The sequence below is a fragment of the Bartonella sp. B10834G3 genome, assembly GCF_016102505.1.
Taxonomy (GTDB): Bacteria; Pseudomonadota; Alphaproteobacteria; order Rhizobiales; family Rhizobiaceae; genus Bartonella; species Bartonella choladocola.
The window spans coordinates 115,141-172,811 of the sequence record NZ_JACFOM010000003.1 but is presented as its reverse complement, the minus strand read 5'-3'; the positions used below and the strand labels follow the sequence as shown (position 1 = coordinate 172,811).

At 46.4% G+C, this 57,671-nt stretch carries 44 protein-coding genes, 2 tRNA genes and 2 pseudogenes (2 of these 48 only partly in view); 26 read left to right on the top strand and 22 right to left on the bottom strand.

The window, feature by feature from the left end; all coding sequences use genetic code 11:
* Positions 1–1,351: the 5' portion of a PLP-dependent aminotransferase family protein gene (locus tag H3S94_RS09850; protein WP_198240926.1), read on the bottom strand. Its footprint begins 113 nt before the window's first position; only the first 1,351 of its 1,464 coding nucleotides appear in the window; the start codon lies at positions 1,349–1,351; its stop codon lies off the left edge, out of view.
* A gap of 918 nt (positions 1,352–2,269) precedes the next feature.
* Here H3S94_RS09850 and H3S94_RS09845 point away from each other — a divergent pair.
* The 3 genes from H3S94_RS09845 to H3S94_RS09835 all read left to right on the top strand — a co-directional run bounded on the left by H3S94_RS09845 (position 2,270) and on the right by H3S94_RS09835 (position 4,187).
* Positions 2,270–2,713 (top strand): hypothetical protein, encoded by a 444-nt coding sequence (locus tag H3S94_RS09845; RefSeq protein ID WP_198240925.1) that lies wholly within the window; start codon positions 2,270–2,272, stop codon positions 2,711–2,713.
* Positions 2,710–3,141: a carboxymuconolactone decarboxylase family protein gene (locus H3S94_RS09840; protein ID WP_246786477.1), complete on the top strand. Its 432-nt coding sequence runs from the start codon at positions 2,710–2,712 to the stop codon at positions 3,139–3,141. The genes H3S94_RS09845 and H3S94_RS09840 overlap by 4 nt, the downstream gene beginning before the upstream one ends.
* Before the next feature lie 533 nt (positions 3,142–3,674).
* A complete protein-coding gene (locus tag H3S94_RS09835; RefSeq protein WP_198240984.1) occupies positions 3,675–4,187 on the top strand; it encodes an aldehyde dehydrogenase family protein in 513 nt (170 codons plus the stop codon).
* 10 nt (positions 4,188–4,197) lie between these two features.
* Here the strand turns inward: H3S94_RS09835 and H3S94_RS12005 are convergent, their stop codons facing one another.
* On the bottom strand, positions 4,198–4,323 hold the full coding sequence (locus H3S94_RS12005) for a hypothetical protein (RefSeq protein WP_255520166.1): 126 nt from the start codon (positions 4,321–4,323) through the stop codon (positions 4,198–4,200).
* 26 nt (positions 4,324–4,349) lie between these two features.
* Here H3S94_RS12005 and H3S94_RS09830 point away from each other — a divergent pair, with 26 nt between their 5' ends.
* The 5 genes and pseudogenes from H3S94_RS09830 to H3S94_RS09810 all read left to right on the top strand — a co-directional run.
* Positions 4,350–4,568, top strand: coding sequence for a hypothetical protein (locus H3S94_RS09830; protein ID WP_198240924.1), 219 nt, complete (start codon positions 4,350–4,352; stop codon positions 4,566–4,568).
* 57 nt (positions 4,569–4,625) lie between these two features.
* The gene (locus H3S94_RS09825; protein WP_198240923.1) at positions 4,626–5,117 is read left to right on the top strand and encodes a hypothetical protein; all 492 of its coding nucleotides are present in this window, start codon (positions 4,626–4,628) and stop codon (positions 5,115–5,117) included.
* Positions 5,118–5,913: 796 nt separating this feature from the next.
* A complete protein-coding gene (locus tag H3S94_RS09820) occupies positions 5,914–6,267 on the top strand; it encodes a hypothetical protein (RefSeq protein WP_198240922.1) in 354 nt (117 codons plus the stop codon).
* Between the two features lie 357 nt (positions 6,268–6,624).
* The gene (locus H3S94_RS09815) at positions 6,625–6,957 is read left to right on the top strand and encodes a hypothetical protein (protein ID WP_198240921.1); all 333 of its coding nucleotides are present in this window, start codon (positions 6,625–6,627) and stop codon (positions 6,955–6,957) included.
* Between the two features lie 347 nt (positions 6,958–7,304).
* Positions 7,305–7,684, top strand: a pseudogene (locus H3S94_RS09810) (DDE-type integrase/transposase/recombinase); the annotation flags it as partial.
* A 369-nt stretch (positions 7,685–8,053) separates the two neighbouring features.
* Here H3S94_RS09810 and H3S94_RS09805 read toward each other — a convergent pair.
* Both H3S94_RS09805 and H3S94_RS09800 read right to left on the bottom strand, forming a co-directional pair.
* Positions 8,054–8,130 (bottom strand) — tRNA-Arg (locus H3S94_RS09805).
* A gap of 300 nt (positions 8,131–8,430) precedes the next feature.
* A complete protein-coding gene (locus H3S94_RS09800) occupies positions 8,431–9,954 on the bottom strand; it encodes a HAMP domain-containing sensor histidine kinase (RefSeq protein WP_198240920.1) in 1,524 nt (507 codons plus the stop codon).
* Positions 9,955–10,321: 367 nt separating this feature from the next.
* Between H3S94_RS09800 and H3S94_RS09795 the strand changes: the two genes are divergently transcribed.
* Entirely contained in the window at positions 10,322–11,599 is a 1,278-nt protein-coding gene (locus tag H3S94_RS09795; RefSeq protein WP_198240919.1) for an efflux RND transporter periplasmic adaptor subunit, read from the top strand.
* Positions 11,599–14,859 carry an efflux RND transporter permease subunit gene (locus H3S94_RS09790; RefSeq protein WP_198240918.1) on the top strand — a complete coding sequence of 1,087 codons (3,261 nt, stop codon included), beginning with the start codon at positions 11,599–11,601 and terminating at the stop codon, positions 14,857–14,859. Before H3S94_RS09795 ends, H3S94_RS09790 begins: the two co-directional genes overlap by 1 nt.
* A 288-nt stretch (positions 14,860–15,147) precedes the next feature.
* Here the strand turns inward: H3S94_RS09790 and H3S94_RS09785 are convergent, their stop codons facing one another.
* Together H3S94_RS09785 and H3S94_RS09780 are read right to left on the bottom strand one after the other, a co-directional pair.
* The gene (locus H3S94_RS09785) at positions 15,148–15,822 is read right to left on the bottom strand and encodes a hypothetical protein (protein ID WP_198240917.1); all 675 of its coding nucleotides are present in this window, start codon (positions 15,820–15,822) and stop codon (positions 15,148–15,150) included.
* A gap of 129 nt (positions 15,823–15,951) precedes the next feature.
* A complete protein-coding gene (locus H3S94_RS09780; protein ID WP_198240916.1) occupies positions 15,952–16,119 on the bottom strand; it encodes a hypothetical protein in 168 nt (55 codons plus the stop codon).
* Between the two features lie 520 nt (positions 16,120–16,639).
* On the opposite strand from H3S94_RS09780, the gene pgi reads away from it, so the two are divergent.
* Entirely contained in the window at positions 16,640–18,289 is a 1,650-nt protein-coding gene (pgi, locus tag H3S94_RS09775; RefSeq protein WP_198240915.1) for a glucose-6-phosphate isomerase, read from the top strand.
* 585 nt (positions 18,290–18,874) lie between these two features.
* On the opposite strand, the gene H3S94_RS09770 is transcribed toward pgi, so the two are convergent.
* Positions 18,875–19,507, bottom strand: a complete 633-nt coding sequence (locus tag H3S94_RS09770; protein ID WP_198231424.1) for a TetR family transcriptional regulator — start codon at positions 19,505–19,507, stop codon at positions 18,875–18,877.
* A gap of 220 nt (positions 19,508–19,727) precedes the next feature.
* Between H3S94_RS09770 and H3S94_RS09765 the strand changes: the two genes are divergently transcribed.
* Together H3S94_RS09765 and H3S94_RS09760 are read left to right on the top strand one after the other, a co-directional pair.
* The gene (locus H3S94_RS09765) at positions 19,728–21,086 is read left to right on the top strand and encodes an efflux RND transporter periplasmic adaptor subunit (RefSeq protein WP_198231423.1); all 1,359 of its coding nucleotides are present in this window, start codon (positions 19,728–19,730) and stop codon (positions 21,084–21,086) included.
* Entirely contained in the window at positions 21,083–24,268 is a 3,186-nt protein-coding gene (locus tag H3S94_RS09760; RefSeq protein WP_198231422.1) for an efflux RND transporter permease subunit, read from the top strand. The genes H3S94_RS09765 and H3S94_RS09760 overlap by 4 nt, the downstream gene beginning before the upstream one ends.
* Positions 24,269–25,172: 904 nt before the next feature.
* Here the strand turns inward: H3S94_RS09760 and H3S94_RS09755 are convergent.
* Positions 25,173–26,846: a formate--tetrahydrofolate ligase gene (locus H3S94_RS09755; RefSeq protein ID WP_198240914.1), complete on the bottom strand. Its 1,674-nt coding sequence runs from the start codon at positions 26,844–26,846 to the stop codon at positions 25,173–25,175.
* A gap of 662 nt (positions 26,847–27,508) precedes the next feature.
* Here H3S94_RS09755 and H3S94_RS09750 point away from each other — a divergent pair.
* Positions 27,509–28,150 carry a hypothetical protein gene (locus H3S94_RS09750; RefSeq protein WP_198231419.1) on the top strand — a complete coding sequence of 214 codons (642 nt, stop codon included), beginning with the start codon at positions 27,509–27,511 and terminating at the stop codon, positions 28,148–28,150.
* Positions 28,151–28,358: 208 nt separating this feature from the next.
* The gene (locus H3S94_RS09745; RefSeq protein ID WP_198231418.1) at positions 28,359–28,745 is read left to right on the top strand and encodes a hypothetical protein; all 387 of its coding nucleotides are present in this window, start codon (positions 28,359–28,361) and stop codon (positions 28,743–28,745) included.
* On the opposite strand, the gene H3S94_RS09740 is transcribed toward H3S94_RS09745, so the two are convergent.
* Positions 28,724–28,800 (bottom strand) — tRNA-Met (locus H3S94_RS09740). The genes H3S94_RS09745 and H3S94_RS09740 overlap by 22 nt on opposite strands.
* Before the next feature lie 171 nt (positions 28,801–28,971).
* On the opposite strand from H3S94_RS09740, the gene H3S94_RS09735 reads away from it, so the two are divergent.
* A complete protein-coding gene (locus H3S94_RS09735; RefSeq protein WP_077993077.1) occupies positions 28,972–29,979 on the top strand; it encodes a Gfo/Idh/MocA family protein in 1,008 nt (335 codons plus the stop codon).
* A 142-nt stretch (positions 29,980–30,121) separates the two neighbouring features.
* On the top strand, positions 30,122–31,240 hold the full coding sequence (locus H3S94_RS09730; RefSeq protein WP_198231417.1) for a DegT/DnrJ/EryC1/StrS aminotransferase family protein: 1,119 nt from the start codon (positions 30,122–30,124) through the stop codon (positions 31,238–31,240).
* Positions 31,241–31,920: 680 nt separating this feature from the next.
* Here H3S94_RS09730 and H3S94_RS09725 read toward each other — a convergent pair.
* The 5 genes from H3S94_RS09725 to H3S94_RS09705 form a co-directional block, all read right to left on the bottom strand.
* On the bottom strand, positions 31,921–33,243 hold the full coding sequence (locus tag H3S94_RS09725) for an NCS2 family permease (protein WP_077993074.1): 1,323 nt from the start codon (positions 33,241–33,243) through the stop codon (positions 31,921–31,923).
* A 121-nt stretch (positions 33,244–33,364) separates the two neighbouring features.
* The gene (locus H3S94_RS09720) at positions 33,365–34,006 is read right to left on the bottom strand and encodes a hypothetical protein (RefSeq protein WP_198240913.1); all 642 of its coding nucleotides are present in this window, start codon (positions 34,004–34,006) and stop codon (positions 33,365–33,367) included.
* 80 nt (positions 34,007–34,086) lie between these two features.
* Positions 34,087–34,428, bottom strand: a complete 342-nt coding sequence (locus tag H3S94_RS09715; protein ID WP_198240912.1) for a hypothetical protein — start codon at positions 34,426–34,428, stop codon at positions 34,087–34,089.
* 114 nt (positions 34,429–34,542) lie between these two features.
* On the bottom strand, positions 34,543–35,271 hold the full coding sequence (locus H3S94_RS09710; RefSeq protein WP_198240911.1) for a hypothetical protein: 729 nt from the start codon (positions 35,269–35,271) through the stop codon (positions 34,543–34,545).
* 27 nt (positions 35,272–35,298) lie between these two features.
* Positions 35,299–35,892, bottom strand: coding sequence for a DUF1134 domain-containing protein (locus tag H3S94_RS09705; protein WP_198231415.1), 594 nt, complete (start codon positions 35,890–35,892; stop codon positions 35,299–35,301).
* 301 nt (positions 35,893–36,193) lie between these two features.
* On the opposite strand from H3S94_RS09705, the gene chpT reads away from it, so the two are divergent.
* On the top strand, positions 36,194–36,838 hold the full coding sequence (gene chpT, locus H3S94_RS09700; protein WP_077993066.1) for a histidine phosphotransferase ChpT: 645 nt from the start codon (positions 36,194–36,196) through the stop codon (positions 36,836–36,838).
* 1,239 nt (positions 36,839–38,077) lie between these two features.
* Here the strand turns inward: chpT and ctrA are convergent.
* Positions 38,078–38,779, bottom strand: a complete 702-nt coding sequence (gene ctrA / locus H3S94_RS09695) for a response regulator transcription factor CtrA (protein WP_077993064.1) — start codon at positions 38,777–38,779, stop codon at positions 38,078–38,080.
* A gap of 634 nt (positions 38,780–39,413) precedes the next feature.
* Between ctrA and H3S94_RS09690 the strand changes: the two genes are divergently transcribed.
* Positions 39,414–39,800, top strand: coding sequence for a flagellar export protein FliJ (locus H3S94_RS09690; RefSeq protein WP_077993062.1), 387 nt, complete (start codon positions 39,414–39,416; stop codon positions 39,798–39,800).
* 86 nt (positions 39,801–39,886) lie between these two features.
* Here the strand turns inward: H3S94_RS09690 and H3S94_RS09685 are convergent, their stop codons facing one another.
* On the bottom strand, positions 39,887–40,030 hold the full coding sequence (locus H3S94_RS09685; RefSeq protein WP_198231414.1) for a hypothetical protein: 144 nt from the start codon (positions 40,028–40,030) through the stop codon (positions 39,887–39,889).
* A gap of 1,129 nt (positions 40,031–41,159) precedes the next feature.
* Here H3S94_RS09685 and H3S94_RS09680 point away from each other — a divergent pair.
* Positions 41,160–41,360, top strand: coding sequence for a hypothetical protein (locus H3S94_RS09680; RefSeq protein ID WP_198231413.1), 201 nt, complete (start codon positions 41,160–41,162; stop codon positions 41,358–41,360).
* 267 nt (positions 41,361–41,627) lie between these two features.
* Here H3S94_RS09680 and H3S94_RS09675 read toward each other — a convergent pair whose 3' ends face one another.
* On the bottom strand, positions 41,628–41,903 hold the full coding sequence (locus H3S94_RS09675) for a DUF1153 domain-containing protein (protein WP_075868936.1): 276 nt from the start codon (positions 41,901–41,903) through the stop codon (positions 41,628–41,630).
* A gap of 343 nt (positions 41,904–42,246) precedes the next feature.
* Here H3S94_RS09675 and mnmA point away from each other — a divergent pair, with 343 nt between their 5' ends.
* A complete protein-coding gene (gene mnmA, locus H3S94_RS09670; RefSeq protein ID WP_077993058.1) occupies positions 42,247–43,443 on the top strand; it encodes a tRNA 2-thiouridine(34) synthase MnmA in 1,197 nt (398 codons plus the stop codon).
* Positions 43,444–44,391: 948 nt separating this feature from the next.
* Here the strand turns inward: mnmA and H3S94_RS09665 are convergent.
* The 4 genes and pseudogenes from H3S94_RS09665 to choX form a co-directional block, all read right to left on the bottom strand.
* Positions 44,392–45,207 carry an RNA methyltransferase gene (locus H3S94_RS09665; protein WP_198231412.1) on the bottom strand — a complete coding sequence of 272 codons (816 nt, stop codon included), beginning with the start codon at positions 45,205–45,207 and terminating at the stop codon, positions 44,392–44,394.
* Positions 45,208–45,219: 12 nt separating this feature from the next.
* The gene (locus tag H3S94_RS09660) at positions 45,220–46,260 is read right to left on the bottom strand and encodes a glycine betaine/L-proline ABC transporter ATP-binding protein (protein WP_077993054.1); all 1,041 of its coding nucleotides are present in this window, start codon (positions 46,258–46,260) and stop codon (positions 45,220–45,222) included.
* Entirely contained in the window at positions 46,260–47,072 is an 813-nt protein-coding gene (gene choW / locus H3S94_RS11930; RefSeq protein WP_225868191.1) for a choline ABC transporter permease subunit, read from the bottom strand. The genes H3S94_RS09660 and choW overlap by 1 nt, the downstream gene beginning before the upstream one ends.
* Positions 47,073–47,102: 30 nt before the next feature.
* Positions 47,103–48,047: pseudogene (gene choX / locus H3S94_RS11925) on the bottom strand (choline ABC transporter substrate-binding protein); the annotation flags it as partial.
* Between the two features lie 126 nt (positions 48,048–48,173).
* Here choX and H3S94_RS09650 point away from each other — a divergent pair.
* From H3S94_RS09650 to leuA, 5 genes are all read left to right on the top strand, one after another.
* On the top strand, positions 48,174–49,178 hold the full coding sequence (locus tag H3S94_RS09650) for a small ribosomal subunit Rsm22 family protein (protein ID WP_198240909.1): 1,005 nt from the start codon (positions 48,174–48,176) through the stop codon (positions 49,176–49,178).
* A gap of 929 nt (positions 49,179–50,107) precedes the next feature.
* Complete coding sequence (locus tag H3S94_RS09645) at positions 50,108–52,288, top strand: anthranilate synthase (RefSeq protein ID WP_198240908.1); 2,181 nt, start codon at positions 50,108–50,110, stop codon at positions 52,286–52,288.
* A complete protein-coding gene (locus tag H3S94_RS09640) occupies positions 52,279–53,196 on the top strand; it encodes a cation diffusion facilitator family transporter (protein ID WP_369805253.1) in 918 nt (305 codons plus the stop codon). Before H3S94_RS09645 ends, H3S94_RS09640 begins: the two co-directional genes overlap by 10 nt.
* An 8-nt stretch (positions 53,197–53,204) precedes the next feature.
* The gene (locus H3S94_RS09635) at positions 53,205–53,780 is read left to right on the top strand and encodes an NUDIX hydrolase (RefSeq protein WP_198240907.1); all 576 of its coding nucleotides are present in this window, start codon (positions 53,205–53,207) and stop codon (positions 53,778–53,780) included.
* A 386-nt stretch (positions 53,781–54,166) separates the two neighbouring features.
* A complete protein-coding gene (gene leuA, locus H3S94_RS09630; protein ID WP_077993045.1) occupies positions 54,167–55,864 on the top strand; it encodes a 2-isopropylmalate synthase in 1,698 nt (565 codons plus the stop codon).
* A gap of 977 nt (positions 55,865–56,841) precedes the next feature.
* Here leuA and H3S94_RS09625 read toward each other — a convergent pair.
* Positions 56,842–57,671: the 3' portion of a metallophosphoesterase gene (locus H3S94_RS09625; protein ID WP_077993041.1), read on the bottom strand. 76 nt of this gene lie beyond the right edge of the window; the window shows 830 of its 906 coding nt (coding positions 77–906); its start codon lies beyond the right edge, outside the window — the gene reads right to left on this strand; the stop codon is at positions 56,842–56,844.

Genomic DNA, 57,671 nt, shown 5'->3' with positions numbered 1-57,671 from the left:
TTCTTTCTATTTGACGGTTTGAAATGCATCCAATTCCAAAATTTTCTTTTTGTGCAATTGTCATTAATTTCAGATCGTCACACTCAACACGATTTTTGCACAGTAATAATGTGTTAAGTCCGTGATTGAAATTTTTTACATGGAATATGTCGGAAACATATCTATTCAATGCATTTTGTAAAAATATTTGCCTTTTTTTATAATTAAGCCTCATTTTGTTCAAATGTTTGGCAAAATTACCAGAATCCATAAATTCGGATAATACAGATTGGGTTAATATTGGAAATCCATCTATCCATTTTTGATAAAAATCGGTTATTTTGGTAACCATATACTTTGGAACAATAAAATAGCCTAATCGTAAGTCAGGATTAATTAATTTACTGAAACTACCAATATAGATCATATTGGCTTTTCTATGATTATTGAGACTGGCAAGAGCCGGTAATGGTTTGTTATCATATCGGAATTCACTATCGTAATCGTCTTCTATTATAAATGTACCATTTTTCTCAGACCAATCTAATAAGGTGTTTCGATTATCATCTCCCAGAACGTAACCGAGGGGGCTTTGATGATTGGCTGTGACGATAATAAATTTAACGTCGGGATGGTTTTTTAAAGCATCTGAAATTTGCATTCCGTTATGATCGACAGGAACAGCGACAATATGTGTACCCGAACTTTTAACAATATCCAAAGCGGGCGGAAAACACGGGTCTTCTAAAAATACTGTGTCTTCCGGTTCACCAAGAGCTTGCATAATGAGATTCAAGGCGCCGCGAAATCCGCTACTGATGAAGACCTGATCGGGTTCACAAACGATTCCACGGGACAGCCCGACGTAACGTGTGATGCTTTCTTTTAATTTTTTTAGCCCTGTTGGAAGTGGGTAAAACAACGCATTATGGGTTTCAGCAATCTTTCGCTTTGAAAGACTACTCCAATATTTTGCGGGAAATAAATCAATAGCCGGTAAACCGATCTGGAGCTTTTTGAAGGTCGTTCCTTCGGCATAAATGGACTGATGTTTTGCGGAATTGGTCGCAGCCTTCGTGTGTAGGCTTTCAGGGGCGAGGGAAAGGCTTGCAACATATGTGCCGGCAGGCCCTCTGGAGACGAGATAACCATCTCCAATAAGACGACTATATACGCTTTCGACGGTGTTTTTTCCAACCCCCAGTTCACGCGAAAGCGCCCTGATCGAGGGTACGCGCTGTCCTATCTGAAAAGTACCGTTATCGATTAATGCAATGATCTTTTGGTAGAGGCTATCACCAATTCCTGCGCGGGACGATTTTGGCGAAGAGTTTGTGTCCATCGCGTCTATGTTTATAAGCTCGTTTGACATTCGTTTCCTCGCCGTCAGAAACATCTTCATTCATAACAATCAATGACAGTAATCAATAGATATTTAGAATTGAATGGTCAAACCGGTGAGAAGTCGCTCGAAAACTTGACATTCGCGAGAGCGAATTTTTCTGCCCGATTTTGACTTTCGCCTCGAATAAAAGATTATCATGACGAAACGATCACGGTTCATCACAATCCGGTTTGCCGACTTCGGTTGGAGGAACAGGCATTCTTCAAGAAGCCGGTGAGATGATCTCGATGAATGGCAGGGAAGCTCGGCGGGACAACGTTTTTGTCGAGCGACTTTGGCGATTTGGCAATTCTTTGATGTTTCGTTAAATATGAGGAGGGTCGTCTTCATACGGGCGAGGCTCTGGCTCTGGCTCGTGAACGTGCTGCTATCAGCCGATAGCCGAATTTTTATGGAAGCCGATGCCCACCTTCATTCCTTAACCACAACCCCTGAACGACCAGATGACCTGAACGCCCACACCCCCTGAACGACCAGAAGCCCTGAACGACCACAAACCCTGAAAAGGTTTACTTCACTATGCTGCCAGATAAGGGGGGGGCTGCATAAACGGGTCATGAAGCCCGCCAAAAACACATCAAACTGTTCAAACAAACGGAACCACTTCTCTTGATGTTATTTTACGATGCCAAGTGTTGAAAAAGAGCCTGATTTGTAGGTTTGGGGATTCGTAATTTCCATGACAGCGCTTTTGATTAAAAAGACAAGAAACAGAATCTTACGTTTGTTTTGTAGAAATCCCCATAGAAATTTTTATAGAAATGCATCCTTTGTGTCTGAAACCAAAATTCAAATGTCACTATCAAATTGTCCCGATATGTCCCTATCGCAACAAGCGCATTTGCGACATTGTTTCATTCACAGAATTTTAGAATACGGTAATGCATGTTTGACTTTCTTGAATTGCCTCTGCAAAATCGGGGCATATATTTTGCTAAAGTCAGTTTGGCTATCAGCTATCTTTCGGCTGTATTCGACCGTTTCGGTTTTTGGGGTCATTTTGGTGAAACAGGTGTTTCATGGGGCTCGATGACCCAATTTTTTAAACATGTTTCGACTCTGTGTCCCTGGGCTCCGGAAAACATGATTCCTGTTATTGGTTGGGTGGTCACAGTTTTAGAGGCATTAATAGCTTTAGCCTATATTATTAACACGAAGAACAAATTCATTAACATTGCAAATATATTTTTATTAATATTATTTTTGCTAAGTATGTCACTTTTTCAAAGTATAAAAATGATGATTAATTTCAATGTTATTGTTTGTTTCGCGATTTCGTTATTAATATATTTTGCAGACTATAATGATAATAAGGAGAAGAGAACATGAAAAATCTCAGATTAAAATATTTTGACTTATCGCCGGAACTTATGAGTGGTTTTAGAGCCGTGAAAGTCGCCCTTGAGAAAAGCGTTGTCGAACAAAAGCTGATTGAATTGGTTTATCTCAGAGTTTCTCAAATCAATGGATGCGCATATTGCCTTAATCTTCATACAAATTCCCTGCTAAAAGATGGCGAAACGCAGCGCCGTATAGCTGAAGTGGCCGGATGGCGTGTGAGCGATCAATATTCTGAAAAAGAACGAGCGGCACTGAACTGGGCAGAACAGCTAACACTCATATCGACAAGCCACGCCGATGACGAGTCGTACGAGGCATTAAAAAAGGTCTTTAGTGACAAAGAAATATCAGACCTCACATTTGCAATATCGCTGATGAACGGAATGAACAGACTTGCCATTTCCATGCGGCAGTGAGGCGCATTACGACCAATGTCGAAAAGTTGACTGAAAAAAGACGTAAGTTATTCACGGCTTGGAGATGAGGTGCAGGCCATTTCTTTTTTAAGCACTTTAAGTGCTTGTCCGGATAGGAATGAAGACGAGATCTATCCTGAAAAAGAAATGGCCGGCACTTGAGCGGAAGGTCGAAAAAGCTTTTCATTAATTCTTTTATGAAGTCGTAAAAAACGTCGCGGGCTAGTCTCAAGACGATAAGTGCGCTCCAAAATTGTTTGTTTGTCTTTTGTTGATGTTTATTTCGCAAACTTTATCCATTTTTCAGGTCCCGATAGCTGATTAACGGGACATGTTCTCATTCAGAGAAAAATCTATGTTGGTGTCAAAATCTATTTTTGTGTCATTGGTGAATAAGCTGAGAAAACGGGTTTTCCTGAATTATCACGGATAGCCAGACCTGATCTAAAAAACATTGCAAAACTTGAAAAGATCGAAATTATCGACGTAACCTTCGCGGCTGATGTGAAAATGGAAGTTGGCCGAGTGAGCGCATTGCCGCCTTTAAAGTCGGTAACGGTTTTTGCGAAAATGTGAGGATCGGAGCGTTCATTACAGATAAAGCGCGGGAAAAAGTAGAAGAGCATCTAAAGGATGCTATGGAAAAAGGTGGCACTCTGGTCACGGGAGGAAACAGATTGGAGAAAATAGGTCACTTTTTTGCTCCCACACTTCTGACCGGCGTCACATCAAACATGAAAGTCGCAAGGGAAGAAACCTTTGGTTTCTTGGCGCCCATTTTCAAGTTTAACACAGTGGAAGAAGTCATTGCAGCCGCCAATAATACCGGATTCGGTCTTGCAGCCTACTTTTATTCCAGGGATTACTCGAAAATAATACGTGTCGCCGAAGCACTTGAATATGGCATAGTCGGAATTAATACCGGTGTTATTTCAACAAAAACGGCGCCTTTCGGAGGCATTAAACAATCAGGCATAGGACGCGAAGGGTCACATTTCAGTCTGGATGACTATACGGAGCTTAAATGTCTGTGTGTGGAAGTCTAGGTTCGAATATCTATGTGTGGAAGTCTAGGCTTAAGGTGGTCGAGCCGGAATAGACCATAATGGTTCCGGGCAAAGCTCTTAACAGAAAAGCATCTATTTGCGCATCCCTCATTGCGTGGTGCGGGTCAGAAATCATTGAGTTGTTCCAAATAAGCTCCATTGATGATCTTGAGCAATGATGACGCAAAATATCCCATTTCAAAAGTAGGGCTTATTATTGGGGCTATCGTTGAGAGTATGGTCAAAGCAACAAATGGCGGCGATAGCCAAGCCGGGAAACTTATTACACAAAGCATCAGTCAACAGATTATCTTTAGTTTGGCAGGTAGTGTAGGTTTAGATATTGCCACTAAATATGCCTATCAAAATGCCAGAAATTGAATGGTCAATAATCTCGAAGCTTCTATTTAAGGATCTTCAGAATAGATTGAAGCTATAATGTATTATAAAAACTTATTTATTAGCCTAATGGCAATTGTTGTGCTGTATGGATGTGGAGCTCACCACAGCAGATTTGAGTCTCTATACCCGGATCGTCCTAGACCAGATAGCGAACGTGATATATTGCAAACTTTTGTGGGTAAACCTGCCTCAACCTTAAACCGCTACTTGGGTAGCCCGGATGACCAACGTTTAGGTATTTGGGTATGGGGAGAAGAAAAATGGGTTTATGCACCAATTAATCAGACCCATATAGGATCAACTGATATGAAAAGATCTAATAGAGATACATGTAGGGTTGTAGCAAAGACGAATGAACAAGATATCATTCAAAGCATTTATTATGAGGAAGATATTCTTGAATCAGGAAGCGTTAGATGCCCGGCTATAGGAAATTTGAACAAACTTAAATATATAGTAAATCCTGCGTTGTATGAATATGATAAGAAACACGGGATAAAAAGAGATAATTACTGGATACCTAACTGATAAACCTCATTGAGTTATTTACTCAGGCGGGTTTTAGTTGGCCTCATTTACGGTTTAACATATTCAATTCGTTTCCTTTACCATCAATTGCGTTTCATAACTGAACGGAGATGCTGCAATCTGCCTTCGGAATCAAAAAATGGTAACCTCAATATTCAGCCCGATATGCTTATTAGCATGTTAGTGTTGTTGATTGTCTTATATATTTCGGGTTTTTCCAAAAAACCAATTCGTTTATTCCTGTAATGATGGTTTATGTTTATCAAAAAATACTTGAAAATGAATTTCGGTCTATGACAAATTCTAATACCGCTTTGACAGGCTGTGGTGAACAATAGGACTTGCAAGGTCTGGAAATTTTATGGGCATAGCCGTGGTTCAATGACTTGGTTTAATGCAATGGCAGCACTTGATAAACGTGGAGAGACAGGCGTTTTATCCAATACTGATGTTCATTATTATGGACCTGTTTTGTTGTGTGCTTTAGCTGTTATAGCTTATGACAATAAGGAAAAATGTCGGTATGAAACCGCTTTAACGTTCTTCTTCTGTCGGCTGTTCATGCCATTATTATAGCCTCGCATAATAAAAAATATTTGAGGCATTTTTACTTTTATAGATTGACACCTTGGTTTTTTGCTAGTGTTTTATGCCGAGTTTTTGAGGCAATTAAAAAGTTTCTGCAGCTCTTCGGCGCTTAAACCCCATTACCTGGCTCTGGTGTGATAATTATGGTTATGCAATATCGACAAATATCAAAGCTCAAGGACGCTAGTTTTAAAATGTGGAAACAAATATGAAGAATAAAATTATTACATTACTATGCTTGTCTTCATTAAGTGTTTTTAGTGGTTGTGGTACTGTGTTCGACCCTGATTATGTAACTCAACCTCGACTATCTGATGCTGCATGGTATCAAAAGCCAGGCGCAACACCAGAAGAAATAGCTGATGCATATGACAAATGTGAAAAACGCTATCCAGATGATATAAAGCTCGACCCAAATGTTAGACTGAATATCGCCTTTCAAACATTGTTTTGTATGGAAGATCAAGGATATTTTCCTAAGGATGGAACCAGAGCGATAAAGTCTTGTAGAAACTTTCATAATCCAAAAGTTCCCATTTGTGAGGCGAGAGGCGCTTATTAAAAAAGTATAAATTGTATTTTACAATTCGTATATTTTTTGAGGAAATTGAAATGAAAAACAAAACAACCGCTGATCATTCGGTTAGGGATAAAGGTTGGCGGTTGTTTGGCATTGAGCGTTAATTACTGTTTTGAGGCTTATGAGCCAATTAACAAGAAATAACAAGTAGAATTCAGTATTCTGCCCACGGTTATGGTATTTATACAGTGTGCAATGCATTTTGTTCGAGCCTTAAAGGTGAGGCTTTGCGCATTACTGATGCTGATAAGGGCAATGAGATAAAAAGCGAAAGTTCTTACAAGTGTCGTTCATGCATGAAAATGATATTATCAAAAAATAATCCAAGGTGAAGATTCAATGAGAAAATTTTTATCTCTTTTATGTGTCGTCCTTATGCTGAGTGGCTGTTGGCTTTCTCTCAACTTTAGTCAGGAAATTCAAGATAAATGGCGTGGGCAACCTATCGAAAATATCATTAAACGGTTAGGTCCATTCCATGTTGCACAAAATAAAAAGGGAGAAAAATATGTATACTGGGAACGATCTTTTCAAAAAAGTACACCTACAGGATATGAGTTAGCTTATTGTCAAGCCCGCGCGTTTTATGACGAGCACGGCAAAATCACAAGGCTGGATACTTATTCGAGAGGAGCTAATTGCGCTTTTGGTTTTAGTGACGCGCTAAAGTAAAACAGTTGTTATCGGTTGGTTTTTAATTATTCAGCATGTAGAAAAATTATCTTTATTAGGACTGTTGTTAAAATGAAAAAACGTGCAATAACTATATTTGTGTTCATCGTTTCGGGTCTGTTTCTCACCGCTTGTCAACAAACCACTGCGACGTCGTCTCAAGAAAAACCGGCTATGGTAAAAAAAAGCGAAAAGCTTTGTGAACGATTAGGGTGTCATGTGACATATCACCCATAATTCTGAGTTATTTTCATGGCCTTTACAGGCGTTGTCAAAACAAAGTTGCACTCAGGCCTAGGGTTACCCTTAAAGACGAGACACATTCGCCGTGGTGATTTTAGCGCGGTGAAGTCGCGCAACTGCATATTGCCAAGCTCGTGAAGAAAAAGGCTATAGAAGCAATATGACGGCGGCCTAACACCTAGAAGCCCGCACCGGTCACGAAGTTCATCCCTATCTGTTGCGGCATCTGGCAGTAACGCGGATTAATCAGGTCCAGGCGGTGGACATGAGCTAAAATCCGATGGCGCGTATTTTGTTTATCTTTGTGCCGTTGTGGACAGGTTTAGCCGACGGGTTTTATCCATCAAGACTATCAATCACGATGGAAACCGCTTTCTCAATAGATGAAGTCGAAGAGGCTCTTGCACATTTTTGTAAACCCGACATATTCAACACCGACAAAGGCTCGCAATTTACGTCGATGGACGTCACGGCAGTACTAAAGATCGTGCGAAGTGAAAGTCATAGCACGACGTCAGTCGGTTCCACCATTACATCCGGAAGCTTCATAAAAAGGACGAAGGAACGTCTTTTAAAGGCATTCATGACGAGTGCAATTGATCTCTCCCATTTGCTGTTTATGCTCCAATAAATCAAATGCTGTTTTTCCACTCTGCCTCGGAAAGATAACAGAATTTCAGACGGGAAGTTTTTGGAAGGAAATTGAAGGATGGTTTCAAATCATAATTGATTGAAAGCATTATCCATAAAAATTTCCCTTACATATTTTTCAAAATAGTACGGATTGGGGGTTGTTTTTAAAAAATGGGAAAGATTGATGTTTGGAAGCTATGGTGAAATGCCAAAATTTAAATGGCGCACCCGAAGAGATTCGAACTCCTGACCCCCAGATTCGTAGTCTGGTGCTCTATCCAGCTGAGCTACGGGTGCACTTTTGAAAACCACCGGAACGGTGTTTCCAGCCAGTTTCATTGCCGACATCCGGATTTGAACATCTTCAATCGACTGACAAGCGGTTTCCTAATTGGTTCGTGAAAAAAATGCAAGAGAAGAATTTATTTTTTTGTTCATTCTTGTCGTTAATTCGCTCATATGCGGCTGAAACGCGGGAAATCCCTATTTTAAAAAACGCTTGTCAATAAAACATCGAGTGAGCCGGTGGTTCACATTTTTACATCATGGCAAGCCTTTTTCGGGCTTCATTGAAAGCCTTCAAGCTTTATCATAAAATTATGCATCGTTGCGTTGGTGTGTTTTTTCGCTTCTTTGGCGTTCATCACCATGCGAGGGGAGATCGGGAACGCGAATTTCAAAATGTGCACCGCCACTATCTTCATCAACGAGTGAAATTGTGCCGCCAAGGGCGTGGATAAGCTCTTCGCATATGGTTAGCCCCAAACCCGAACCGTTGCGGCTGGTCGAGCCCTGAAACGGTGAAAACAGATGTTCTTTGGCCTTTGCCGGCACACCGGGGCCGGTGTCTATAACGTCGATAATGGCCATATTGTCGATACGGTGTCCGCTAATGGTGAGCTTGTTTTGAAGATTTTCACCATCTTCCCGCTCCACCATGGCCTGAACAGCATTGCGGCAGAGATTGGTGAGAACGCGGTGGAGTTGTTCCTCATCGGCATCAACCGTCATATCAACCGGTACATCATTCACAAATTCGACCTGATCGGAACCGGGAAGGGTGAGCGATTCAAGCACATCCGCAACAAGGCTGTGAAGGAGAAGTTTTTTACGCTTTGGCGCTTCTTCCTGCGTGCGCCCGTAAGTGATAACAGTCTGGCTATAAGTGACCGCGCGGTCGATAGCGCGGATAAGTTTCGGTGCAATTTTTTTCACCATAGGGTCTTTTGCCGTGGCGAGGTGGTCCGACATCAATTGCGCGGAAGCCAGAATATTCCTCATGTCATGATTGATTTTTGAAACCGCAAGCCCCAGATTGGCCAGATGTTTCTGGTGAGCATAGCTTTTTTGCAATTCGCTTTCGATAACCGAAATACGTTTTTGTGTCATTCCCAATTCATCACGGCGCGGTTCGGGCACCAGAATTTTGCTGGGATTATGCGGTTCCATCACAAAATCGAGCATATTGGTGTAGATGCTTTGTAAAGGGCGCACCAGAAGTTCGTGGACGATGAGGTAAATTGTCGTTGCTGCAACAATCGCAATGGTGAGCGAAATGACAACAAAATGCCAGGAAAAATCGATCATTGCCTGACGCAATTTCGCGTCGGCGACGGTGACTTCAAGGATAATGTTGGTTCCTTCGATAGGACCGCGAAGGAGCAAAATATTATTGCCGCCAAAATAGAGCGTTGTGAGAGAATCAAGAAGGGCTTTGGTTTCGCTATAGTCGGGAAGGTTGATTGTTTCATTGACGTGTTTCAAATCCGGCGATGTGGCAAGATTGATTTTTTCACCATTTCTGACAATGCTGATGGCCAAAGCATCGGTGGCGGTCAGAACATTTTTTTGCAAGTTCGGGCTTAAGGTGATTTCGGGGCTGGAAGCCAGAATCATGCTGATGGCTTTTGCCGATTGGTGGTGGTCTTCAAGCCAGCTTTCCTGCATACTGGCAATAGAGGGCATAAAAACCATAATTTCAGTGATGAAAACCGAAAGCGTAATCAGCAATAACAGGCGAACCCGCATACGCCGGTAGAAGGGGATTTTTTCATGCTCGCGATAAAGCGACATGCCCGTCGTTTTAGGCGTCTGTTCGCCGGTTATTTCTTCGTTAGCCATTCAACCTCTTCAGACGACCGTCATATCGGCGAAAATGCCGCGTCAGTTCTGACCAATAACGAGTCAATGCTGCCTTATAAAACCCGCATTTTAAATCCAGTCTATAAAAATCATTGATTAAGAACAAATTGTTTTTTCCCTTATCCGCCCGCAATTTCGGAAGTTGCGATTATTACCGAAATTTAACTGGACGAAAAACCGCTTATTTTGCATGAATTAGAGTCATAAAAACCTGATTGACGGGCTTGATCGCCGGTTGATGGGGGCATAGAAGCCGCTTGAAATAAAGCGTTAGCAAAAGAATATTTTAAACGAATGCCAGAAAATAGATTATCGGATTTTCTTATCCTTTAATGAAAGTTGCGCGATGAAACGCCCGTCGAAAATTGCCATTGTTGTTATTTTTGCTCTCATTGTCGTCGGACTATTTGTCTGGCAGGGTTCAAAAAATGGGAAAACCGACGATCATGCTACCTCCTCGTCTTCTAAAAACAACGAAGTGGTTGTAAAACCGGTAAGCCAAAAACTCATCAATGACCGTTTAAGCGCAATCGGCACAGGAAGGGCACTTGCAACCGTTGCCGTCACCCCCTGGTCGAGCGGCGTAATGGACAAGATTTATGTGAGTGCGGGAATGCACGTCAATGTCGGCGATCCGGTTGCAAAACTTGATTCCGATAATGAAGAAATCGCCGTCGAGCGCGCCAAAGTGGAAGTCAATGACGCGGAATTGACCATGGCAAGAACGGTCAAGTTGCGTTCCTCCAATACGGCAACCGAAGTGCAGGAATTGTCGGCGAAACTCGCACTCGACAAGGCAAGGCTCGCACTGCGTGATGCCGAGCTTGCGGCCGATCGCCGCACAATCCGTGCACCGGTAAGCGGCATTGTGGGTATTTTACCGGTTGACGCGGGAAATTACGTAACATCCGATACAACAATCGCCCGCATAGATAATCGCGATCATATTCTGATTGATGTCTGGGTTCCTGAACGTTTTGCCCCGCTTATCAAAATCGGCCAACAAGTGAAAGCCACATCTATTGCCCGCCCCGGTGAAGAATTTGTCGGCCGCATCAGCGCTATTGACAATATGATTGACGAACAAAGCCGCACTTTGCGCATTCGTGCGGAAGTCGATAATGCCTCCGGTGTTCTCCAGTCGGGCATGTCTTTTTCTGTGTCGCTTGCGTTTCCGGGTGACCCTTATCCGGCTGTCGATCCGCTTGCAATCCAGTGGAACGCCGAGGGTGCTTATGTCTGGCGCGTGAAAAACGGTCCAATGAAAGACGGTCCAATGAAAGACGGTATTGTGGAACATGTGCGGGTGGGCATTGTCCAGCGCAATGCGGATTCCGTGCTGGTCACCGGTGCACTTCATCAAGGAGATCTTGTTGTCACTAAGGGCGTGCAAAATCTGCAAGATAAGAGTGCCGTCGATGTTTTACAGGATGAAGGGGCAAAAGAGGTTGGAAAAAACGTTTCTCTCGGCAATCAGGATAATCGTTCGGCACAATCCGGTGGCGATAGTAAGCCACGCGAAAAAGCAACAGACGGGACTTCGGATGAAGCCCAGAAAGCAGCCGGTGAACCTCAAGAATTAAAGGGAAACGAAAAGAAAATCCCTGACGGAGCAAACCGGTAATGGCGGGCGCTTTTCAGAAATCCGGTGAACGCGAAAAGGATCGCGAAAAGGATAAAGGCGGGCTGGTTGCGCTTTTTATCCGCCGTCCGGTGTCGGCCTTTGTGCTCAATGTGCTCATCATGGTGGCGGGGCTTGCCGCACTTCAGGGCATTGATGTGCGCGAATTGCCGGATGTCGACCGTCCGGTGGTGACAGTCTCAACCGATTTCGATGGTGCGGCGGCTGAAACAATCGACCGTGAAATCACCCAGAAACTTGAAGATGCGGTGGCACGTGTTTCAGGTGTCAAGACCATATCCTCGCGTTCCTCTTTTGCCCGCTCGCGGGTAACGGTCGAATTTAATGACGGTGTTGATCTCAATGTAGCGGCAGCCGATATTCGCGATGCTATTTCGCGTGTTACCAATGATTTACCCGATGATGCCGATGCGTCCCGCATTATCAAAGCAGATTCCAATGCCGATGCGGTGATGCGTCTTGCCGTAACGTCAACAACAATGAGTGTCGATGATTTGACGGTTTTGACCGAAGACCAGATTGTCGACACGCTTTCGGCGGTTTCCGGTGTTGCGGATGTGCAGGTCAATGGCGACCGTGACAAGATTTTCAGAATAGACATTAATCCGGCAAAACTCGCAAGTTACGGCCTGACCATTGCCGATGTCACGAAAACACTGTCCGACATGGCACTTGATGCGCCGGCCGGATCGCTCAGAAGTTCCAGTCAGGCGCTGGTGGTGAGAGCAACTGCCAATATCTCCACGCCGGAAGAATTCGAGAATGTCTATCTCAACAATCGTGTGCGTATCGGCGATATTGCCAATGTCACTCTGGGGCCGGATGTGGAAACCTCGATTGTGCGTGTGAATGGAAAACCCGGTGTCGGGCTTGGTATTGTGCGGCAGGCACAATCAAACACACTCGATATTTCCGAAGGAATTAGATCGGCTGTTGACAATCTCAACAAAACACTTCCTGAAGGTGTGCATATTACCATAACGAGTGATGATGCAAGCTTTATCAAAGGCGCTATTCACGAAGTCGAGGTGGCGCTTGTTGTTGCGGTTTTAAGCGTTGTGGTTATCATTTTTCTGTTTTTGTGGGATTTGCGCGCCACTTTCATTCCCGCACTTTCTATTCCTGTCGCCTTGATCGGCACATTTGCCGCTATTTATCTTGCCGGTTTTTCGGTCAATATTCTAACCCTCCTTGCGCTTGTTCTTGCAACCGGTCTGGTGGTCGATGATGCGATTGTCGTTCTGGAAAATATTGTGCGTCACCGCAATCTTGGCGCAGGGCCGAGGGCTGCGGCCGTTATCGGCACAAGAGAAGTGTTTTTTGCTGTGATTGCCACAACACTGACGCTTGTTGCGGTTTTCGTGCCGATTTCCTTTTTGCCAGGTCAGGCAGGCGGGCTTTTCCGCGAATTCGGTTTTGTGCTGGCAATTGCCATTCTGCTTTCGGCAATTGTGGCTTTGACACTTTGCCCGATGCTTGCTTCAAGATTTCTGAAAGATGTCAAAAAGCCTGCCGCAGACATTGCCGATAATGAGGGAAATTTAAACGGTGAGGAAAATTTGAACGGTGAGGAAAACCGGCGCGTTCGGGAAAATAACGGGCAGGAGGGCTTAAGCGACGGGCATTCCAAACCGGCATTGCTTTTAAAATTTGCCCAGATATTACAGAATTTCTATGCCCGCACTTTGCACCGTGCTCTTGACCATCCGTGGATTGTGGTTTTGCTTTCGATCGGCTTTGTTGTTTTAAGTGCGGGTGGATACATGACCTTGCGGCAGGAATTGACCCCGTCGGAAGACCGCGCACAGGTGTTTTTGCGCATCAACGGGCCACAAGGAATTTCTGTCGATTATCTCAATGATGAAATGCGCAAAATAGAAGATGCGCTTTTACCGTTCAAAGAAAGGGGCGAAATCATCAATACCTATTCGGTATCAGGCACTTTCGGCTCGTCCAATAACGGTTTTCTCATGCTCAATCTTGCACCTTGGGGCGAGCGTCACCGCAGCCAGCAGGAAATTGTTCAGGAAATCAATCAAATTATGAAAGGTTTTCCGGCTGTGCGTGTCATTGCTGCCGAAGGTAATTCGCTCGGCATCAGGGGGGCAGGACAGGGTTTGCAATTTGCAATTCTCGGCACCGATTATGCCAAACTCCAGCCGGTTGCCGATGCGCTGGTCAGGAAAATGCAGGAGGACCCGCGTTTTGTCCAGCCGCGCTTGAGTGTTGAAGCAACGCAGCCGCAATTGTTCATCGACATTAATCGCGAAAGGGCAACCGATCTCGGTATTGACATTACCGGACTTGCCAATGCCGTGCAATCCATGCTTGACGGGCGCAAAATCGGCTCGGTCTATATTGGCGACCGTTCCTATGATGTGAAGCTTGTGTCGAATAGCACACCGGTCAATGACCCGACCGATCTTGAAAATATTTTCATGAAAACGGCAGATGACCGTTTTGTGCCGATGTCGGTGGTGACAACGGTTAAAGAAAAGCCGGTTCCGCCGGAACTCGGACGGGAATCGCGTATGCGCTCGATTGCCTTGACGGCAAGTCTTGCACCGGGTTTTGCCCTCGGTGAAGCCTATCAGCAGGCGCTCGAACTTGCAAAACCCATATTGCCCGCGGGAAGCTATATCATCCCGCTTGCCGAGGCTGCCACATTGAGCGAAACCTCTTCCGGCCTCATTATTGTGTTCGGCTTTGCATTGGTCATTATTCTTCTTGTTCTTGCGGCACAGTTTGAAAGTTTTATTTCCGGCCTTATTGTCATGGCAACAGTGCCGCTTGGCCTTGGCAGTGCGGTTTTTGCCATGATGGTGAGCGGGGTAAGCCTGAATGTCTATAGCGAGATCGGGCTGGTGCTGCTTGTCGGCATCATGGCCAAAAACGGCATTCTGATTGTCGAATTTGCCGACCAGCTCAGAAACCGCAACCAGACTTTGCGCGAAGCGGTGGAAAATGCCGCCAATATACGTTTACGGCCGGTATCAATGACAATGATTTGCGCCATTCTTGGTGGCGTACCGCTGATCCTTGCGAGCGGTGCGGGTGCAGAAGCCAGAATTTCTTTAGGCTTTGTCATTGTTGGCGGGCTTGGCCTTGCCACCATTGCAACGCTTTATGTCACACCGGTCACCTATCTCTTGCTTGGCCGCTTCATCCGCCCGAAAGCCGAAGAGGATTTCGAGCTTGAGGAGGAGCTCAATGCCGCGCAAAATGCCAAAACAACCGGCTGAAACAAGAGATCAATACGAGAAAAACAAAAAAACGTACCGCGATTTGTTGCTGTACCATAACCGCCAAAACTGATTGATGAAGGTGCGTCACATGTTTGTCCAGAACCGCACCACCGTTGGCTTGTCCGGCTTACAGAATATGTACGGCCGTTATCATCCTTAACAGCATTCCGGATGCCCACACTCATACTGTTTGCGGCACAATAGAAACAGTCAAAATAGCAATAGATGATAAAACAGCAGGTAAAATACGCGTATTATTCTCCTCTCACTTAACAAAAAGCACATTTACCAGTAGGTAAATGTGAAAACAAAACCGCCTATTTGTGAATGTACAATTCCTAAACCGTCTTTTATTTTTTGCTGAACAACATCTTGATCTACATTGTCCTCGTTCCAGCTGTATCCAAAAGCACCGTTATGCCAGGTGCTTTCAACTCTGGCAAAACCGAATAGGTCTGATTGTTCTCCATTTGTATAAATCTTAAAATTACCGTTTTTCAAAGCGGCTAGTTGTTTTGAGAAACTACCATCTTCATCACCAAGCATTTTTCGAGCTTCGGTTAATTGAGCGCGGATAACATTTTTTGCAAGCTGCTTAAATTCATCGATCGACAGATCCAACGGCACACGTTGATTTATTTGACCACCTTCTAGATTGACTTTAGCCCAATCAGAGCAATGGATCATCATCATAGCATCATAACTCATAGGTTCATCATGTGTTGAGTAATATTCAACGAGCTTTGCAACTTGTTTAGCTGATGGTTTTTTATTAGGGTCCCACGTAATTGATGAAATTGCGGATTGTGTTCGGTCGGAAACAGTCGTATTAGCACCTACTTTTACAGTCGGTTCTTCGTTTTTCTTGGATTTTGCGGCTTCGGGTTGCGCTATATCAGTGATAAGCTTGAGCGCGATCTCTCCGCGCACACCGGATAAAGAATGTACAGATGTAATCATTGTCTCTCTCCACGACGATCATGGACGAGTGCTAATCCTCATGATTTCACGGCATCCGATAATGTATTCTTCATGAATACGCTTGGATTTTATCACACAAAACACTAATCGAAAAGACTTTGTTGTTTGTTATCGTCCTGCTCTATTTTGCTTGTGCCGGCAGCGCGAAGCGATAGCAAAACCATGCCCAAGCCCCGCCATGGATGTGTGGTCTTGTCCCTTTCGGGTAACGATCAGTGACGCAAGGCCGCTGATTTTTTTGTGGTCGGCAGGATCGGCTAGTTTCAAAAAATTCACTTACGAGATTCCGCTATGCTTGGATCTCGACGCGCCTCGATCTCGACCGTTGTTCTCGATTTTGAGCAGCGGCAAGGCCGTGTCGCCCTGGAACATTCTACCTTGTTACATTCTCCAGGGCTTTCCCTGCCGATAGGAGCGTTATCCACCCGAAGGGCTGGACGCTTGCGGCCTAGCAGCCTTGTGGCAACCGCGTCCCTCATTGAACGCTGTAGGTTGTCCACATGGCTGTGGTTAACGCCCCTTATTTATTTGAGGCAGGGTCAAGATAATAGGATTAAGAGATAAGCTATTTGCTGGTCTGTTGGCGGCTTTGTCGATTGTCTATCGGGGGTCTCAAGAAAACCCGCTTATGATGGCGCAATTGAGGGCGCAAAAAAGAGCCGTAATAAAAGACCCGCCGAATTTTTTCAGTGAAGGTGAATTTTCTTTCAAGCGAAATGGATAAAGGCAATTTTACCTCTTTTACTTCAATATGTTTCATCTTAAATTCTATTTACACAATGGAGGGTAGCTTGCCATGTTCCGCAACGAAGAAAAATTCCGCGCCGCTTTTAACGCATTGAAAACCCATGCAAAAGATCCGGAGTTTGGCGATATTCGCTCACTTTTTAAAAATGACCCGCAGCGTTTCGAGCACTTTTCATTGCGGCTTGATGATTTGCTGTTCGATTTTTCCAAATGCGGGGTCACAGCGAAAACCTTGGAGCTTCTTGATAATCTAGCCGATGCTGCCGGTTTGAAAGAGCGGCGAGAGGCCATGTTTTCCGGCGAGCCGATCAATCTGACTGAAAATCGTGCGGTTCTTCACGTTGCATTGCGTGCTCCGAAGGGTAGCACAATCATGCTTGGTGACAAAAATGTTGTCGAGGATGTGCAGTCGGTGCTCTCGCATATGGAAAAATTCTGTGAAGGGGTGCGCTCCGGTGCTTTGAAAGGCGAACATGGCGGCAAGATTACCGATGTTGTCAATATCGGCATCGGCGGTTCCGATCTTGGGCCGAAAATGGCAACGCTTGCTTTAAAACCCTATCATGACGGGCCGAATTGCCATTTTGTTTCCAATGTCGATGGTGCCGACATTGCCGATACGTTGTCGCGGCTTGATCCGGCAACAACATTGATTATTATTTCTTCCAAAACCTTCACAACCGCCGAAACCATGACCAATGCGCGTGTTGCGCGTCAGTGGATTGCCGAAAAACTGGGCGAGATGGCGGTTTCAAAACATTTTGCGGCAGTTTCGACAGCACTCGGCAAGGTGGCCGATTTCGGCATTGACCCGTCGCGCGTTTTCGGCTTCTGGAACTGGGTTGGCGGGCGTTATTCTGTCTGGTCGGCAATCGGCCTTTCGGTGATGATGGCAATCGGGCCAGAAAATTTCAGAAAGTTTCTGGCTGGCGGCCATGCAATGGATGAACATTTCCGCACCGCACCGTATTCTCGAAACCTTGCCGTCCGGCTGGGTTTGATCGGTTTTTATAACCGCGTCATTTGCGGCTATCGGACACGCGCTGTCATTCCTTATGAGGAACGTCTGTCGCGTCTTCCTGCCTATCTCCAGCAACTCGACATGGAATCGAACGGCAAACATGTCACCATTGATGGCAAGCCGGTTGCAATGCCGACAGGCCCTGTTGTCTGGGGGGAACCGGGAACCAACGGGCAACATGCTTTCTTCCAGCTTTTGCATCAGGGAACCGATATTATACCGGTTGAATTCATTGTTGCTGTGAACGGGCATGAACAAAACTTGCGTCATCAGCATAATATGCTTCTTGCCAATTGTTTTGCCCAATCGGAAGCATTGATGCGCGGTAGAAGCCAAGAAGCGGCAAAAGCCATGTTGATAAAGGGCGGCATGAGTGAGGCGGAAGCCGAAAAACTAGCTCCCCACAAAAGCTTTGTCGGCAACCGCCCGACATTGACGCTTGTTCATGACAAGCTTACCCCCTTCACATTGGGGCGGTTGATAGCGCTTTATGAACACAGGGTTTTTGTCGAAGGCACGCTCATGAACATCAACTCCTTCGACCAATGGGGTGTCGAATTGGGTAAGGAACTCGCCAATGAATTGTTACCCATGGTGTCCGGTCAGGAAAGTGCCGAAGGCCGCGACAGTTCGACAAGCGGTTTGATCGCTTATGTCAACGAGCGCTGCTCGCATTGAAATTTCAGGTGTGAGAAAATTTTAAAGGCAGTGTCTAAAAAGACGCTGCCTTTTAATTTATCTTTTCTCTCGTATCTCGTATCTCGTATCTCGTATCTCGTATCTCGTATCTCGTTTCTCGCATATCGCATTAAACTTCCGCTTATGTGCCGCTTGGCGTAATAAACCGTTTGCGATATGCCGGTATCACTGATTTTCCGGTCTTTCCGGTTGCGTTTCGCATTCTGTCATCCAACTTTCGAGAAAATTAAATCATCCGGCCTTTGAAAAGACCAATGCGAAAAGGTGCTCTATTGGCAAAGCAGTATTCTGCAATTGCCGTGCTATTCACCTTTGGGCGGGCGAATAATCACCGGTAAAAAAGGTTGATCGGTGAATGCGCCTATTTTGAAAAATCCGGTTTTTTAAAAATTCCGCTTTATTTTAAAGGCGAAGACAGAATGGGCAAATTTCTGCCGGAAGCGGGCTTGTTGTTTTGGCGATTTTCAAAGTGGTGAAGTCTAAAGTGGTGAAGTCTAAAGTGGTGAAGCTTGAATAAAAAAAGCTAAAAAAAATTTGCCGGTTATTTTTAAACTTTAAAGTCCTTCACCCGACAAGCTGTCTTGTATCTTTCCGGAAAGATTTTGTCTGGCTTAGAATCAATCGTGTGCCGAGCGCATCAAGATCAAAATTCTTTGCCGAGTTCAGCCATTCGTGGAGAATGCCGCCCACAACACACACAAGCACGCGCGCCGCATCTTCCGGCCGCCAATCATCGGAAAGCATGTTGCGGCTTTGCGCCACATAGAGCATACGCGTAAAAAGATCGAGCATACTGTCGTGAGCTTCCCTCAAGCGCAATATCATTTGCGAAAATTCGTCGACATATTCGCAACGCAAAGTGATAATTGTCATCACCCGTTGCTGGTGCTCGTCTTCGGCAAAACGGGCAAGCGAAGCGCAAGCCGATTTTTCCAGAATGTCGATCGGATTGACAGAATCATTGCGCTTGACCTCGTCGATCAGCTCTTCCTGAGGAAATTTGATACGGTCGATAATCGCATTGTAAATCGCCGGTTTGTCACGAAAATGGAAATAGATTGCGCCGCGTGTAACGCCAGCGCGTTCGGCAATTTCATTCAACGAAGTTTTGGAAACGCCCTTGGTTAGAAAAGCCACTTCCGCCGCGTCGAGGATCGTTTCACGCGTTTCGCTCGCTTCAGCTTTTGTCCTCCTCATTTGGTCACCCTTTTTGTTCTGTTAATAACTGCCGAAACGCGAAATCTTGTCCCGAAAAACGCGGAAGATTGATTGAAAAATGTTAAATTAAGTCTTTGCAACCGGTTGTGACGCCTTATTATTGCTGTTATTAAGTGGTTATTAGCTAATTGGCTATTTACAAACATTCATGTATGTATATTTTACCGGACACGAAAAAAATATCAAGGTCTGACATCCTATGACACTATTAAGGAAAATATCGGCCGCTCTTTTTGTTGGCGTGCTGTCTTTTGGACTCGTTGCCTGCGGAAAACAGGAAAAGCATATGCCGCCGCCATCACAAGCCAGTGGCAAGGTTATCCATCAGGCAGAAGTTCCGTTAAATTACGAATATGCAGCCCGCGTTGTTGCCTATCGTGAAACCGAAGTTCGTGCCCGTGTCGGCGGTATCTTGTTGCACCGCAATTTTGTGGAAGGCTCGGAAGTCAAGCAGGGCGACATATTGTTCGAGATTGATCCGGACAAATATGAAGCTGCTGTTGCTTCTGCACGCGCGCAGGTTGCCCAGGCACAAGCCAATTACGACCAGTCGGTTCGTGATGCCGACCGTGCCGAAGAATTGGTAAAACAGAAGGTGCAATCCACGTCATTGCGCGATCAGGCTTTTGCCAAGCGCGATGCCGATGAAGCAACATTGATGCAGTCAAAAGCCGAATTGCGCACCGCCGAACTCAATCTCGAATATACGAAAGTGGCAGCCCCGATCAGCGGGTTGACCAGTCGCGAGGCTGTTTCGGAAGGTTCGCTTATCGGAACCGACCCGACATCGAGTTTGCTTACCACCATTACCCAGCTTGACCCGATCTATGTCAACTTCTCGTTTGCCGATGGTGAATATGAACAGATTCGCCATTTGATGGACGAGATGCAGAAGCGTGGCGAAAAGATCGACAATCTGAAAGTCACTGTCCGCCTTGGTGAAGGGGTTGATTACCCTGAACAGGGTACGGTCGATTTTACCTCGCCGACAATTGACAAGCAGACAGGAACCTTGGGGGCACGTGCTGTTATTGCCAACCCCGATCGTCGTCTGGTTCCGGGTATGTTTGTACGTGTAACGGTCACCGGTATCAAATTAGCGAATGCCATGACCATTCCGGAATCGGCTCTTATCCAAAACAGTAGTGGCCAGTTCGTCTATTTGTTGAAAAAGCCCGAGCCACCAAAGGCCGGCTCGAATGCTCCGCAAGGCGCTCCGGCTCCGGCTGCCGCCAATGCTGGCGATGCCGGCAAGGGTCAGCCGCAAAAACCGGCCGGTCGTTTGATGGTTGTCGAGCAACGTCCCGTCAAGGCCGTGCGCAAGATGCAGAACGGCGACTGGCTGATTGACAGTGCCGAATTTGACGCAAAAGACAAAAACAAGATCGTTCAGGGGCTTCGTGACGGAGATGAAGTTGTCACCGAAGGCCAGGTTTATATTGAACAGGGGCTGATGCGTGTTCCTGAGGGGCAGAGCCTGATGGTTAATGTCACCGACGATGCGCCGCAACAAGCACCTAACGGGGGCAATGCAAAAGCTTCGGGACCCGCACAATGAGCTATAGTTTCTTTATTAACCGGCCGGTTTTCGCGTCGGTTATATCCATTATCATCGTATTGGCCGGCTTTATGTGTATGCGCATATTGCCGATTGCCCAATATCCTGATTTGCTGCCACCGCAAGTGGTGGTTTCGGCGCAGTACCCCGGTGCCAGTGCCGAAACAGTGGCGCAGACTGTGGCTGTGCCGCTTGAGCAGCAGATCAACGGCGTTGAAGACATGATCTATATGCAATCGACCAGCAATGCGTCGGGTACATTGCAGATTACTGTCACTTTTGCGCTTGGAACAGACCCCGATCAGGCAACCATTAACGTCAATAACCGCGTTCAGCGTGCTTTGACAACTTTGCCGCAGGACGTGCAGCGCCTTGGTGTTGTTGCCGATAAACGCTCCTCGTCCATCCTTGGCCTTGTTGCCATGCGTTCGACAACCAACGCCTATGACCGTATTTATGTCGGCAACTATGCATTGCTTAACGTTGTTGACGATTTGAAACGTATTCCCGGTGTTGGTGATGCGCAGGTTCTCGGACACGTCGATTATTCGATGCGTATCTGGTTGCGGCCTGACAAGCTTGCCCAATATAATATGACACCGACCGACGTTATCAATGCGGTCCGGGAACAGAACAACCAGTATCCTGTCGGTCGTATCGGTGAACAGCCGGATATTAATGGCGCTTTCACCTATTCGGCAACGACGCAAGGCCGCCTTGTTACGACAGAAGAATTCGGCAACATTATTTTGCGGTCGGATGATACGGGTGCGTCTCTGCGTTTGAAAGATGTTGCGCGTATCGAACTCGGTACCCAGCAATATTTCATTGAATCCAATTTGAACGGCAATCCTATGGTGCCGATTCTGATCTTCCTGCAACCGGGTGCCAATGCGCTTGCCACCATGCAATCGATCAAGAAACGTATGGATGAATTGAAAGTCGCCTTCCCGCCGGGGATTGAATATTCGGTTCCTTACGATACCACCAAGTTCATTCAGGTTTCCGTCGAGGAAGTTGTCCACACCTTCATCGAAGCTATTCTGCTTGTTATTGTGGTTGTGTTCATCTTCCTGCAAAACTGGCGAGCGACGCTTATTCCTATTATCGCCGTGCCAATATCTATTATCGGAACCTTTGCGGGCATTTACGTGCTCGGCTTCTCGATCAATATGTTGACATTGTTCGGGCTGGTGCTTGCCATCGGTATTGTGGTTGATGACGCGATTGTGGTGTTGGAAAACGTCGAACGCGTCATGTCGGAAGAAAAGCTTTCGCCGCATGATGCCGCAATCAAGTCGATGAGCGAAGTGACGGGGCCGGTTGTGGCTATTGTGCTGGTTCTGTGCGCCGTGTTCATTCCGGTGTCGTTCATGGGTGGTATGGCCGGTGTTATGTATCAGCAATTTGCTGTTACCATCGCCATTTCGGTTGTTATCTCCGGTACTGTGGCTTTGACATTGACACCGGCTTTGTGCTCGTTGTTGTTGAAGCCGCGCCAGAGCGAACCGATTGCACCGTTCCGCTGGTTTAACGAGACATTCCAGAAGATTACCGATCTTTATGTTTCCGGTGTCGACTTCTTTGTCCATAGATACTGGTATGGCATTATCGGTTTTGTGCTGGTTTGTGTCTTTGCTGTCTTCATGTTCGAGAAGGTTCCTTCCTCTCTCGTTCCGGATGAAGATCAGGGTTATGTGCTTGCGGTTTCGTTCCTGCCTTCGGCTTCATCGCTTGAAAGAACACAAGGTGTTGTCGACAAGGCCTATAAAATTCTCAAGCAAAACCCTGCGGTCGAAAATATTGCAGAGCTTGCCGGTTATGACCTGCTTTCGGGCGGTTTGAAGACAAGTTCGGGCGCCATGTTCGTCATGTTCAAGGATTGGAAAGAGAGACCCGACCCGAAGGATGATGCACGTAACATTGCCCCACAGGTGATCGGCATGACATCGAGCATCAAGGACGGTGTAACGGTCGCCTTCAACCCGCCGCCCATTACCGGTTTGTCGACAACCGGCGGCTTTGAAGTCTATCTACAGGACCGCGCCGGTGGCTCGATTGATGACCTCTATAAAATGACTATGTCGCTCGTCAAAGCTGCCAACCAGCGTCCGGAATTGAAGAATGTCCGCACCACCTTTGACCCGAACGTTCCGAAGTACGACTTCCATGTCGATCGTGTCAAAGCCCGTGCTATGGATGTGCCGATCAATTCGATTTATGATGCCCTTTCGGCAACATTCGGTAACATCTATATCAACGACTTCACCCTTTACGGACGTAACTATCAGGTTAAAATCCAGTCTGAAGGCGAGTTCCGTAAAAGTGCGGAAGACATCAAGCAGGTATTTGTACGGTCGAATTCGGGCAGTATGATACCGTTGAACGCGCTTGTCCAAACAACGCGTATTACCGGTTCCGACCAGCTTGAACGCTTCAACGCTTTCTATGCAACCAAGATCATGGGTGATCCGGCTACCGGCTTTACCTCCGGTGATGCGATCAAGGCCATGACCGATATTGCCGGCAAGGTTTTGCCCAATACTTACCAGATTGCATGGACAGGTTCAGCCTATCAGGAAGTTGTGGCCGGTGGTGCCGGTTCGACCGCTATGATCTTCGGTATCATTATGGTGTTCCTCATTCTGGCTGCGCAATATGAACGCTGGAGCCTGCCTTTTGCGGTTGTCACCGCCGTGCCATTCGCGATTGCCGGTGCGTTGACATTCACTTACCTAAGGGGACTGAGCAACGACGTTTATTTCCAGATCGGTTTGGTCACACTGGTGGGGCTGGCTGCGAAAAACGCCATCCTGATCGTCGAATTTGCTGTGCTTGAACGTGAAAGCGGCAAATCGGCAATCGACGCGGCGATTTCTGCGGCACGTCTTCGCTTCCGCCCGATTGTGATGACATCTCTGGCGTTTATCCTTGGTGTTGTTCCCTTGGCAAGATCTACCGGTGCCGGTTCCGCTAGCCGTCACGCAATTGGTACCGGTGTTATCGGCGGTATGTTGGCTGCAACATGTATTGCAACCTTCTTTATCCCGATGTTCTACCGTCTGTTTAGCGGAAACCGTGCCGGAAGAACTGCCGGTGGAGAGCCGACAAATGGCGGCAATGCACCGGAAGCTCAATCCGCACCCGACAAACAGTCAGGCAACAATGTTCAACAAGCCTGAGCTTGTTGACAAAACCAAAAACAAAACCCCGGTATCCAACCGGGGTTTTTTATTATCCGGTTAAAATGTAGCAATCATTCCATGGTCTGAAAACAGCGACTGGAAAAAAGAAAAGCGCGGGACAAGGGGCAAAGGCCTGAAGCCGCAATTTGAAAGCGCAAAACAGAACGGGAGACAGGAAAAGGTGCAAGCCGTTCGGGACAGGCGCGTTTTGATAGGAAAGGGACAGAGAGACGAAGGAAGAGAGAGGAGGAGAAATAAGGGGGGGCGGAACAGCGGGTCGTGGAAAAGGCAGGAGCCGTTCGGGACAGGTGCGTCTTGATAGGGAAGGGACAGCGAGAAGAAGGAATAGAAAGGCGAGGAGAAATAAGGGTGGCGGAACAGCTAGGCGTGGAAAAGGCAGGAGCCGATCAGAAAAGGCGCGTCTTGATAGGGAAGGGACAGAAGGGCGAAAGAAAGGTGAGGGCGATCACAAAAGTTATGGATTGATAGGGAAGGAATAGCAAGGCGGAGAAACAGAAAGAAAAAGCTTCAAAGGGAAAAAATGGGGAGATGGAATAACGAGGGAAGAGGGGGGAAAGAAACAGAAGAAATAACACACAGGAATGGCAGCGGCATCAGACCCGCGCGGTCGCATTTATAGAAGCTATTAAAGGCAGAAGCAGCCGGGATCAGGCAAGCTCAAAAATCTTGAGGTGAAATGAGGGGAAATAGCGAAAAATCTTGAAAACTTAAAAATCTCGATCAGTGGCGCGTTATCAAGCCTTGCACATTTGAGCGTTATCAAGCCTTGTGCATTCAGGCGGCCAAAGTCTTGAGCATTTGCGCGCTATAAAGACGTGCAAACCGCCAGCCAAATATTTAAGCCGACGGTTTGAAAGTGTTTATGAATATGGTTGATGGGTCAGGAAAGGCCTTCAATCTCGCCACTTTCATCAAGGTGGATTTTTTCAGCCATAGGATGGCGGGGAAGCCCCGGCATAGTCATAATATCACCGCAAATAACCACAACAAATCCGGCTCCTGCACAGAGTTTGACCTCGCGTACGGGAATGGTGAAATTTTCCGGCGCGCCCAGCAGTTTCGGGTCGGCGGAAAATGAATATTGCGTTTTTGCCATGCAGACCGGCAAAATCCCGTAACCTTCCTCGTCCCAAGCCTTCAATTGGTTCAGAATATTGGCCGGAATATTCGCACCACGCCCGCCGTAAATCTCGCGTATAATGGTGTCGATCTTCTCTTCGAGCGACAAGTCGTCAGCATAGAGTGGGTGGAAATTGCTTTTGTTTTCGGCAATCATTTGCACAACAGCACGGGCGAGGTCTTCTGCACCTTCACCACCTTTTTCCCAATGGCGGCACATAATGGCCTGATAGCCGGTTTCAGCAACGGCCTTCTTTAAAACCTCTATTTCCGCATCGGTGTCGGAATTGAAATGATTAATGGCCACAATGACCGGTACACCATATTTTTCCATATTGGAAATATGGCGCAACAAATTGGCAGTACCTTTTGTCAATGCCGCAACATTTTCGTGGGCAAGATCGGCTTTTTCAACGCCGCCATTCATTTTCAATGCACGAATTGTTGCAACAATCACCGTTGCGTCGGGTTTCAATCCGGCTTTGCGGCATTTGATGTCGAAAAACTTTTCCGCTCCAAGATCAGCACCGAAACCCGCTTCTGTGACCACATAATCGGCAAGCTTCAACGCGGTCTTTGTTGCAATGACCGAGTTACAGCCATGGGCAATATTGGCAAAAGGCCCGCCATGGATAAAAGCCGGATTGTGTTCGATTGTCTGAACCAGATTGGGCGCCAATGCATCGCGCAACAAAACTGCCATTGCGCCTTCTGCGTGAATGTCGGAAGCAGTAACGGGTGTTTTGTCGTAACGGTAACCGATAATGATTTTCCCCAAGCGCTTTGTGAGATCGGCAAGGTTTTCGGAAAGGCAGAAGATTGCCATGATTTCGGAGGCCACCGTAATATCGAACCCGCTTTGGCGGCAAAACCCGTTTTTTACCCCGCCAAGGGAAATAACAATGTCACGAAGCGCGCGATCATTCATATCGACCACGCGTTTCCATGTAATCCGGCGGGAATCGATATTCTGTTCATTGCCCCAATAAATGTGGTTATCCACCATGGCAGCTAGAAGATTATTGGCCGATGTGATGGCGTGAAAATCGCCGGTAAAATGCAAATTGATGTCTTCCATCGGAATGACTTGCGAACGTCCGCCACCGGCTGCACCACCTTTCTGGCCGAAATTCGGCCCCAAAGACGGTTCTCTTAACGATGCAACAGCCTTTTTGCCAATATGATTGAGCGCATCGGTAAGGCCGATTGTGGTTGTGGTTTTTCCTTCACCTGCCGGTGTCGGGTTAATGGCAGTCACCAGAATGAGTTTGCCGTTTTTATTGTTTTTGAGCGTCTCGATGTATTTTGCGCTAATTTTTGCCTTGTCATGCCCGTAAGGAACAATATCCTCATAAGGAATATCAAGTTTTGCGGCAATTTCGCCAATGGGCAGTTTGGTTGCTTGACGGGCTATTTCAATATCTGAAAGATTCATCAATATTCTCTGTTATCAGGCGCAATAATGTAAAATTGCGGTCATTGTTTTCAAAACGACGACAAGGTTTCTTTTTCTCGTCGTTCTTTGTCACTTTCATAACCCCAATTTATCAATAAAGCCATTTTCAGTAAGCTATAAAACTAGCCTATCAAGAAATAAATGTCATTCTAACGACTTTTTTAATAGAAGCAGAACCGCGTTTTTCCCCGTCATTTTAATGTGTCGGAACGTTTACACGATTAGAGGCGTGACACCACATTTGCCGGAGCCATTTTTCTTCAATTAACGGCTTGCGATTTTTTCTTGCTGTTTTTGCTTGACGAAGGGAAACGGGACAATCTGCCGGTTTTTCAACAATCGTCAGCAAATAGCTTCCGTTCCAAAACAAGTTTGAAACAGAAAATTGTTTGAAATAGCAAATGCAAACAAGTTTCTCGAAAGCATTTGGAAAGAAAGATGAAAAGGCAAATAAAACGAATCGCCCTTCGTTGAAAGAATGCTATTTTGCAATTGTCTTCAAAAAATAACGATCGGCATTGAATGCCGATAAAGTTGCTAATAATCATAATTCTTGATATAATAATAATTGCATTTATGAAAAATGCTATCAGGCACTTGGCTGACATGATGACAGTACATGCCAATTCAAGGTTTGTAACATGATAAATACTTCATATACTAATATCTTGCCCCGGCAGATAACCGAGGCAAAGTCTCGAACATCATCTTTACGCCAAGCCGATGCTTCACCCAAAGCTGATGCGTCAGGGCAAAAACAAGAAACTAAACCCGTAAAATTTGATTTGACCGCTGATCCGAAGTCGTTTGATGGCCTTTCGCGCGAGGATTTGGCCTCTATTCTTCTCAATGAAGATGGATTTTATAATGAGGAAGATAAAGCGAATGCTACTTTCTTTCTCGAGAAGCAGACGCTTGATGCTTTTTGGGCTGAATATAACAAATCAGGTGATTATGCTGCTGCACAAGAAGCCAGTATAAGGTCATTGGATAAGGCAGGGGTGAAGGAAAAGCAGACATTCCTTTGGAATGATAAACGGGCGCATATCGTGTCTGAATATGAAGCTTCAGCCAAACGCAACGGAGTTGCGGCAAAGAATTTCGATATTGATAGTGAACTCTATCATTTGCTTAAAAATGTTCACGACCGGATTAACGAGGAATCAAGGCTGGCGTACATAAATGGCAAAGACTTCCCGAACTATCTTGAAGATCATGACTATTTAGCAATTAAACAACAATATGAGAGAGAAATGAAAACGGGTTTTTCCTTTAAAGTCTAACCCCGTTTCCGGTTATCAATTCAAGCTGTAAGTCATATCTGCGCTAAAATTGCCCGTTCAATCAGAATCGGCTGAAGAAATACGGCCTGAACACGAACGAGAACGACCGTTCACGAGAGAACCGGTCGGGGCAGTCCATAATTGACCTTGCCCTGTGAAATGCCGCCGGTTCTAAGTTTGTTTGGTTTCATGTTACCGGCTGTTGAATATGATTGATGACTTTAACCGACAATGTTCGGAAACAAGTTATGATTTCGGGGAAGGCACGAAAAAGCGGGGCGACATCTTTATCAGTAAAAAAGATGTTTTTTCGGGGAAGGCACGAAAAGGCGGAGCGACATCTTTATCAGGGAAAAGATGTGATTTCGGGGAAGGCACAAAAAAAGCGGAGCGACATCTTTATCAGGAAACAAGTTGTGATTTCGGGGAAGGCACGAAAAGGCGGGGCGACATCTTTATCAGGAAAAAAGATGTGATTTCGGGGGAGGGCACAAAAAAGCGGGGCGACAGCTTTTTTGGTCTAGAAGAAGCAAATTGGAACTTTTCGGGAAATAAAGGGCGATTGAGCGGCTTTGGTAGCGGAGGAGGGATTTGAACCCCCGACACAAGGATTATGATTCCTCTGCTCTGACCTACTGAGCTACTCCGCCACAAAAAATGTCTTTTTAAAAAACATTTAGCCGTGGCGGGGATATAATGGGTTCAATCCCACTCTGTCAAGCATCGTTTTTGAGCTTTTCTCTTGTCAATGGCGTTCATCACCGATATTGAACAGATAAGATATTGCTTTTCAGTTCAGCAATAAGGATAAGGCATAGACAATGGCTCCACGCGTAGCAGTTTTGGGATGTGGTTATTGGGGGAGCAATCACATACGTACCTTGAAAAGTCTGGGAGCGCTCGCAGCCGTTTCCGACGTGAATGTCCACCGTGCGGAAGGGTTTGCAGCCGAACATGATGTCGAGGCAATCCCCGTTGAAGAAGTTTTCACCCGCAAAGATATAGATGCTATGGTTTTGGCACTGCCGCCGCAGTTTCATGCGGAAAACGCCATCAGGGCGATTGAAGGCGGCAAGGATGTGCTGGTTGAAAAACCGATAGCGCTCAATGTCGAGGATGCAGAGCGCGAAGTGCGCATTGCACGCGAACACAAGCGTATTTTTATGGTGGGGCATGTTTTGCGCTACCATCCGGCATTTGAAAAACTGCTTGAACTTGTCAATCAGGGGGCATTGGGCGAAGTGCGCTATATTCATGCCCACCGTCTGGGACTTGGCAAATTCCACACAGAAAGTGATGCACTCTGGGATCTCGCGCCCCACGACCTTTCAATGATTCTGGCTATAACAAAATGTGAACCGTCGGAAATTCACGGCGAGGGCGCGGCGATTATCGACAATTTGTCCGACTTTGCCCATGTCCATATGAAATTTCCCAATGGCATGAGAAGCCACCTTTTTGCTTCCCGCCTCAATCCCTATCGCGAACGGCGTTTGACGGTGGTTGGCACCAAAGCCATGGCCGTGTTCGATGATGTCGAACCGTGGGGAAGAAAGCTTGCCATTTATCGTTTCGAGGTTTGGCAGGATAACAATCAATGGGCATTTACCGCCGACGAGCCGGAATATATTCCGGTAGAAGAGGCGATGCCGCTTACCCGCGAATTGCAGCATTTTCTGCACTGTATCGAAACCCGCGAGGAACCGCGCACCAATGGCGATGAAGCCATTGCCGTTCTGCGTATTCTGACGGCGGGCAGTGTGCATCATAAGGCAAAGGAAATTGCCGGTAAAACGCAGGCAAAAAATAAAGATACGGCAAAGAAATAAGAATATGAAAAAAATTATGTAAAAAGCTGTTACATGCGTCATAGAACTTTGATTATCTATTGTCGTTTTAGGGCGTTATGCTAGGCGAGCCGTGCCAGTGAATGATTCGGCCAGCTAAACAATTGATAGCAACGGAGTGAATATGCAATTTATAGATCTTGGAGCGCAAAGGGCGCGTATTAAAGACAAAATCAATACGGCTATTGCCCATGTGATTGAAAGCGGCAAATATATTCTCGGACCGGAAGTCGAAGAATTTGAAAAACGTATGGCCGATTATATCGGCGTCAAACATGTGATCGGCTGCTCGAACGGCACTGACGCATTGCTGATGCCGCTAATGGCCGAAAATATCGGACCGGGAGATGCTGTTTTCTGCCCAAGCTTTACATTTGCTGCAACCGCCGAAGTTGTTGCATTGACCGGTGCAGAGCCGGTTTTCGTCGATATTCTGCCTGATACTTACAATATGGATCCGCAAAAGCTTGAAGAAGCCATTGCGATGATTAAAAAAGAAGGCCGTCTGACACCGCGGGCAATCATTCCGGTTGACCTGTTCGGTCTTCCTGCCGACTATAACAGAATTTCGGCAATTGCAGCCAAAGAAAACCTGTTTGTTATTGAAGATGCAGCCCAAGCCATTGGCGGAAAGCATGATAATGCTATGTGCGGTGCTTTCGGCAATGTCGGTGCAACCAGTTTCTATCCGGCAAAACCGCTCGGTTGCTATGGTGATGGCGGGGCAATGTTTACCGATGATGATGACCTTGCCGAGCGTCTGCGTTCAATCTATTTCCATGGCAAAGGCTCGTCACAATATGACAATGTCCGCATCGGCTTGAACTCGCGTCTTGATACGATTCAGGCTGCCATTTTGTTGCAGAAACTCGATATTCTCGAAGACGAGATGGAAAAACGCGCCATAATCGGCAAGCGTTATAGCGATGGTTTGAAGGATGTTGTCAAAACGCCGGAAATTGCAAAAGGAACGCGTTCGGCTTATGCACAATATACAATCAGTGTGGAAAATCGGGACAAGCTTCAGGCTCATTTGAAAAATGCCGGCATTCCGTCCATGATCTATTACATCAAACCGTTGCATTTGCAGACAGCCTATCGTCATTTCCCGCAAGCAAAAGGTGGCCTGCCGGTTTCGGAACACGCTGCCGATCATGTTTTGAGCTTGCCAATGCATCCTTATTTGCCGGAAAGCGATCAGGACAAGATTATCAGCCTGATACGGGAATTTTACGGCAAGTGAGAAATTGTTTGACAGTGTGAAAACAGCAATTGCACACTATCAAAAATAGATGGGTTTGAAGAAAGGCCGGTTTACCGGCCTTTTTCTTTTATGGTGACAGCTTTAAAAGTGCAGCTTTTTTCAATTTGCCGCTTGAAGGCGGAGAATTATTGACAAAAGCAATGCGAACGAAAGAACGACAATAGAGAAGAAGCCGATTTTGTTGTTCAGAAAAACCGGTTCATGAAAACAGACAGCTCATGAAAGGCTTATTCGCCGCCACAAACGGGAAAATAACAAAATTTATTCCTTCCGGTCATGAGAGAAACAGTTTGGCACATTCGGGCAGTGACGGGAGGCAACAGGAAAACAAGCCAAACGCCGATAGTAAAACGCAAACGCCCCGTATGAAAGTGCAAACGCCCGTATGAATGCAGAAACGCCGATATAAAAGACAACAAAGCGATTTGGAAGAATGTCGGGCGGTAAAAATAAAACCGGTAATCCGGTTTATAATCCGGTTTGCAAGCGGGCTTTGTAATCGGGCTTTGTAATCGGGTGTGGCGATAATTCACCTGTTCCAAGACGAATGTTCACACTGCCGGAACATTTTATTCAAGAAAAGGTGTTTCAAGAAAGTGCGAAAGCCGCCATTGATTGGTAATGGCGGCTTAAAAAAAGCGGAATGCAGCCCGTATCGCTCAGAACACCCCGCCTTCAATCAAAAAGCGGATGATGAAAAGGAGAGCGATAATCCACGTTGCGGGATGCACTTCGCGCCATTTTCCTGTCACTGTTTTTAAAACAGCATAGCTGATGAAGCCGAAAGCCAATCCGTTGGCAATGGAATAGGTAAGGGGCATCAAAAGAGCGGTGAGTGCTGCCGGTACGGCTTCGACAATGTCGTTCCAGTTGATTTCGGCAAATTCGCGCATCATGAGACAAGCGACAAAAATCAAAGCCGGTGCGGTGGCATAGGCGGGAATAGAAAGTGCTACGGGCGCGAAAAACAGTGCCAATATGAAGAACACCCCGACAGTGATGGCGGTAAGCCCTGTACGACCGCCTGCCGCAACACCGGATGCGCTTTCAACAAAAGCGGTGGTGGAGCTTGTACCGATCAGGGAGCCTGCAAGAATGGCCGTGCTATCGGCAAAAAGTGCGCGTCCGAGATTATTCGGCTTGTCGTCGGGAATAAGTCCGGCGCGTTTGCCAACGCCGACCAGTGTGCCTGTAGCGTCGAATATTTCAACCAGCACGAAAACCAGAAGCACATGGAAAATACCGGTATGTAATACGCCCAAAATATCAAGCTTAAGAAAGGTCGGCGCAACAGAAGGAGGAAGCGCAATTCCACCCGAATGGACAAGCGCTTGAAAACTCTTGTAGCCGTCATCGGTGAAGATGAAAGACAGGATTGTCACCGCAATAATGCCGATCAGAATGCCGCCGCGTATTTTGAAAGCATCAAGCGCGACAATGATAAAAAGCCCGATTCCCGCAAGCACGGGGGCTGCTTTGGTAACGTCGCCAAGTCCGACCAATGTCGCATCATTATTGATAACAATGCCCGCACTCTGGAACGCCACAATGGCCAGAAACATACCGATTCCAGCGCCTATGGCACTGCGCAACGATTTCGGCACACCGGCAATCAGCCATTGCCTGACACCTGTTGCTGTCAATATCAGAAAGACAACGCCCGAAAGAAAAACCGCCCCCAAAGCCTGTTGCCAGCTATAGCCCATAGTAATGACAACCGAATAGGCAAAAAATGCATTGAGCCCCATACCGGGCGCCATGCCGATCGGCCAATTGGCAAGCAATCCCATAATGAAACAGCCGACTGCGGCAGCAATACAGGTTGCAACAAAAACCGCCCCCTTATCCATTCCGGCAGCGCCCAGAATAGTGGGGTTGACGGCAAGGATGTAGGACATGGTGAGAAAGGTTGTGAGACCAGCACCAATTTCAATGCCAATGCGTGTATTGTTTGCTTTCAAATGGAATATTTTTTCAAGCATCCGACTGATTCCTGTTAAACCACTATGGAAGGTGGTTTTTGCGTTTTTGAAATTTGCCGCCGCCCATCCCGTTTCAGCTGCGGAACCAGTTTGATATTTATACCATTTTGAACGGCTTAGGCTATAAGGCGAAAACCTTCCCGCGCATATATCTGCTTTGATTCACAGCTTTCTCTTGTGAAGAGGCGGGCTTGGCGGCAGTTTCCCTTTTGCCTGCGCATTTTCTTTGCCCGCGCATTTCTTTTATCCCTTGTAAGCGCATTCCCTCTATTTGTCGCAAGTTCTTGTTCCACTCATGCCGTTGGAGCAATTCTGATTTACGGAAGATTGTTTTCAGCTTCAAAGACGCTCTTTGCGAAAACCATGAAAAAAAAACTGCTTCAACCAAAAGAAAGCGAAATTGACCTAAGGTGAAAACCTTCCCGCGCACATATCTGCTTTGATTCACAGCTTTCTCTTGTGAAGAGGCGGGTTTGGCGGCAGTTTCCCTTTTGCCTGCGCATTTTCTTTGCCCGCGCATTTCTTTTGTCCCTTGTAAGCGCATTCCCTCTATTTGTCGCAAGTTCTTGTTCCGCTCATGCCGTTGGAGCAATTCTGATTTACGGAATATCATGTTCAGCTTCAAAGAAGCTCTTTGCGAAAACCATAAAGGAAAAATTGCTTCAACCAAAAGAGAGCGGAACGACCTAAGGCATTTTTCATTTGTGACATGCGTGAAGGACATGATGGGGAGAAAAAAGGGAAGCTTGTAACCGCGCTTCAACCACGCCCCGAACCAAGTGAACCTTTCATATTGAGGGGTAAACACAGCCGAAGCTTTAAAAAAAGCCTAAAACCATTGTTTCAGGTGATCCATTGTTTCAGGTAATAATGTCGAAACCCGCCGCATCGGACGGTGGATTCCCCTTTATGCAAGATTGTGGCAAGAGCCGACTCCCGACATTCAGGCCGCCCGAAATTCCGGTTGGCTGGAGTTTTTTGATGACCTGCCATTCTGCGCCCCGATATTCTGCCCCCCGATATTCTGACTGGCTGATATTCTGCCCCCCGATATTCTACCCCCTGATATTCTAATTGGCCGCCACCCGGACTCCTCAAGGGGTGACGTGTCGGCATTCCGGCAGGCTGAAGCCTGCGGCGCGCCAACATGTCGATAATTTTCGGGAAGGTAAAAGAACCGGTCAAAGCATGACCGATATTTTATTTTCCGGTTGATTGCTTCAGCTTCTATTTCGCGCCAGCTTGGCTTGAGGCCCTCATTGTTGGCCTAAGGCCATCATTGATTTTCGAGCTTAAAGTTCAACTCTGTTTTGGTTCTTTTGCAGCCTTTGGCGTTGCGGATTTCTTACGGCGGGATGCTCCCCCCGAACGGGTTGTTTTTTCTTTCAAATCGCCTTTGATACGGGCAGCCAAACTTTTTTTACCGCGGGCTTTTTTTACAAGGTCGGGAATGGGCGAAGATGCCCCTTCGGAATTTGCTATTTTCGCGGTGAATTGAGCTGCAACATCCATAATATATTCGCGGAATTTTTCGATGTCGTCTTTGGTGACTTTATGGGCGTCGAGCTTGTTTTGTGCTTCTGAAAGTTCATCTTCCAATGTGCCAATCCGATTTTTTAAATTTTGCAATTCTTCATCCCGATTGTGTGTTGAAGCGGCAGGTTGCTGTTCGCCGTCTCCTTCCTTTGTCTTTGCATCCGGTTGGCAGGGCGATAAATTCGCGCCATTTTCACCGCGGGAAAGGCGGTAAAGCTCTTCTTTTGCGTGGTCGAGCTTGCGCTTCTCATTCGCGTATTTTTCGGCGAGAAGCTCGAATTTTTCATCTCTCTTGACGAGTTCCACGGCCTGTTTGGCTCTTAGAAAATCGCGGTCGGCCTCGATTTCCGTGAGCGAAAGGGGAACTTCTGCGGCAATTTGTTTGCGGGCAATATAAAGCGCACGCCGCCATATCGCCGGAGAAAGGAGAATGAGAACGAGAGTCGTGGCTGCAATGCCAAGAATGAAAAACAATACCGATTGGATAAGCATGAAACGCCTCGGATGCCCGACGAATGTTTAAAATGGATTCCAGGTGGCTGCCGGTGTCAATTTCAAATATCCGATATTGACCCCCAAACGCGCCCCGACGCCGGTTCTAACAGGTACAAGAAGGATATTGCCCTTTTTTAATACATGAAAACCTACACCGGCAACAAAATAGGCCGAACCGGAAATACCGGCATAACGCCCCCAAAGATTGTTAACGCTGTCAAGTTCGTAAACCAGAATCATCAAACGCGACCCTTGCCCGCCAATATCCCAGCCTATGGTTGGCCCCTGCCAGAAAACCTTATGGTCGCCAACGTTTTTTGTGTAAAGCGTACCCTCGCCATAAGTGAGGCCGCCAATAATAGCACCGGAACCTTCTTCGCCAAGGATATAACCGTTCGGCAAACCATATTTTGAAAAGACATTTTCAATTGCTGTTGCCATACTGCCGGCAGCATCACCAAAAAAGCGGTGGCCGGAGTCGACAATTTCCTGAGCCGTATATCGCCCGTTCTGTGGTTGCGTTTGAGCCTGCAACGGGGTCAATCCGCCAGTTGCAAATAATGCCAACGCAAAGAGAAAAACGACTTTACGCCACTGAATATGGATGGAACGGATCATAGTGTTTCACCTCTTCTGGTCACTCAATGGTAAGATCTCGGCTTGTGCAAAGATCCGGTTTCATGTGATTCTATCGGGCAAAGTTGTTTAAATTCTTAAGAATGATAAAAACTCCCGAAATGGCGCATAAGTTTTTGTAAAAGAGATAGGGTGATACCTAGAGAAGTGCACCTTTTCAGGACAATTTTCAGCCTGTTCCGGAAAATATTGTCTGGCTTTCCATCGAATCTTCATCTGTCCATGGAATCTTAAGGGTTTTGGATTAAAGCCAAGCCAAAACGCAGTTTTTGGAGTTTTCATTATGCCTCTCGCCGTTACATTAAGCCCAGCCGATCTTGCAGCATTATTATGCAGCCGCATTTGCCACGACCTTATTTCTCCGGTCGGAGCCATCAATAATGGCGTTGAACTTTATGATGAAGGTGATGCACAGGAAGATGCCATGGAGCTTATCCGCATGTCTGCGGTCAACGCTTCATCAAAATTGCAATTTGCCCGCATTGCATTCGGCGCAGCCGGTTCAGCGGGAAGCGAAATTGATAGTGGCGATGCCGAAAATGTTGCCAAAAATTATATGGAAAATGAAAAAGGCAATCTTGACTGGAAAGCACCGCGCCTGCTTTTGCCAAAGAATGAAGTCAAATTATTGCTCAATCTTATTCTGGTGGCCAATTTTTCGATTCCTCGCGGCGGCGATATTGTTGTCGAAATCGGCGAAGAAAACGGTAAACGCGCTTTCCAGCTCAAGGTAAGCGGAAAAATGTTGCGCGTGCCGGCAAAATTCCTTGAATTATATAACGGGCAAGTTCCCGAAGAACCGATTGATGCCCATAGTGTGCAATTCTATTACACTTTATTGTTGTCGCAACTCGCTTCTATGCCGATTGCCATACAGGTACAACCGGAGGTTATCACCATTACGGCAGGTATAACTGTTTCCAACTGACCGAACACCGGTTGAATTTTATCAACCGGCTCGAATCCGGTGAAACGGGTTTTTTCTCACGGCATAATCTTGATTGGTTGAACAATCCGGAATTGACGAAAAAACCGGCAATTGAAAACTGGCTTCGTCAATTTGACCTGCCTGAAGTGTGAAGCGGCGTGAAGTGAGAGATGGCCTGACGCAAGAAGCCCCCTTCGTGCTTTGCCCGAAGCATGAGACTGTCTGAAGCGGGAACCGGCCTGAAGCTGGAATAGCGCAGTCGTTCTTTACCTGCGTTAAGAACTTACGTGACGTGAGAGATGGCCTGACGCGGGAACCGGTTAGAAGCGATAATCGTCCGACGCAAGAAGCCCCCCTTCGTGCTTTACACAAAGTCCGGCAGGTTTTGCGGCATATTTTCCCGTTTGCCGCACAAAACACAATTCAAAAAACAAAAAGAAAATTTCACTACAGATTAGCGAAGGGGAGCGGGGAAGAGGGATTAGGCTAGGGGGACCAGAGAAGAGAGATCGGGCAAGAAGGAACGGGCAAGAGGGCAAAAACAAATCATGAAAGCGTTGAAATTCAAGACTTGGAAAAACCGGTTTTTGCCATTTTATGAAGCGCATTCGGCACTTTGAAGACCGCCATATGCCTTGGTTGCTATTGCAGTCTTCTTTAAAAATTTAAGCTTTCAAATGTCCGGTGGCAGAAAACGGAGAGGTTGCGATAATATCCTATCACTAGCGTCTTTCTGGCCTAAACGCCCGCCTGAAAAACGTGTGAGTGAAGAAACAATGAATTAGCAAAGCGTATCAAACAAACATTTTGCCGGATATTCTCCCTTAAAAAACGCGTTTTTTTGCCGCCTTCCCCGACCAATGCCGCTTTTATAATGGCGGGTTTTGTAAGATCAAAACCGGATTATTTAACCAATTCCACGCAAATGTTTCACTAATTCCATCAAATAAAGTGCGCTTTTTAACCGTCAGATCAAGAGATAGCTGAACTCACCGGAATAGGTCGTGCTCACATTTGGCGAGAACCGATCGTACGCATATTCGGGCATATTTGGCGAGAATGGATCGCGCATATTCGGCCGGAATGGATGATGCGGCCATTATTTCGCAAAAAAAGCCGGAGCTTTATGTCACAAAAAGGCTGGAACTTTGTGTCGCAAAAAAACGCCGGAGCTTTTCCGTTTGGAAAAGGTCTCCGGCCATGATCTCTCAAAACCGAGAAACGGATTTTACCGCCTTATCAAGCGGTTTCGCGCAACGGCTCTTCATTCGGCTCGCGTAAAACGTAACCGCGTCCCCAAACGGTTTCAATATAATTTACGCCGCCGGAAACTGCGTCGAGTTTCTTGCGCAATTTGCAAATGAAAACGTCAATGATTTTCAATTCCGGCTCGTCCATGCCACCATAAAGATGGTTCAAGAACATTTCCTTGGTCAAAGTTGTTCCCTTGCGCAGTGAAAGGAGTTCGAGCATCTGGTATTCTTTGCCTGTCAAATGCACCGGATGACCGCCGATTTCAACGGTTTTTGCATCGAGATTGACAACCAGATCACCGGTTGCGATGACCGATTGGGCATGACCCTTCGAGCGGCGAACAATGGCGTGAATACGGGCAACCAATTCATCTTTATGAAATGGCTTTGTCATATAGTCATCTGCACCGAAGCCCAAGCCGCGAACCTTGTCTTCAATTCCGCCCATGCCGGAAAGAATGAGGATTGGGGTTTTGACTTTGGAAAGGCGCAATGTGCGCAAAACTTCATAACCCGACATATCAGGCAGGTTAAGATCTAACAGAATGATGTCATAATCATATAATTTTCCAAGGTCTACACCTTCCTCTCCAAGGTCTGTGGTGTAGACATTAAAACTTTCGGATTTGAGCATAAGCTCGATACTTGTCGCTGTCGCGTGGTCATCTTCAATCAATAAAACGCGCATATTCTATATCCCCTTTCCACTAGCCGAATCAGGCGTTATCGCGGTCAATGCAAACAACTGCGCCAAGACGTGCACAGCTGATTTAAAAAACACCATAAAATCATGATTTTAACCGAAACCGTGATTTTACATTTCGGCAGCACTCAGAACAATTCGTTGCCTCTTTAACCAATCTGCATCAAAATGGTTAACAAAATATGATTCTTCTTGGCAAGACGTTAATAAAATTTTGTGAAAAAAACCTTGTATTCCTTTGATTCAAGGTGATAAATGTTAAACGAATATGTTTAATTTTTACTTTAAGAAAATACGCTAACCGATTCATACGACTCGTGCATTTCCAATTTGAAAAGACGATTTTCCGGTTTGTAAAAAGCTCTTTTGTTTACCGAGCTTTAAGGGACTTCGGCTATAGTGCTCAAAGACCGTAAACAAATAGTTAAGACAGCCTGTCGACAAGCTTTGCAAATGTGGAAGTTTTAACAGGGCTGGCTTGCCGGAAAAGTTCGTTATTCAGTGCAACGGATTATCCGGTTAGCCCCGTAGTTGAAGGGATAAACTGTTTTCCGGTCCAACGTGTATGAGTATCAAGGTGTGAACGTGTATTGTTCACGGTAGTCAAGGAGTATTGCGTATGAAACCGCGTGAAAGTGTGGTTCGGTTGAAAATGTTTCAGGTGCGCGAAAAACGTCGCCAGATTTCTCAACTTGACATGATGATGGGCGAGTTCAATCGTATGGTAAGCGAGCTTGAAACGCAGATCGTCAATGAAGAACGCAAATCCGGCATTACTGATGTCAATCACTTTGCCTATCCTACTTTTGCACGCGCAGCCCGTCAGCGGCGTGAAAACCTCATCAATTCGATTCGCGATTTGCAAATCCAGAAAGCTTCTGCCGAGATGAAGTTGCATGAACTGGAAGCCGAATTGGAACGTGCACAGGCTTTGGAAGAACGCGATGGCAAGACACTGCCTGAGGAAGATGTTGTCTTTGTTCAAAGCCGTTCGATGATCGGCTGAATTTCCGGTTAAAAGCTTTTTGACAAAAGCCATGGTCTACCTGCCGGTTCAAATGACGACAGAACGGTTGTCTCATGCAACACCTGTCAAGGGAATGCCAGATAAGCCGAGGGAAGAGTAGCACTGCCTATCGCGTTTACGTTACCTAACGCGTTTACGTTGCCTAACGCGTTTACGTTATCTATTGCGTTTATGATGCGACAGGTTTTGCGCGCTTTCTGTTGAGCCATGAATATAGCCGGTTGCCGCTGAACAGGCATAGGGCTTTAAAATAAATAGACCGGTTTTGTCTACAACGAAAAGTTGTTATGTAATTGAGTATATGTGTTTTATTTGTCCGTTATCGTCGCGTTATTTTCGGAAAACGAGACAAAGAAAACCTGTATGTGTCGCAATTTTCATAATATGGCTTGGACTTGGACTGGACGTAAGTTGAAAGCCGACAAAACCATATCGGGTAAAACGACACTGGCCGGACATAACAATTTCTCCTTGCGCGCCACCGCCAAGGCCGGATGCTTGAACACAAATTTAGAAAATTGCTGAAAATTATTCTCCCGTGCCTATAAAAAGGCAGTCTTGAAGTGGCCGGTTTTTCCGGCCACTCTATTTCCGTTTATTTTGCGGGTAGGGATTACCCAAAATTGTAGTCACCCCCACAAAAAATTGTGGTCAAACCCTCAAATTGTATTCACGCGCACCGGATTGTAGTCACACATTGTCAGGCCACTATTCCGCTTTGTAGTTTTTAATCATAAGCTATTTTTTATAACCGGATTTAACCGGCAAACAGGAGAACGCGCATTCATTTGGCGAAGTTTTCCCCGCTGTAGATTTTCAAAAAAGCAATTCCCTATTGCTGCTATATCTTCGAGGAAGCCAGCTTCCTTAAAGCTTGCGCGCGGGAAATTGGAACCGAAAGATTATCAAACCGCGAGACGAAAATTCTAAAAGAAAAACGATATAAACCGTTCGAGCTAACGAATTTTTAGAGGATTGCTTCAAAAACAGGAAACTCGCCGGAAAGACTCAGGAAAGACGCGGGAAAGAGACCGGAACGATGCAGAAAAGAAGCTGGAAAGAGACCCTAAAGCCACCGGAAAGCCACTCGAAAGCCATCCGAAAGAGACCGGAAAGAAGCAGGTAAGACACCGTAAAGCCGCGGGAAAGATTGTGGAAAGTGACGGTTAAGCTCCCGAAAATTCTGATTTTTAAAATTCCGATTTCATTATTCGTGTGGCGAAAAAAGATTAAATCGGGCGCGTGAAAAATAAAAAGATCGGGCGCATAGCCGTAAAACAGGTGGGCAGATAGAAACAGCAACGGCAAAATTGGCTTGGGACATTCAGTATCCTGCAAATGCGGACGGGAGCCGGAAAAGTAGACGGGAGCCGGAAGAACGGACGAGGGCCGGAAAAACAGACGAGAGCCGGAAAAGTAGACGGGAGCCGGAAGAACAAACGGGAGCCGGAAGAACAGACGGAAGCCGGAAAAACAGACGGGAGCCGGAAAAAGGGAGGGGAGTCGGAAGAACGGAGGGGAGCCGGAAAAAAACAGTAAAAAACCGGCTTCAACGAAGCGCGTGTGAACAACAAATGATTCTGTTTCAATGTATCTCGGTTTTTAAATGCATCCCGGCTTTTGAATGCATTTTGTCTTGCCGCTTGCTTGATTGAAATAAGTTGACGAAAGCCGCTTCCTGTTTCTTTTCAGGATATTTTCTTTTTCGCCATCCATCAATTTGCCCGAATATAAAACAACCGCTTCCTGAAATTCAAGAAACGGTTGTTTTATTGACGCTTGAAGGCAAGAAGGGGCATCGTTTTATCAATGCCGGTACTGCTGGATACGCGTGGTGCGTAAACCTGCAAGACCGTGTTCATCAATCGAGCATTGCCAGGACAAAAATTCTTCCACCGTCAATGTATAACGTTGGCAGGCTTCATCCAAACTCAGCAGGCCACCTCTTACAGCGGCAACAACTTCGGCTTTGCGGCGGATAACCCAGCGCCTTGTATTGCTTGGCGGCAGGTCGGTGATCGTAAGCGGACTCCCATCTGGGCCAATAACGTATTTTACTCTTGTTCTTACTAACTCGGTCATTGTACTCTCTACTCTTATTCAAGGACCTGATGCGACAATAACCATGGAGCTTTAAAAAAGAGCTAAACCGGTTGAAACGAAAATTTAACAAATACACAGGCTCAAAATTGTGTTTAATTTAAAAAACACTTTATAAACAATTACTTATACAAAAAACGCGGCTATCAAACAAACTTGAACTAAAAACGCCACTTTATTTTTTTTTGTTTTTTTATAAACTGGGCAAGTCAGGTTTTTAAAAAATGACCTGTTTGCATTCTCTTTTTCGGAATGGCGGTTGTGTTGTGTATATAAAAACACGATATAGTTTCATGCAACTGTCAATAAGTTAGAAGGTGAGTTTATGTCTCTCAACAGTCTAGATCTTCCAAAACGCCCTGAGGATACACGCGTAGTCGTTGCCATGTCGGGCGGCGTCGATTCGTCGGTTGTCGCAGGCTTGTTGAAAAAAGAAGGTTATGACGTTGTCGGCGTGACTTTACAACTTTACGATCATGGTGCAGCAACCCACCGCGTTGGTTCGTGTTGTGCCGGACAGGATATAGAAGACGCAAGGCGGGTGTCGGAAACTTTGGGCATTCCCCATTATGTGCTCGATTATGAAGCCCGCTTCCGTGAGGCGGTCATCAATCCTTTTGCTGACAGTTATGCCCATGGTGAAACGCCGATACCGTGCGTTGCCTGTAACCAGACAGTCAAATTCGCCGATTTGCTTGTAACGGCACAAAATCTCGGTGCGGATGCTTTGGCAACCGGTCACTATATCAGAAGCCGCCAGAATGGCGCACACCGTGCATTATACCGGCCGGTCGATGCCAATCGCGACCAGAGCTATTTCCTCTTTGCCACAACGCAGGAACAAATTGATTATTTGCGTTTTCCGCTTGGTGATCTTGCAAAACCGCATGTGCGGGAAATCGCTGCCGAAATGGGGCTTGCCGTTGCCTCCAAGCACGACAGTCAGGATATTTGCTTTGTTCCACAGGGGCGCTATTCGGATGTGATCGCAAAATTGCGCCCCGAAGCTGCCAACCCCGGCGAGATTGTGCATATTGACGGGCGCATTCTCGGTCGCCACAGCGGAATCGTCAATTTTACCATCGGTCAACGTCGCGGCATTGGCATTGCAACCGGCGAAGCCCTTTATGTTGTCTATCTTGATGCGGAAAATTCGCGTGTCATTGTCGGCCCCAGAGAAGCACTTGAAACACGCAAATTGTTTTTGCGGGATACCAATTGGCTTGGTGATGAAAATCTTGATGACTTCCCCGAAGAGGGGATTGAAGTTGCCGCCAAAGTACGCTCTACACGCCCGCCACGTCCGGCTATTGTGAAATATCATGATGGTACGCTCACAGTCGACCTTCTGGAAGGCGAGACAGGTGTGGCTCCTGGGCAGGCTTGTGTCCTTTACGATAATGAAACCAATGATGCGCGGGTTCTTGGTGGTGGGTTCATCACCCGTTCGGAACGTGATGCCCGCGCCGAGACAATGCTCAAAAACCTGTTGAATAAATCGCGTGAGGATACCGCAGCCTGAAAAGGGTAATGCCGCGTTTTCATTCAATAAAGCACAATTGGTAGCACGTTGGGCTTTAAGTCGGCGTGCTTTTCCGGCTTGTAATGGTGGGTAAGCAATTGTCGCTAAACAAGTGTCGCTAAACAGCCGGTTGCTAAACAGGGGACGTCAAAAAGGGGCGTCGCTAAGCAATTGTTGCTAAACAGCCGGTTGCTGAACAGGGGGGGCGCTAAAAAGGGGCGTCGCCAAACAATCGTCGCTAAACAGGGGGCGCGCTAATATGTTGGCTTTTCTTTATAAACCGGACTGGCCGGTTCCCGTGTCGGCTTTTGATAATCCCTCTTGCCTCACCCCGTGGCGGTTTTAATAAACTGACGGCTAAAAATTGTCAGGTTTAACAAATTCTCCTATCCGGACGATCAATTGAATGCAGATAGGGGCAAATGCAGATAGAGCCAAAGCACTGAGCTTGAAAATTCTGTCACTGAAGTGATTTTCATTGCCCGCTCCCGTAAGCGATATTGGTATCCGCTCTTCGGGAGAGAATTGTCCGGAAGGTAGCAACACCGGCTTTGTTAGGCAGTGTTATTTTTTACGCTACTTTTTTTGCGCTAGGTTTTTTTACGCTAGGTCTTTTTGCGCTAGGTTTTTTTACGCTACGTTTTTCTGCACCGCGTTTTTACCCATGTTTTTGCGGCTAATATTTTGTTATGCCATGGTCTGGTGTTTCTGGTGCTATGTATCGCATTTCTATTTTTTCGGAAGTTTTGTGGCTTGCGATCAAAGCCTGACAAGCCGGCACTGTTATCGGGGTTTTGAAAAAATCGCGCGCATTAGGCGACAATAGATATTTTCTGAACAATACTATCCGGTTTTATCTGCGCCTGTTTGAGCTTGCTTGAGCCTGTTTGAACCTATCCGTTCCTGTCCGGCAGTTTTCCCGCGTCAGGTTTTCCAGACGTGCGATCGTCAGTTCAATTTGTCAAAATCGGCAAAATGTTCGAGTGCAAGTCCGGTTGCGGTAGCAACATTCAGGCTATCGAAATCATAAGCAATGGGAATGCGCAAGGTTTCGGTATCCTTCAGGACAAATTCGGGAAGACCTTCGCCCTCAGTACCGAAAACCAGAGCTGTTCTTTTCGCAACTTCCGCATCTTTCAAATAATTTGAAGCGGCGGGCGAAAGCGAATAGATACGGAAATCGGCTTTTTCAAGCGCTGTGAGAATTTCTTTTATATCTTCACCTTGGGTATAGGGAACTTTCAATGCAGCTCCCACCGAAACGCGAATGGCTTTGCGATAAAGAGGATCACAGCAGGTTTTATCAATGATAATTCCGTCGGCTGCAAAAGCGGCAGCGTTCCGGAAGATCGACCCCATATTATCGTGGTTGGAAATTCCGCACAGCACCGGAACGAGTGCTTTTTCCGGCAAACCGGCCAAAAATTCTTCAAGTGTTGGCGTCTTTATACGTTCTCCGATACCCAGAATACCGCGGTGGACATTAAAACCGGCAATGTCATCCATAATTTTCTGCGGTACACAGTAAATAGGGCAGGCGGGCTTGGTTGCATCGAGCACCGGCATCAGCCCCAAAAGCTTGGCTGCGGCAACCAGCAATGATCGGGCTTGAAAACGTTCCGACCTTAAAAGAACCGACAGAACCACCTTGCCTTCGGCGATGAAATGATGTTCGCGCCCGACAAGGTCTCGTTCACGAATGTCCCGATAGGGGGCAAGCCGCGGGTCTTCAACATCGCTAATTGTTGTAATATCCAAACTCATAAAACAAACCTATCACCGTTTCTGATGCTCTGCCAGATGATGGATAATGTCTTCCTCGGTGATAACGCCGATGACACGCCCATTTTCGGCAACGCCAATGGCACCGTTTTTCCGGTCACACACACTGATGAGATCAGGTAAACTCGTATCAGGTTTTGCCATGGCTGCAACAGAAATATCGCCATTCTCATAATTATAGGGGCGCATGACCTGTCTTGCTGTCAAAAAGCTCAACGGGTTGATGTGGCGCACAAAGTTGGCGACATGCTCATTGGCGGGCGATAGCACAATTTCCTGTGCTGTACCACATTGCAAAATCCGTCCGTCTTCCATAATGGCAATGCGGTTTCCCATTTTGATCGCTTCATCAAGATCATGGCTGACAAAAATCAATGTTTTATTGAGCCGCTTTTGCAGTTCCAGAAGTTCGTCCTGTAAATGGTTGCGAATGAGCGGATCAAGTGCCGAAAACGGCTCGTCCATCAACAAAACGGGTGCGCCGGTTGCAAAAGCACGGGCAAGGCCGATTCTCTGTTGCATACCGCCGGAAAGCTCGGTCACCATACGGTTGGCCCATTCATTCAATCCGACCAGATCAAGCTGTTCGGCAATAATCGCCTGACGTTGTTTTTTGGGCACTCCGGCCACTTCAAGGCCGAAACCGATATTATCGGCGACCGTGCGCCAAGGAAACAGGCCGAATTGCTGGAATACCATGGAAACAAGGCGCGTGCGCACATAGCGCAATTCTTCTCTCGAAGCGGTGGTGACATTGATTTCATTGCCGACATCACCAACATAGATATTGCCTTCGACCGGCTTTATCAAACGGTTGATCGTGCGCAGCAAAGTCGATTTTCCCGAACCGGATAGCCCCATCAGAACCAATGTTTCACCCTCGGCAATGTCGAGCGAACATTCATGCACACCAAGCACTGTATTGGTTCTGTCCTTGATTTCTGCCCGTGATGCGCCCTGATCTGCAAGATCGAGCGCCTGCTGTTGACGATTGCCGAAAACCACACTCACATGATCTATGATGACTCTGGCCATTAGCGTGCCTTCCCCGGTCGAAACAGGCGGTCAAGTACGATTGCGACCACCACAATAACGCAACCGGCTTCAAAGCCCATAGCTGCATCATGCTGCTGCAATGCGCGATAGACTTTGACACCCAGACCATTGCCGCCAACTGTTGCTGCAATAACCACCATGGAAAGCGAAAGCATAATGGTTTGCGTCATGCCCGCACGTATTTCCGGCATAGCATGGGGAAATTCGATTTTCCATAAAATCTGCCGCCGGTTGGAACCGAATGCTTTACCCGCCTCGATCAAGGCTTTTGGCGTCGACACAATACCTTGCTGGGTGAGCCTTATGGGGGCAGGAAGCACAAAGATAATGGTTGCGATCAATCCCGGTACCATGCCAATGCGGAAAAAAATGATAGCCGGTATCAGATAGACAAAGGTCGGCAATGTCTGCATAAGATCGAGAATGGGTTGGATCCCGCGATATATTTTCGGACGATGGGCGCAGGCAATGCCGACCGGCACGCCAATTCCCATACAAAGAATGCACGACCAGAACAGCAGAGCTATTGTTTCCATCGTGTCAACCCAGTAGCCCTGATTGATAACGAACAGAAACCCCAGTGCAGTGAGCACAACAACCCGCCAATTTCTCTGGATAGCAAAGGCAAGAACACATAAAATAGCAATCAACAAAAGCGGATTTGGCCACAATAGAAGTGCCAGAGTGGCTTTTAACAGGCTGCCAAGACCCACACGCAGAGCCGTGAAAACCAGCCCGCCATGCTCTTTCAAAAACTCGACGATCGTATTTGCGGTTTTTCCGACCGGAATTTTATAGTGTGTATTTGTCTCTTCATCGGGTGCGCCGAGTGCGTGGTCAACGGCTTCAACAGCGTTACCCCCATTGACGGTCGTCACCCCCGAAAGCCAGCCTTTTACCCTTTCTTTATTGGATAAAAGCCATGAATGGGCAGCATTTTCCGGGTCTTCACCCTGATCGAGGATTTGATCCATCAGGTGGTTTTCCATATCGACATCGAAAACGAGATTGCCGAGAAAACGCGTTACATTGGGACATTGCAGACGATAATTCTTGCGAATATTGGTGCCGACTTTGGCATTGCCGAAATTTTTCCCGAAATATTGGTCACCACCGGAAAGATAGGCCATTTTGAAGCGCATATTCATCGGGTGTGGTTCCCACCCCAAGAATACGATCGGGCGGTTTTCCCGAATGCGTGCTTCGACTTCGGCAAGCATGGCCTGTTCGGAGGTTTCGACAATATGGAAATCGGTAAGCCCGAAAGCGGAATCATGAAGCATTGAAAGAATAAGGCGGTTGCCGTCATTGCCCGGTTCGACCCCGTAAATGGTATAACCCAGTTCAGGGCCGAAACGTTTTATATCTTCAAAGCTTTTCAAGCCCTTGTCATAGACAAATTGCGGCACAGCCAGCGTATATTTTGCCCCTTCCAGATTATAACCGAGGAGCTCGACACTTCCATCGTCCTGATAAGGTTTGAAATCGGGTGTCATGGACGGGTTCCAATAGCCCAGAAAAACATCAATATCGCCATTGGAAAGCGAGGCATAAGTAACAGGAACGGATAAAATCCGTGTTTCGGTATCATAGCCGAGTGCTTTAAGAAGTGTGGTGGCAATACTGGTTGTCGCTGAAATATCTGTCCAACCGGTATCGGCAAAGCGCACAATTTTGCATGTTTCAGCTTCGTTTATATCCGCGCTTGCATATCCCGTTCCCGCTGCCAGAAACAAGCTCAGGAAAAGAAATGCTATTTGTTTCAAAATGCCCGACAAGATTTCCGGCAACTCCATGATTATACAATGTCCAGCTTAAGGACGGGGTTAGACTATTTCAATAAAGAATGAAATAAGGTTCACAAGAAAAGCCTTTTATTATGGAATCGCACAATGCAACTTCCTGCCAATTTGAAAAACGCGCTTGACGAGCTTTTTCAACAGACAAATCCCGCCGAACTTGAAAAAGCGTCCCACCGGCTCACCCAACGCTATCGCAATGAAATACTTGACGGGAAAATGCATATTGCCGACAGGAATGCAGCATTCGGCTATATAGCAGCGCGTTTTCCGGCAACATATGCGGCCGTGTTTTTGGCACTCGATAAAGTTACAGAAATTTGCCCGTCTTTTTCACCGTCAAGCCAGCTTGATGTCGGCGCCGGACCGGGTACGGCCGTTTTTGCAGCAAGCCGGATTTTCCCTTCACTTCGACATGCAACGCTTGTCGAGCAAAGCCATGATATTATTGCTATCGGTAAAACGCTGTTTTCAGCGAGCCTTGTGAATGACGATAGCACCCCGTCCGCTTCAAAACATGTAACAACAGATTGGCAGAATATGGATATTTCTTCTGCCGCTTTTGAAAATCTCGCCAAAGCCGATCTTGTCACAGCAAGTTATGTGCTGGATGAACTTCCTGAAAAAATACAGGATCACCTTGTTGATGGCCTATGGAACAAGACCGGAGACATGCTTTTTCTCATTGAGCCGGGTACGCCTGCCGGTTTTAGAAGATTGAACCGCCAACGTGACAGGTTAATTGAAAGAGGCGGCCATATTGTTGCACCTTGTCCGCATGAATTTGCTTGTCCGGTCGAATCGCCGGACTGGTGCCATTTTTCTGTAAGAGTCGAACGTTCGCGCACACATCGCCTTACCAAACAGGCGATCGTGCCCTTTGAAGACGAAAAATTCTGCTATCTTGCCTTCGCTCATGAAAAGCCCGATGTGCAATATTGTCGCATCCTGTCACGGCCTCAACGCTCCAGCGGAAAAGTGGAATATACGATCTGCACTTCCGGTGGTGAGAAAAATGCCGAAATTACAACGCGGAGGAATAAAAAATTATACAGCGAACTGCGTCGTCTGGAGTGGGGAGATATATTAAAAAAATAAAACCATAGGTTGTAAATATTTGTTGACTATTCCTATCTGTCAACTATATTCACCTTCGCCGCACAAATAGAACTCTATGTTTGAAAGTGCCGGCGACAGGTGTTTAGGTCCCCCGCTATTTCCTACACCTGTATCCCTTCTCCAACGAAGGGGAGAAAAGTCCGGGTCCCCAATGCCCGGACTTTTCCTTTTCTTAATAGTTTCAAGTATATTCGCATTTTGACTATAAGGCTATTTGTTTATTCAAGTTTATATTGATTCCGAGAGCAGCGAATCAGTTTCATCTATCAAGTTTTAATTATGAAAAATCACATGAATACTTTTTATCGTTCTTCAAATTTTCCGTATTCTAAAAAATAAACAAACAGTTTTTTGATTGACGAGCAGGTAATCCATTTTTTGGAAATCTATAGTTCGTGAACGGACGACTGTCACAAAAACATTTGCGCAAAGAAAAAACCGGAATCTTTGTAAAAGAAAGACAGTTCCGTAATGCTTAAGAGAAATAGCTTATAACAAAACGGAAAAGTGATAATGGTAGCAGATTATCAGATTCGATTTTTACAAGTATAATTTTTCATTAAAACAAATTTATTCTATTTTAGAGTATTTCTATATTTCAAATGTCATTTTGTCGGGCAGCCCCGCAAATCGACGCTGATTCGCGCAGCGGTTGAAGAAAAGTTTGATGCAGAAGGGCGTTCGATTGCTTTCGGTGGTGTTGTTTTGTGTTGCTATAGAATGGCGGACAGGTTAAAAGACGGGAATGAACAATAAACGTACATTCATGATCTGGTGGTGGGGTTGCTTTTAGCGGCCTCTGTTTGTTTGTGCAAAAATTCAGGACAAGGTCGCGACGGATAACCGGGCGGCCTTTTTTATATACTCCGTCCGGATAAGTGACCTAATTAACAGGACGGAGTTCTAATATGGATAAGAACATGGCAGGCGAGAAAGCTTTTGAATATCTCACAAAAGGCGGTTTGAAGATTCGTCGTCGCTGCGAGGATATTGCCTATCAGGGAGCGATTGACCGGATTGTTGATGCTCTTGATAGCCGCCGCGGGGCAGTTTTTTCATCGAACTATGAATATCCGGGGCGCTATACACGTTGGGATTCGGGCTTCATCAATCCGCCGCTTGTTGTCACTTCGCGCGGCCGCCATATGAAAATCGAAGCTTTGAACGAGCGCGGCAAAGTTCTTATCGACATGATCGAACCGCGTCTTCAAACGCTGGACGATATTCAATCGACAAAACGCACAGATGATAAGCTCGCAATAGATGTTAAAAAACCGGGGCGGGTCTTTAGCGAGGAAGAACGCTCGCGTATGCCATCGGTTTTTTCTCTTTTGCGTGCGATTTGCGATATTTTTCATTCAACCGAAGACCAAAGTCTTGGTCTATACGGGGCATTCGGCTATGATCTCGCCTTCCAGTTCGAGCCGATCGAGTTTAAAATAAAACGTCCGGAAGACCAGCGGGATATGGTGCTTTACCTGCCGGATTCCATTCTGATTGTCGACCATTATTCGGCACGTGCATGGGTGGAAAATTATGATTTTTCCGACAATGGAAAATCGACTGAAGGTTTGAGCCGTGACACGGAAGAACAACCGTTCAAAGCAGCCAAAGCCGTTCCGCAAAAAGGCGATCATGAAAAGGGTGAATATGCCGCTTTGGTCAAAGAAGCCAAAGAAAGTTTCAAGCGCGGCGACCTCTTCGAGGTTGTTCCGGGGCAGACTTTCTATGAAACTTGTCCGGCAAGTCCTTCGGCAATCAGTAAAAGGTTGAAACTCACCAACCCTTCGCCTTACTCGTTTTTTATCAATCTTGGAGAACAGGAATATCTCGTTGGGGCATCGCCTGAAATGTATGTTCGCGTAACCGGAAGACGGGTTGAAACCTGCCCGATTTCGGGAACAATCAAACGCGGACAGGATGCCATTGCCGATTCCGAGCAGATACTGGCTTTGCTCAATTCCAAAAAGGACGAATCCGAATTGACCATGTGTTCGGATGTCGACCGCAATGATAAAAGCCGCGTTTGCGAACCGGGTTCGGTGAGGGTCATCGGGCGGCGGCAAATTGAAATGTATTCCCGCCTTATCCACACGGTCGATCACATCGAAGGGCGGTTGCGCAATGGCCTTGATGCGTTCGACGCATTTTTGTCACATGCATGGGCGGTGACTGTGACCGGTGCGCCGAAATTATGGGCTATGCGCTTTATCGAAAATCATGAAAGAAGTGCGCGTGCATGGTATGCCGGTGCTATCGGCATGGTGTTTTTCAATGGCGATATGAATACGGGGCTAACACTTCGCACAGTGCGTATCAAGGATGGTGTGGCATCGGTAAGAGCAGGCGCTACATTGCTCTATGATTCCAATCCGGAAGAGGAAGAAAAAGAGACAGAACTGAAAGCGTCTGCCATGATTGCCGCTATCCGTGACAGTGCAAAACCATTGCCAAAGGCGGTAAGGCAGGAGAAAGAAAAGCCCGGCACGGGTGTCAATATTCTGCTTGTCGACCATGAAGACTCATTTGTGCACACGCTTGCCAATTATTTCCGCGAGACCGGCGCCAAGGTGACAACGGTAAGAAGTCCGGTGGATGACAAGGTGTTTGAAACGGTCAATCCCGATCTTGTTGTTTTGTCACCGGGGCCGGGAACGCCGAAAGATTTCAATTGTGAAGACACAATCAATAAAGCACGGGCGCGTAAAATTCCGATTTTCGGCGTTTGTCTGGGGTTACAGGCTTTGACCGAAGCTTTTGGCGGGAGTTTGCGGGTATTAAGCGAACCGATGCACGGTAAACCGTCACGAATCCGCATTACCGGCGAAACCCTGCTGTTTACGGATTTGCCAAAAGAAATAACGGTTGGCCGCTACCATTCAATTTTTGCCGACCCGAGCCGCTTGCCTTCCGAGTTCAAGGTTACGGCGGAAACAGCAGACGGTGTAATCATGGCAATCGAGCATAAAAGCCAGCCGATTGCGGCCGTCCAGTTCCACCCCGAATCAATTATGAGTTTAAGTGGCAATGTCGGTATGGCGATCATTGAAAATGTTGTTTCAAGACTAATCAAGAAAGCATGGCAATGAAAAGTGCGAATTCAAGGCTGAAACAATTAGCAATCTGGTCTATTCCGGTTGCCATTATTGTTTTTGTACTCAAATATTTCGCTTATTATATAACAGGTTCGGTGGCTCTTTATTCCGATGCGCTGGAATCGATTGTCAATGTCATCGCGGCCATTGCGGCTTATGTTGCCATCCTTATCAGCATGAAACCGGCTGATAACGATCACCCCTTCGGACACACCAAGGCCGAATATTTTTCGGCAATTCTTGAAGGGGCAATGATTTTTGTTGCCGCCATCATGATTTTACACGAATCATGGCCTTTGCTCACCTCTACCCATTTGCCCGAACAGCCAGGCTACGGGCTGGCGATCAATCTTGTTGCCAGTGCGATCAATGCAATCTGGGCGCTGATTTTGATAAAGCAGGGAAAAGTCTCGCATTCACCTGCATTGAAAGCCGATGGCATGCATTTAATGACGGATGTGTTTACATCTATCGGCGTGCTTGCCGGCCTTCTTGCCGCTATCTTGAGCGGCTGGGCCATTCTTGACCCCGTGCTTGCTATTATTGTGGCTCTGAACATTCTCTGGCAAGGGTGGAAAGTCATCAACAATTCGGTGCAGGGGCTGATGGATGTCGGTGTCGAGCTTGAAGAGACAATGCGCATCAGGGATATTATTTCAAGTCACGCGGCAGGTGCTATCGAAGCCCATGATTTGCGAACACGTGTGGCCGGACAGGTCACATTTATCGAATTCCATCTGGTGGTTCCTTCCAAAATGACGGTGGGAGACGCGCACGATATATGCAATAGAATCGAAGATGCTCTGAAACAAGAAATCGAAAACGCGCGTATTGTCATTCATATCGAACCGGAAGAGGAAGCAAAATTGCCAAAGGGGACAACCGCCGTTCCCATTGCATGAGGAGCATTATGTTAAAAATCAGAAATCTGAAAGAAACTGTATTATCCGACCATTGGACAAAGCTGACAGCCGTTTCCTATGAGCAGCAAGATGCGGATGGCGAATGGAAAACCGTGAAGCGCGAAACCTACCATAACCGCAACGGAGCTGCGGTTTTGCCTTTTGACGAGGACAGAAAAACGGTTCTTTTTGTCAAACAGTTCCGCGCACCGACTTATCTCGCAACCGGCAGCATGTATGTGCTCGAAGCATGCGCAGGACACATCGAAAAGGGCGAATCAGCCGATGATACAATGCTGCGCGAGGCAAAAGAGGAATTGGGCTACCAGCTCCATAATCTCGAACTTGTTTTCAAAGGCTTTACAACCCCCGGTTTCTCGACCGAACAGCTATGGCTTTATCTGGCCAATTACCGCCCGCAAGATCACCGTTTTTCCGGTGGCGGGCTAGCCAAAGAAGGGGAAAATATCGAAATTGTCGAAATGCCGGTCGAAGAGGCGATAAAGCTTAATGACAAGCAACAAATCAACGACATGAAAACAGCTTTGCTTGTGAACGAATTGCGCCACCGGTTGAAACTTTGACGATATGAAAGCAAATAACCCCGCTTTAAACATCATAATCCCGTTTGGAACATGATAGTCCCGTTTGAAACATTGAAGTTCAGGTTCACAACTTTGAACACGAACGGGTGAAGGTTTGATAAAACAGGTTGCGCTTGAAAAAAACCTGTGCCATATTTTTCGTTATGGAAAAGTTTGACGCACAAAAATTATCGGTTTTGTACTGCATCGGGGATGCAGGCTTTTGTGCTTTGCCTTCAAACTTGCTTCTTCTTGGGCTTATGAGCGACTGCCGGGGCCGGTGAGGGGCGCCCGGCGGTCGTTACCTGCCGGCGTAAATGCTCCTCTTCAACAATCTTCATTTTAAAATATCAACCGGTTACCGGTGTTTCAGACGAGCATAGATCATGAGTATTTCACCAAATTTTTCACATAAAGGCATGCCGACAGCATCGCAAAAATATCAACCTTACCCGCAAGTTTCATTGAAAGACCGCACCTGGCCCGACAAGCGTATCGAAAAAGCACCAATCTGGTGTTCTGTCGATCTGCGTGATGGCAATCAGGCTTTGATCGACCCGATGGGACAAGACCGCAAAGAACGCATGTTCCGCCTGCTTCTGGAAATGGGCTTTCCGGAAATCGAAATCGGTTTTCCATCTGCTTCGCAAACCGATTTCGACTTCGCGCGCTGGTGTATCGAACATGGCAATGTTCCTGAAAATGTAAGTTTGCAGGTTCTGGTGCAATGCCGTCCGGAATTGATTACCCGCACCTTCGAGGCGCTGGATGGCGCCAATCATCCGATCGTGCATTTTTACAATTCGACCAGTGAATTGCAGCGGCGGGTTGTGTTCGGAAAAGATGTTGCCGGTATCAAGAAAATCGCAACCGATGCGGCAAAAATGGTGATGGATATGGCCGCCAAAGCCGGTAAACATTACCGTTTCGAGTATTCGCCTGAAAGTTTTACCGGAACCGAGCTTGAAGTTGCGCTGGAAATATCGAATGCGGTCATCGAAATCGTTAATCCGACACCCGAACACAAGATGATTTTGAATTTGCCTTCCACGGTCGAAATGTCGTCTCCCAATATCTATGCCGATGAAATCGAATGGATGGGGCGCAATATTGACCGCCGTGACAGCGTTCTGATTTCTCTGCACCCGCATAATGACCGGGGTTGTGGCATTGCAGCCACCGAATTGGGCCTGCTTGCCGGTGCCGATCGTGTGGAGGGGACACTGTTCGGTAATGGCGAACGTACCGGTAATGTCGACATTGTCGCGCTGGCGCTGAATATGTTTACCCAAGGCGTCGATCCGGAACTTGATTGCTCGAATATCGAAAAGATCAAGGAAGTTTACGAATATTGTAACCAGCTCAGAATTCCGGAACGCCACCCTTATGTCGGCGAATTGGTCTATACTGCTTTTTCGGGTTCGCATCAGGATGCGATCAATAAAGGCATGAAGGCAATGAAAAAGTCGAACAAGACTTTGTGGGAAGTGCCTTATCTGCCGATTGATCCGCAAGATGTCGGCAGAAGTTATGAAGCCATTATCCGCATCAATTCGCAATCGGGCAAAGGTGGCATTGCCTATATTCTGCAATCAGACTACGGCTTGAACCTGCCGCGCGCTTTGCAAATCGAATTTCGCGATGTGATTCAACATATTACCGATGAAGAAGGCAAAGAATTGCCGTCGAAGCGCATTTATGATGAATTCGTCAAGACTTATGTCAAACAGAATGGTGGCCGCTTCGGCTTTGTCGATTACAAGACCAAAGCTGATCCAAAAGAAAAAGGCCGTGTCGAGGTGAGCGCAAAAATTACCGATCGCGGACAAGAAAAAACCATTAAAGGAACGGGAACCGGTCTGGTTGACGGGTTTATCGACGCTTTTTCCAAATATCTCGGCAAGAAGCTTTCGGTCGTCGATTATTCGGAACATTCACTGCAACGCGGTTCGGATGCAAAAGCCATTTGCTATATGGAAATAGCCTATCCGGAAGGAAAAATATTCGGCGTTGCCATTGATGAAAATATCGCGACAGCTTCGCTCGATGCTATTGTTTCGGCGGTTAACCGGTTGAAACTCTAATTTTTCAAAGGCGGCAACAAGGGCTTATTGTCTTGCTCAACAAGGGCTTATTGTCTTGCTGTTGCCGCCCGTCAACCTCTTGCCCCCGTCAACCTCTTGAAAATCGCAATCATGCGAAAAATAGTAAGCGGCATTTGGTAAGTTGCCGGCGGAAGTTTCAATAGTCTTGCCCGTCAACCTTTCCGGAACGCTTATATAGTCTTCTCGCTACTTTATAACGGTTAAGCCGTCTCAACGCTTCAAGACGCTTATTCTGCCCGTAGTCTTCTCACCAGTTCATAACGTTAAGCCGTCTTACCACTCCAAGAACACTTATGTAGCCTTCACCACGTCAAAACGGTTATAGTGCCTCATGACTTCAAAACGGCTTATGTAGTCTTCTCGCTACTTTATAACGGTTAAGCCGTCTCACCACTCCAAGAACACTTATGTAGCCCTCTGAATAGGGGTAAAACCCACGCTTTTTATTCGCCACGAAAGCCGGTACGGCCGAAAAAGGAAAGATAAAAAAGATCGGGAGCAATCGCGCTTTGTCAGTGTGACAAAACAATCGACATAAAAAGTCCTAAAAAACAGAAATTCGGTTCAATACACGAAATATCCGGAAACAATAGAGCAATTGATTGACATGAATGACAGGCGTTAAACATCGTCAAGGTCAAGGCTTTGCATTTATTTGGCTTTTTTGTCTTTTTTGGGGGCATAGATTTTGCTCGAAAACACCAGTGTTCCGTCTGTTTTTTGGCGCTTTATTCGAGCATATGAAATCCAAGTTACAACAGGTATATTCGGGCTAAGCAAACCGGTTCATGCCGCGTTATCATTCGTTCAAATGCCGGAGTTATTTTAAACGCTAATATTATTTTAAACGCTAATATTATTTTACATGCTGGTATTATTTTAAACCGGCTGTGTTCCAGCCGGTCACAGGAAAATTGCTGTCAGGTCTTTTGTTTGAATGCACTAAATCGAATGCACTAAAAGAGCGGAACTTTTTCGGTGCAGTTGATTTCATTCTCTTTATTGATAATGGTATAGCGTTCAAGCCCGCAATGCCAGCTTTCACAATCACCGTCGATTGTAAACCAGTTGTAATTGGCAGGAGGCTTTTTACCGCCAAAGGCTTGCGAGGCAGAAGCAACGCCAACCACCGGAACATCGCGTTCTTTCCCTTCAATATGTTCAAGAGAAGGAACATGGGTATGCCCATGGAGAACAAGTTCTGCACCTTGTTGTTTGATGACACGTTGGAAACGTTCAATACCCCATAATTTTTTATGCCAATTGGTAGCGTTTTTATAAGGGGGGTGATGTATCATCACCATCCGGAACAGATTACGTTCTTTCGCTTCGCGTAAAAGATCGGCCAGATGATAGGCCTGTGCACTGTCAAAGTGGCCGGTTGCGAAAAACGGTGGTGTGGCAATGGCTGAAGAAACGGCAATAATAGCGACCTGTCCACGAACCCGCATATAGGGGAAAAGGGCACTCCAGCCATGGGCTTCTTCGCTGGTAATCCACGGGCGAAAGGTTTTGCAGGCTTTTTTGAAAGCGCCCCCGACATAGGCATCATGATTGCCGAATGTAAGCGAAATATCGCTCGCCGGACCTTGCGCCACAAGCCAGTCTTTGGCGGCCGCGAATTCTTTTGGCAAAGAGAGATTCACGAGATCACCGGTTATGACAAGATGGTCAGCCTGTTTTTGTTTGATACTTTCCATTAAAGCATCAAGCGTTTGCCGTCCCATTTCACCGGTACGGTTTTTCTTCCAGTTAATATAACCGGTTAAACGCTTTCCCATAAGCT

Bases quoted from the DNA above. Each gene is read 5' to 3' on its own strand.
- H3S94_RS09650 (WP_198240909.1), top strand. From the start codon at position 48,174: ATGCAACTTCCTGCCAATTTGAAAAACGCGCTTGACGAGCTTTTTCAA.
- chpT (WP_077993066.1), top strand. From the start codon at position 36,194: ATGCCTCTCGCCGTTACATTAAGCCCAGCCGATCTTGCAGCATTATTA.
- H3S94_RS09755 (WP_198240914.1), bottom strand. From the start codon at position 26,846: ATGAATCTTTCAGATATTGAAATAGCCCGTCAAGCAACCAAACTGCCC.
- H3S94_RS09800 (WP_198240920.1), bottom strand. From the start codon at position 9,954: ATGGCTAACGAAGAAATAACCGGCGAACAGACGCCTAAAACGACGGGC.
- H3S94_RS09635 (WP_198240907.1), top strand. From the start codon at position 53,205: ATGTTAAAAATCAGAAATCTGAAAGAAACTGTATTATCCGACCATTGG.
- H3S94_RS09790 (WP_198240918.1), top strand. From the start codon at position 11,599: ATGGCGGGCGCTTTTCAGAAATCCGGTGAACGCGAAAAGGATCGCGAA.
- H3S94_RS09665 (WP_198231412.1), bottom strand. From the start codon at position 45,207: ATGAGTTTGGATATTACAACAATTAGCGATGTTGAAGACCCGCGGCTT.
- H3S94_RS09770 (WP_198231424.1), bottom strand. From the start codon at position 19,507: ATGAGGAGGACAAAAGCTGAAGCGAGCGAAACGCGTGAAACGATCCTC.
- H3S94_RS09795 (WP_198240919.1), top strand. From the start codon at position 10,322: ATGAAACGCCCGTCGAAAATTGCCATTGTTGTTATTTTTGCTCTCATT.
- pgi (WP_198240915.1), top strand. From the start codon at position 16,640: ATGTTCCGCAACGAAGAAAAATTCCGCGCCGCTTTTAACGCATTGAAA.
- H3S94_RS09680 (WP_198231413.1), top strand. From the start codon at position 41,160: ATGCGGACGGGAGCCGGAAAAGTAGACGGGAGCCGGAAGAACGGACGA.
- H3S94_RS09730 (WP_198231417.1), top strand. From the start codon at position 30,122: ATGCAATTTATAGATCTTGGAGCGCAAAGGGCGCGTATTAAAGACAAA.
- H3S94_RS09705 (WP_198231415.1), bottom strand. From the start codon at position 35,892: ATGATCCGTTCCATCCATATTCAGTGGCGTAAAGTCGTTTTTCTCTTT.
- H3S94_RS09725 (WP_077993074.1), bottom strand. From the start codon at position 33,243: ATGCTTGAAAAAATATTCCATTTGAAAGCAAACAATACACGCATTGGC.
- H3S94_RS09735 (WP_077993077.1), top strand. From the start codon at position 28,972: ATGGCTCCACGCGTAGCAGTTTTGGGATGTGGTTATTGGGGGAGCAAT.
- H3S94_RS09820 (WP_198240922.1), top strand. From the start codon at position 5,914: ATGAAGAATAAAATTATTACATTACTATGCTTGTCTTCATTAAGTGTT.
- H3S94_RS09645 (WP_198240908.1), top strand. From the start codon at position 50,108: ATGGATAAGAACATGGCAGGCGAGAAAGCTTTTGAATATCTCACAAAA.
- H3S94_RS09640 (WP_369805253.1), top strand. From the start codon at position 52,279: ATGGCAATGAAAAGTGCGAATTCAAGGCTGAAACAATTAGCAATCTGG.
- H3S94_RS09690 (WP_077993062.1), top strand. From the start codon at position 39,414: ATGAAACCGCGTGAAAGTGTGGTTCGGTTGAAAATGTTTCAGGTGCGC.
- H3S94_RS09760 (WP_198231422.1), top strand. From the start codon at position 21,083: ATGAGCTATAGTTTCTTTATTAACCGGCCGGTTTTCGCGTCGGTTATA.
- mnmA (WP_077993058.1), top strand. From the start codon at position 42,247: ATGTCTCTCAACAGTCTAGATCTTCCAAAACGCCCTGAGGATACACGC.
- H3S94_RS09815 (WP_198240921.1), top strand. From the start codon at position 6,625: ATGAGAAAATTTTTATCTCTTTTATGTGTCGTCCTTATGCTGAGTGGC.
- H3S94_RS09745 (WP_198231418.1), top strand. From the start codon at position 28,359: ATGATTGATGACTTTAACCGACAATGTTCGGAAACAAGTTATGATTTC.
- H3S94_RS09840 (WP_246786477.1), top strand. From the start codon at position 2,710: ATGAAAAATCTCAGATTAAAATATTTTGACTTATCGCCGGAACTTATG.
- H3S94_RS09830 (WP_198240924.1), top strand. From the start codon at position 4,350: ATGATCTTGAGCAATGATGACGCAAAATATCCCATTTCAAAAGTAGGG.
- ctrA (WP_077993064.1), bottom strand. From the start codon at position 38,779: ATGCGCGTTTTATTGATTGAAGATGACCACGCGACAGCGACAAGTATC.
- leuA (WP_077993045.1), top strand. From the start codon at position 54,167: ATGAGTATTTCACCAAATTTTTCACATAAAGGCATGCCGACAGCATCG.
- H3S94_RS09660 (WP_077993054.1), bottom strand. From the start codon at position 46,260: ATGGCCAGAGTCATCATAGATCATGTGAGTGTGGTTTTCGGCAATCGT.
- H3S94_RS09710 (WP_198240911.1), bottom strand. From the start codon at position 35,271: ATGCTTATCCAATCGGTATTGTTTTTCATTCTTGGCATTGCAGCCACG.
- H3S94_RS09765 (WP_198231423.1), top strand. From the start codon at position 19,728: ATGACACTATTAAGGAAAATATCGGCCGCTCTTTTTGTTGGCGTGCTG.
- H3S94_RS09785 (WP_198240917.1), bottom strand. From the start codon at position 15,822: ATGATTACATCTGTACATTCTTTATCCGGTGTGCGCGGAGAGATCGCG.
- H3S94_RS09675 (WP_075868936.1), bottom strand. From the start codon at position 41,903: ATGACCGAGTTAGTAAGAACAAGAGTAAAATACGTTATTGGCCCAGAT.
- H3S94_RS09685 (WP_198231414.1), bottom strand. From the start codon at position 40,030: ATGGCTCAACAGAAAGCGCGCAAAACCTGTCGCATCATAAACGCAATA.
- H3S94_RS12005 (WP_255520166.1), bottom strand. From the start codon at position 4,323: ATGATTTCTGACCCGCACCACGCAATGAGGGATGCGCAAATAGATGCT.
- H3S94_RS09845 (WP_198240925.1), top strand. From the start codon at position 2,270: ATGTTTGACTTTCTTGAATTGCCTCTGCAAAATCGGGGCATATATTTT.
- H3S94_RS09750 (WP_198231419.1), top strand. From the start codon at position 27,509: ATGATAAATACTTCATATACTAATATCTTGCCCCGGCAGATAACCGAG.
- H3S94_RS09825 (WP_198240923.1), top strand. From the start codon at position 4,626: ATGTATTATAAAAACTTATTTATTAGCCTAATGGCAATTGTTGTGCTG.